42 protein-coding genes and 1 tRNA gene (2 of these 43 only partly in view) are annotated in these 57,671 nt (G+C 43.9%); 10 read left to right on the forward strand and 33 right to left on the reverse strand.

Annotated features, from left to right (window positions below; translation table 11 throughout):
• The 5 genes from AHMF7616_RS21590 to AHMF7616_RS21610 all read right to left on the reverse strand — a co-directional run.
• Positions 1-1,028 carry the 5' portion of a S41 family peptidase gene (locus AHMF7616_RS21590; protein ID WP_115374772.1) on the reverse strand. 493 nt of this gene lie to the left of the window's left edge, so the window shows 1,028 of its 1,521 coding nt (coding positions 1-1,028); it begins with the start codon at positions 1,026-1,028; the stop codon falls past the left edge of the window.
• Positions 1,029-1,123: 95 nt separating this feature from the next.
• Complete coding sequence (locus AHMF7616_RS21595; protein ID WP_115374773.1) at positions 1,124-2,362, reverse strand: helix-turn-helix domain-containing protein; 1,239 nt, start codon at positions 2,360-2,362, stop codon at positions 1,124-1,126.
• A 227-nt stretch (positions 2,363-2,589) separates the two neighbouring features.
• Complete coding sequence (locus AHMF7616_RS21600; protein ID WP_115374774.1) at positions 2,590-3,702, reverse strand: Gfo/Idh/MocA family protein; 1,113 nt, start codon at positions 3,700-3,702, stop codon at positions 2,590-2,592.
• 674 nt (positions 3,703-4,376) lie between these two features.
• The gene (locus tag AHMF7616_RS21605) at positions 4,377-5,288 is read right to left on the reverse strand and encodes a sugar phosphate isomerase/epimerase family protein (RefSeq protein WP_115374775.1); all 912 of its coding nucleotides are present in this window, start codon (positions 5,286-5,288) and stop codon (positions 4,377-4,379) included.
• Positions 5,289-5,368: 80 nt separating this feature from the next.
• Positions 5,369-8,866, reverse strand: coding sequence for a PVC-type heme-binding CxxCH protein (locus AHMF7616_RS21610; protein ID WP_115374776.1), 3,498 nt, complete (start codon positions 8,864-8,866; stop codon positions 5,369-5,371).
• A gap of 553 nt (positions 8,867-9,419) precedes the next feature.
• On the opposite strand from AHMF7616_RS21610, the gene AHMF7616_RS21615 reads away from it, so the two are divergent.
• Positions 9,420-9,644: a PLDc N-terminal domain-containing protein gene (locus tag AHMF7616_RS21615; RefSeq protein WP_115374777.1), complete on the forward strand. Its 225-nt coding sequence runs from the start codon at positions 9,420-9,422 to the stop codon at positions 9,642-9,644.
• 101 nt (positions 9,645-9,745) lie between these two features.
• Here AHMF7616_RS21615 and AHMF7616_RS21620 read toward each other — a convergent pair whose 3' ends face one another.
• Positions 9,746-10,555, reverse strand: coding sequence for a phytanoyl-CoA dioxygenase family protein (locus AHMF7616_RS21620; RefSeq protein ID WP_115374778.1), 810 nt, complete (start codon positions 10,553-10,555; stop codon positions 9,746-9,748).
• Positions 10,556-10,702: 147 nt separating this feature from the next.
• On the opposite strand from AHMF7616_RS21620, the gene AHMF7616_RS21625 reads away from it, so the two are divergent.
• On the forward strand, positions 10,703-11,557 hold the full coding sequence (locus AHMF7616_RS21625) for an AraC family transcriptional regulator (RefSeq protein ID WP_147275752.1): 855 nt from the start codon (positions 10,703-10,705) through the stop codon (positions 11,555-11,557).
• A gap of 399 nt (positions 11,558-11,956) precedes the next feature.
• Entirely contained in the window at positions 11,957-12,853 is an 897-nt protein-coding gene (locus tag AHMF7616_RS21635) for an AraC family transcriptional regulator (protein WP_115374781.1), read from the forward strand.
• A gap of 19 nt (positions 12,854-12,872) precedes the next feature.
• Here the strand turns inward: AHMF7616_RS21635 and AHMF7616_RS21640 are convergent, their stop codons facing one another.
• Entirely contained in the window at positions 12,873-13,844 is a 972-nt protein-coding gene (locus AHMF7616_RS21640) for a hypothetical protein (RefSeq protein ID WP_115374782.1), read from the reverse strand.
• Between the two features lie 382 nt (positions 13,845-14,226).
• Here AHMF7616_RS21640 and AHMF7616_RS21645 point away from each other — a divergent pair, with 382 nt between their 5' ends.
• A complete protein-coding gene (locus AHMF7616_RS21645) occupies positions 14,227-14,652 on the forward strand; it encodes a hypothetical protein (protein WP_115374783.1) in 426 nt (141 codons plus the stop codon).
• An 82-nt stretch (positions 14,653-14,734) separates the two neighbouring features.
• On the opposite strand, the gene AHMF7616_RS21650 is transcribed toward AHMF7616_RS21645, so the two are convergent.
• From AHMF7616_RS21650 to AHMF7616_RS21690, 8 genes are all read right to left on the reverse strand, one after another.
• The gene (locus AHMF7616_RS21650) at positions 14,735-15,217 is read right to left on the reverse strand and encodes a hypothetical protein (RefSeq protein ID WP_115374784.1); all 483 of its coding nucleotides are present in this window, start codon (positions 15,215-15,217) and stop codon (positions 14,735-14,737) included.
• A gap of 208 nt (positions 15,218-15,425) precedes the next feature.
• The gene (locus tag AHMF7616_RS21660; protein ID WP_115374786.1) at positions 15,426-16,196 is read right to left on the reverse strand and encodes a proline and serine-rich protein 1 family protein; all 771 of its coding nucleotides are present in this window, start codon (positions 16,194-16,196) and stop codon (positions 15,426-15,428) included.
• 219 nt (positions 16,197-16,415) lie between these two features.
• Positions 16,416-17,579: an AIR synthase related protein gene (locus AHMF7616_RS21665; RefSeq protein WP_115374787.1), complete on the reverse strand. Its 1,164-nt coding sequence runs from the start codon at positions 17,577-17,579 to the stop codon at positions 16,416-16,418.
• A 200-nt stretch (positions 17,580-17,779) separates the two neighbouring features.
• On the reverse strand, positions 17,780-18,247 hold the full coding sequence (locus tag AHMF7616_RS21670; protein ID WP_115374788.1) for a hypothetical protein: 468 nt from the start codon (positions 18,245-18,247) through the stop codon (positions 17,780-17,782).
• Positions 18,248-18,277: 30 nt separating this feature from the next.
• Positions 18,278-20,191 carry a CHU_0125 family OmpA-like outer membrane integrity protein gene (locus AHMF7616_RS21675; RefSeq protein WP_115374789.1) on the reverse strand — a complete coding sequence of 638 codons (1,914 nt, stop codon included), beginning with the start codon at positions 20,189-20,191 and terminating at the stop codon, positions 18,278-18,280.
• 180 nt (positions 20,192-20,371) lie between these two features.
• Entirely contained in the window at positions 20,372-20,857 is a 486-nt protein-coding gene (locus AHMF7616_RS21680) for a hypothetical protein (protein WP_115374790.1), read from the reverse strand.
• Between the two features lie 276 nt (positions 20,858-21,133).
• Positions 21,134-21,907, reverse strand: coding sequence for a (Fe-S)-binding protein (locus tag AHMF7616_RS21685; RefSeq protein ID WP_115375724.1), 774 nt, complete (start codon positions 21,905-21,907; stop codon positions 21,134-21,136).
• A gap of 228 nt (positions 21,908-22,135) precedes the next feature.
• Entirely contained in the window at positions 22,136-23,497 is a 1,362-nt protein-coding gene (locus AHMF7616_RS21690) for a 4Fe-4S dicluster domain-containing protein (RefSeq protein WP_115374791.1), read from the reverse strand.
• 135 nt (positions 23,498-23,632) lie between these two features.
• On the opposite strand from AHMF7616_RS21690, the gene AHMF7616_RS21695 reads away from it, so the two are divergent.
• Positions 23,633-23,708 (forward strand) — tRNA-Phe (locus AHMF7616_RS21695).
• 192 nt (positions 23,709-23,900) lie between these two features.
• On the opposite strand, the gene AHMF7616_RS26835 is transcribed toward AHMF7616_RS21695, so the two are convergent.
• From AHMF7616_RS26835 to AHMF7616_RS21745, 10 genes are all read right to left on the reverse strand, one after another.
• Complete coding sequence (locus AHMF7616_RS26835; RefSeq protein WP_199474304.1) at positions 23,901-24,755, reverse strand: hypothetical protein; 855 nt, start codon at positions 24,753-24,755, stop codon at positions 23,901-23,903.
• A gap of 227 nt (positions 24,756-24,982) precedes the next feature.
• A complete protein-coding gene (locus AHMF7616_RS21705) occupies positions 24,983-26,545 on the reverse strand; it encodes a TolB family protein (RefSeq protein WP_115374792.1) in 1,563 nt (520 codons plus the stop codon).
• 45 nt (positions 26,546-26,590) lie between these two features.
• Positions 26,591-27,427 carry a TIM barrel protein gene (locus tag AHMF7616_RS21710; protein WP_115374793.1) on the reverse strand — a complete coding sequence of 279 codons (837 nt, stop codon included), beginning with the start codon at positions 27,425-27,427 and terminating at the stop codon, positions 26,591-26,593.
• 171 nt (positions 27,428-27,598) lie between these two features.
• Complete coding sequence (locus tag AHMF7616_RS21715; RefSeq protein ID WP_115374794.1) at positions 27,599-28,519, reverse strand: 3-keto-disaccharide hydrolase; 921 nt, start codon at positions 28,517-28,519, stop codon at positions 27,599-27,601.
• Positions 28,520-28,751: 232 nt separating this feature from the next.
• Positions 28,752-32,837, reverse strand: a complete 4,086-nt coding sequence (locus tag AHMF7616_RS21720; RefSeq protein ID WP_158546223.1) for a hybrid sensor histidine kinase/response regulator transcription factor — start codon at positions 32,835-32,837, stop codon at positions 28,752-28,754.
• Positions 32,838-33,600: 763 nt separating this feature from the next.
• On the reverse strand, positions 33,601-34,494 hold the full coding sequence (locus AHMF7616_RS21725) for a phytanoyl-CoA dioxygenase family protein (RefSeq protein ID WP_115374796.1): 894 nt from the start codon (positions 34,492-34,494) through the stop codon (positions 33,601-33,603).
• A 13-nt stretch (positions 34,495-34,507) separates the two neighbouring features.
• The gene (locus AHMF7616_RS21730) at positions 34,508-35,671 is read right to left on the reverse strand and encodes a Gfo/Idh/MocA family protein (protein ID WP_115374797.1); all 1,164 of its coding nucleotides are present in this window, start codon (positions 35,669-35,671) and stop codon (positions 34,508-34,510) included.
• Positions 35,672-35,675: 4 nt separating this feature from the next.
• The gene (locus tag AHMF7616_RS21735) at positions 35,676-36,536 is read right to left on the reverse strand and encodes a sugar phosphate isomerase/epimerase family protein (RefSeq protein WP_158546224.1); all 861 of its coding nucleotides are present in this window, start codon (positions 36,534-36,536) and stop codon (positions 35,676-35,678) included.
• A 114-nt stretch (positions 36,537-36,650) separates the two neighbouring features.
• On the reverse strand, positions 36,651-38,264 hold the full coding sequence (locus AHMF7616_RS21740; RefSeq protein WP_115374799.1) for a ThuA domain-containing protein: 1,614 nt from the start codon (positions 38,262-38,264) through the stop codon (positions 36,651-36,653).
• Between the two features lie 292 nt (positions 38,265-38,556).
• Positions 38,557-39,498, reverse strand: coding sequence for a sugar phosphate isomerase/epimerase family protein (locus tag AHMF7616_RS21745; RefSeq protein ID WP_199474305.1), 942 nt, complete (start codon positions 39,496-39,498; stop codon positions 38,557-38,559).
• 670 nt (positions 39,499-40,168) lie between these two features.
• On the opposite strand from AHMF7616_RS21745, the gene AHMF7616_RS27810 reads away from it, so the two are divergent.
• The 3 genes from AHMF7616_RS27810 (at position 40,169) to AHMF7616_RS21755 (ending at position 43,341) form a co-directional block, all read left to right on the forward strand.
• Positions 40,169-41,401 (forward strand): cytochrome c biogenesis protein CcdA, encoded by a 1,233-nt coding sequence (locus AHMF7616_RS27810; RefSeq protein ID WP_317047624.1) that lies wholly within the window; start codon positions 40,169-40,171, stop codon positions 41,399-41,401.
• 14 nt (positions 41,402-41,415) lie between these two features.
• Complete coding sequence (locus AHMF7616_RS27815) at positions 41,416-42,390, forward strand: protein-disulfide reductase DsbD family protein (protein WP_317047625.1); 975 nt, start codon at positions 41,416-41,418, stop codon at positions 42,388-42,390.
• Between the two features lie 114 nt (positions 42,391-42,504).
• A complete protein-coding gene (locus tag AHMF7616_RS21755; protein ID WP_115374800.1) occupies positions 42,505-43,341 on the forward strand; it encodes a sugar phosphate isomerase/epimerase family protein in 837 nt (278 codons plus the stop codon).
• A gap of 170 nt (positions 43,342-43,511) precedes the next feature.
• On the opposite strand, the gene AHMF7616_RS21760 is transcribed toward AHMF7616_RS21755, so the two are convergent.
• From AHMF7616_RS21760 to AHMF7616_RS21785, 6 genes are all read right to left on the reverse strand, one after another.
• Complete coding sequence (locus AHMF7616_RS21760) at positions 43,512-44,432, reverse strand: ThuA domain-containing protein (RefSeq protein ID WP_115375727.1); 921 nt, start codon at positions 44,430-44,432, stop codon at positions 43,512-43,514.
• Between the two features lie 54 nt (positions 44,433-44,486).
• Entirely contained in the window at positions 44,487-45,410 is a 924-nt protein-coding gene (locus AHMF7616_RS21765) for a sugar phosphate isomerase/epimerase family protein (RefSeq protein WP_115374801.1), read from the reverse strand.
• 38 nt (positions 45,411-45,448) lie between these two features.
• Positions 45,449-46,996 carry a TolB family protein gene (locus AHMF7616_RS21770; protein ID WP_115374802.1) on the reverse strand — a complete coding sequence of 516 codons (1,548 nt, stop codon included), beginning with the start codon at positions 46,994-46,996 and terminating at the stop codon, positions 45,449-45,451.
• 105 nt (positions 46,997-47,101) lie between these two features.
• Positions 47,102-48,232: a redoxin family protein gene (locus tag AHMF7616_RS21775; protein WP_199474306.1), complete on the reverse strand. Its 1,131-nt coding sequence runs from the start codon at positions 48,230-48,232 to the stop codon at positions 47,102-47,104.
• Between the two features lie 215 nt (positions 48,233-48,447).
• Positions 48,448-50,145 (reverse strand): RagB/SusD family nutrient uptake outer membrane protein, encoded by a 1,698-nt coding sequence (locus tag AHMF7616_RS21780; RefSeq protein WP_115375728.1) that lies wholly within the window; start codon positions 50,143-50,145, stop codon positions 48,448-48,450.
• Positions 50,146-50,173: 28 nt separating this feature from the next.
• Positions 50,174-53,314, reverse strand: a complete 3,141-nt coding sequence (locus AHMF7616_RS21785) for a SusC/RagA family TonB-linked outer membrane protein (RefSeq protein WP_115374804.1) — start codon at positions 53,312-53,314, stop codon at positions 50,174-50,176.
• 922 nt (positions 53,315-54,236) lie between these two features.
• Here AHMF7616_RS21785 and AHMF7616_RS21795 point away from each other — a divergent pair.
• Entirely contained in the window at positions 54,237-55,571 is a 1,335-nt protein-coding gene (locus AHMF7616_RS21795) for a vanadium-dependent haloperoxidase (RefSeq protein WP_115374806.1), read from the forward strand.
• Positions 55,572-55,823: 252 nt separating this feature from the next.
• Here the strand turns inward: AHMF7616_RS21795 and AHMF7616_RS26525 are convergent, their stop codons facing one another.
• Positions 55,824-55,997 (reverse strand): hypothetical protein, encoded by a 174-nt coding sequence (locus tag AHMF7616_RS26525; RefSeq protein WP_158546225.1) that lies wholly within the window; start codon positions 55,995-55,997, stop codon positions 55,824-55,826.
• Positions 55,998-56,074: 77 nt separating this feature from the next.
• Between AHMF7616_RS26525 and AHMF7616_RS21800 the strand changes: the two genes are divergently transcribed.
• Positions 56,075-57,523, forward strand: coding sequence for a tail fiber domain-containing protein (locus AHMF7616_RS21800; protein WP_115374807.1), 1,449 nt, complete (start codon positions 56,075-56,077; stop codon positions 57,521-57,523).
• A gap of 84 nt (positions 57,524-57,607) precedes the next feature.
• On the opposite strand, the gene AHMF7616_RS21805 is transcribed toward AHMF7616_RS21800, so the two are convergent.
• Positions 57,608-57,671: the 3' end of a catalase gene (locus AHMF7616_RS21805; protein WP_115374808.1), read on the reverse strand. 1,571 nt of this gene lie beyond the right edge of the window; the window shows 64 of its 1,635 coding nt (coding positions 1,572-1,635); its start codon lies beyond the right edge, outside the window — the gene reads right to left on this strand; the stop codon is at positions 57,608-57,610.

Below are 57,671 nucleotides of genomic sequence, written 5' to 3' on the forward strand. Positions count from 1 at the left end.
TCGGCAAAGCTGAATTTCTTCTTCTGCGCTACCCGCAATTTATCGTAATACCGGAAAGGCTTATCGCTCAGGTACGAGTACAATAAGGAGCCCCAACGATCAATGCCGCCTTCGTTGCCGCGCACGTCAATAATTAAGTTCTGAATGTTCTTTGCATTTATTTGCCAGAAAGTATCGCGGTAAAACTTTTTCACGTCCATCTGGTCTTTGTAAACATTAAAATTATCGATGCGGAGAACAGCCGTGCTGTGGTCTTTGTATGCCAGGCGCATGGGCAATTGCTTGGGCTTCTGGCTTTCTTTTTCCTTTTCGAGTTGCTGAATGGTAGCTAACGTAATGGCGGCCACTTCCGCGGTTTTTACTTCGCCGGAGTTATTTCTTTCCCGGTAGGAGATGGTATAACTCGGCGACCCACCCATGTAGGTGCCGTAGTAAAAAGGAAAGAAATTACTGATAGACTGGTACTTAATCGCCTGGCTATTACCATCGGCAAAATAGACGGTAGGAATTAACTTTTTTATAATGTCCGGGATAGATTGACCATTAATGGCCGTTATCTCGGAACCCAGTGGTATATTATTAGAACCCGCATTATTACGGACCAGGTGCGCTTGTGTCTCCGTAAAATGTAAATCCAAGGGAAAGAGCTGATCCAGGTTGTAGTAGTACTGCCAATGAGGGCGCTCGTGCGGCATGTATTTAATGTGGCCTTCTTTAATGGCCACAATAATGGGGGTAGCCGCAACGTAAAACTCTTGCTGGGTCATGGGCCGGTTCAGGGTATTACCGATGCTGTCGAATAACACATCAAAGCGCTCTTTGGACGTATAGCGGTAAAAGCCCGGGTGCGACTCATCCAAAATGGTCCGCATTAATTTTAAATCGGCTTGCAACTGAGCCGGAGTAAATTGCTTGGCTGGATCAGTGGCCTTAGTTGGCGCAGGAGTATTCTGGCTCATAACCTGGTACGAGCCGAGTACAAATAGAGAGGAAAATAAACAGCGTTTCAAGTAGGTGATTGTTTTCATAGTTTGGATTGATTGAACGCTGCAAAACTAATTACTCCAGGAAGGCGAGTCGTCTTACCCGCTAAGTTCAGACGCTTTTTCGGGTGTTTAGTGGCCTAATCCGCTAAGTTCAGACGGGTCTGCGCCTGATTTTTTACGTACTCCGAGGGCGTCTGTCCGGTTTGTTTTTTAAAAACAGCATTAAAAGTAGCTTTAGAATTGAACCCGGCTTCTTCGGCCACGGCCAGGTTGGTGAGGTGCCGGTACTTCGGGTTTACCAACAATAGCTGCGCTTCGGCTACGCGATATTGGTTAATAAAGTCGTAAAAATTTTTCCCCAGCCGTTCATTAATTACCCGAGATAAATGGTGCTTCGGAATCTGCATGGTATCGGCCAGTTCCTGAATGGTAAGATTGCTTTGCCGGTAAGGCTTTTCCTGCTCCATAAATTCCAGTAATTGGTCGAGGTACAACTGACTATCTTCCGGCTTCAGTACTGATTTTTGATATTTGGAATTTATAGCCGTAGCCGGCGGTAAAGCTATGGCCGGTTCTTCCGTAGCAGTTTGCGTTATTAAAACGGGTACCGATTCTGGGTTTAAATTGGGCGGTTTTGGTGCGGGTTTATCCAGAAAAATGCGAGGCTGGGAGAGCGTTTTATAACCTACCCAATAAATCAGGAAAACAACTCCGAAGTAATGCAGGTGGTATTTATAGATTATGGTTAAACCCGGCAGACCCCATTTTTGGGCATAAAAAGCTACCGCCGACATAAACAAGATGCCTAACACCGCATATATAAACTGCCGCAGCCATTGTAACCGGATTTGCTCCACCTCCGAAAAGGTATTTTCAATTTTGCGCCGGTATTTTTTCAATTCTCGTAGCGAAAAAATTAAATAGAGAAGAATCAGTAATAAAGTTATCTGCCCTAGAAAGCCAAAATCGTCTTTGCGCGCCAATTCAAAATCGGTGAGGTAAGCTATTTTTTCGGCCTTAGATTTTAAAAAATAGGGCAACAAGTAAACGAGCGTAACTAAAAACGGTATAAAATGGATGCCATCCAATGGTTTAAACCGGGGACGTTTAGCGGTAAGCTTCTGAATAAACAGGTAAATAAACGGCGCAAACAAGGTCGGGAGAAGCCAACCAATTTTGCTCAAATGCGGAAATGCCAGAAAAAATGCGCGGGTATCAAAGGCCACCAGCACCGATTGCGCTGATATGAGCAATATAAGCGCCGCTAATAACTTATTAGCTAACGGATTGGCTTTGCGGGTAGCCAGCAGAAAAGCCAGGCACAAACCCTGCAACGCACCTCCCACCAAAATATATTGAACTGCCTGAACAGACATAAACCAAACACTTAAGCGCTAAGCAAAAATAAGTATTTCCGGCAGGTTCCGATTGGGTTACTTTAGAAATATCAATTTAATCAAAAGCTGATTTTTTAAAAATTTTATATTTTGCCAGCCTTTATTTCGGTTTATCTTAGAAGAGTATGGCCTTCATCACTTGAAATGAAAATCCCACTAGCCATTTATTTAATAGCTAGTGGGATGATAAAAGATTAAGCTGGAACTTAAGCCAGCGTAAAATCTGGTAACGGAATTATCTCGCCGCCTTTCACCGCTGATTCGTGGGCCAGAATACCCACGCAGGTAATATTAGCCGATTGCTGGGCATTTGGATACGGTTCGCGGCCTTCTACTAAAGCGGTTAAGAACTCGTGTACCAGGTGCGGGTGCGACCCACCGTGACCAGAGCCCTGAATAAAAGATAAGTGCTGGTTTTCACCGGAGTCGTATACGCCTTGCTGGGTAAACGATTGAATCTCCTGCGGCAATAAATGCGCGTAATCCGGGGTTTTTACTTTCTCGGGAGTTTCGCCGGTATGGATTACGTTATCTTCGTGCTCCACCAACGTCCATTCGAACGATTTTTTGGAACCGTACACATCAAAGCTTTCGCGGTATTGGCGTGCCGTGTTAAATAAGGAGCGGGTTACCTCAGCCGACAAATCCGAATCTTTTAGTTTAATGTGGCAGGATTCAATGGCAAATGGAGAACCGTATTTCGAAATTAAGTTTTCATCGATGCGGCCGGAACCAAAACACGACACGTATTCGGCTTGCGCTTTTGGCAAAGCTAAAACTGGTCCTACACAATGAGTAGCGTAATGCATGGGCGGCAAGCCTTCCCAGTAACCTGGCCAACCGGCCATTTCCTGCTGGTGCGAAGCCCGGATAAATTGCAGCTTGCCCAGTTCACCTTTCTCGTACATTTCTTTCACGAACAAGAATTCGCGGCTGTAAATCACCGTTTCCATCATCATGTAGGTTTTGCCGGTTTCTTTTACGGCTTCTACAATCTGGCGGCATTCTTCTACGGTAGTAGCCATAGGAACCGTACAAGCCACGTGCTTACCCGCCCGCAAAGCGGCCAGCGATTGCTCGGCGTGGCTTTGAATGGGGGTGTTAATGTGAATGGCATCTACTTCCGGGTCATTTAACAACTCGGCGTAATCGGTGTAGCGTTTTTCAATTCCAAAAGCATCGCCTATTTCGTTCAGCTTTTCTTCGTTCCGCTGACAGATAGCGTACATGCTAGCGTTCGGGTGTTTCTGGTAAATAGGAATAAATTCGGCACCAAAACCGAGACCGACAATGGCTACTTTGATTTTTTGTTGCGTCATAGTTTTTATGATTTTTGAAATTAGTACGTTTTTTTAAAGTTTTTTAGGCTGTTCTTTGGAGCCGGTTCCCGTCTCCAGGTATTGGTGCTGTCTAACTTGCTGGCTTCAAGTTTGCCTCGTGGCCGACGGGCCTCGTTTGGCTCTTCCGGGCTGGTCTAAGCTTCCTTTCCTCGTACCTCGGAATGCTGCGCACCGGAACCTTAGAAGGCCCTACACAGCCAAACTGGTGTCGTTTATGCTTAGCTTCGGCTTGTCTCACTCATTTAGAATAGAAGAATGGTTAATTTAGTTAAGACTTTATTATAGCTGTCATTCAGGAGGAACCTATTTAGCTACGTAGCCAACTAGGTTCCTCCTGAATGACTGAAAAATTTTAAATTTTTTTAAAATTTTGCTCATAAGCTATGCAATAAACAGCCTGAGCCAGGTGCAAGTGTTGACGCTAAACTGTTTTGTTGGTCAGCGAGTTTTTAGCGTCTTGATTTTTGTTGGTTCTTTTTGTATCAAGACAAAAAGAACAAAGACCTGAGCAATGAAACAACTTCACTAAGTTATCAAGCAACTGCACTAACTATGCGAACGAAAAATTTTAAATTTATTTACTTGATCTGATTCGCAAGGCACGGAAGTAAATCCGCGCCATAGTGCGCGCTATGCGAACAAGAACTGGAAATCTACTTTGCTATTAAAGCACTCGCAATACCATCTTCCTGCTTAACCTTTTCTTCCCCTTTAGCCCATTTTTTTAAAAATTGAATGCCTTCCGAAGCAAAACCATCCTGGCTTTCGGCGAGTGGGCGCCAGATGCAGACGGCTCCGGCCAGTTCTTTTACGTTGGGGGTGAAACTTTCAATGGCAACGGCGCCCTGGTAGTTAATGGCGGTTAAGCCGCGGTAAAAGGCATCCCAGCGGGTTTGGCCGGTGCCCGGCGTACCGCGGTAATTTTCGGATACTTGCACGTGCCGCAGTTTATCGCCCGTTAAAAGAATGGCTTTCTCGATATCTGGTTCTTCAATGTTCATGTGGAAACCATCCAGCGAAACCTGGGCAGCCGGATGATTGATGTCGCGGATTAACTGCATCACGTCTTCGGCATTGTTTATTAAATCGGTTTCGAAACGATTGATGGGTTCCAAGGCAATGGCTTGGCCGTATTGGTCGGCGATAGCGCACACTTTTTGCAGGTTGGTAACTGCCCGGTCCCATTCAACTTTCTTTTGTTCCGGCGAAACTAACCTGGCTTTACCCACCGCTGAATACATCGGACCCGATACAAAAGAACAACCAATGGCTTCGGAAATCTGAAAACATTGGGTAATGTATTCGATGCTGTTACGTTGGTAGAGTTCGTCTTCGTGGGTTAAATCGCGGGTAGTACCAAAGGCACCGCAAATTAGACCTTCCAAACCATTTGCCTCCAGTGCTTCTTTCAACTTGGGAGCGTCTATTAAACTGGTATCCTCCACGGGAATCTCTACTACGTCGTAACCCATCGATTTAATTTTGGGAAATAATGCCAGCGTAGTGGAATCGAAAGGGGACGTCCAGAGCCAGGTGCTTACGCCAAATTTTACGTTTAATGCCATAAAAATTTAAAAATCTGTGAGAAATAAATCCGGCAGAAATCAGAAGCCTGCCGGATTTTTAAATTTTATATCCGTTAGCCTTAGTTCGTTACTTTCATAACCCCGTTCATGATGCGCCAGTGACCCGGGAAGGTACACACGTAAGGGTAATCGCCGGTTTTTTGCGGAACTTTAAACCGGATTACCGTACGGCCTTCGGGATTCACTAAGTCAGTAGCGGCAATTACTTCGTTCATTTTGGGCACGTAATTTTTCTCAGCGCCTTTCGGGTCGGCGGCTAGTTTATCCGCGGCAGCACCAACTTTATCGGTCATGCCGGTCATTACCAGTACCCAGTTGTGCTGCATAAAATCCGGATTTTCCAGTACCAATTCTACCACCTGACCGGCTTTTACGGTAAAGGTTTTTTTATCGAATTGCATCTGTTCTTTCACCACTTTCAGGTTAATGGTAACATCGGCTTTTTCGGTGGCAGGCACCGCGGTAACCACAATAGAACCTACTTCCAGGAAGGTATTTGATAAATTACCATCAAAATTAAAATCGTCTTTATAGGGGCCAAATTTTTTGTCGTCTTTTCCACCTACACCAATAGCTAAATCAGAGGTAAGCGGTTGTTTAAACAAACCTGGCGCTTTGCCTTCAGCTACCGTTTTACCATCGAGTTGCAGGGCCAACTTGCCATTTTGCGCTAATTGCGCAACCACTTCAAAGCGGTTTTCCTGCGGCACAGGAGCAGAAATAGAATAAGGTTTGCCGTTTTGTTTTACCAGCAAGTTTACCTTATCGTCATCAATGTACAAGCCGTAGCCTTGGTTAGTATCGCCGTGCGTCATAATTACGCCGCTAGGTTTGCCGGTTCTTGGTTTTATTACCGCCGATTTAATGGTTACTTCTTTGCCTGCAACATTCGGAGCTTCGGTGGCCGGCATCCGTGACCATCTTTCCAGTAACCGTACATCTTTATCTAAGCTTTGAGTAATACGAGGTACTAAACCAGCCGAAGCTGATTCAGCGGCTTTACCGTCTTTTTGCATGGCTTCTTTAAAGCCTGCCTGGTGCTTGGCCGTGGCTACAAATAAAGCCTGCGCTAAGGCTGGGTCTTTGTCATTGTCAGGGGATAAACTAGCGGTATAAATTGCTTGCCCAATATCCGAAGCCGTTGGCATTTCGGCCAGGGCCAGTATAGCGCTTAAACGGGTGGGTTGCGCCGGGTCGTTAATCAGGTTAGATTTTAACAAAGCTTGTTTTACTTCCGGCGTATGGGGTAGTACCTGAATAGCGGTTTTACGAACGCCCGCTGCCGGGTGCGATAAAGCTCTGATAGCTACCTGTAAAGCTTCTGGGTTAGAGCCCGATAATGCACCTAAGCCGTGCATGGTCCAGAGCGCGTGCACTGCCGGGGCGTTTACCCCAATTTCGTCTACGCTTTGGTTAGCGGCTATTTTGTACAATTCTGGTAATACAGATTGGTGTTTGCCTTCCACGATTAACCGCTGGGCCGTAGTACGCCAAAACATATTATCGTTGTTTAAAGCAGCTACTAAGGTTTCGGGTTTGGTTTTGTCTAATTTAACCGGATCATACGGTTTGGCGTTTTTGTAAACTACCCGGTAAATCCGGCCTTTATCATGGTCGCGCAAAGGGTTAATGTAGGCATTGCCTTTGCCATTTTCGGCCTGGTAACCGCCACGCTCTGGCGTAGGAGTAGGGTTGTGCTGAATTATAAAGTCGTACCAGTCGGCGACCCAAACGGCGCCATCCGGACCAACTTCGGCGTGTACCGGGCCCATCCATTCGTCGGATGAAGCCAGGAAGTTCCAGCCGTCTTTTTCGACGTAACCGGCACCGCTCGGCTCCATAATGGCGTTATGCACTACGCGGCCGGTGGGTTCGCACACAAAAGCAATGCGGTTCCAGTATTCTTTCGGGAAGTTACGGGCCGTGTATAAGTTATGACCCGCCGCCGCGGTAAAGCCGCCTTGTACGTCCACCTGGCGCAGGTTGGGCGTCATGGTGTGCATGTCGTAATGGCCGTCTATTTTCTTAATTCCTTGCGCGCCGCTGCCGCCAACCAGCACTCTTTTTAAATTTTTATCGGGCATGTAGTAATACGCGCTGTGCGTATTATTGGCCGTGGATAAAAACACGTCAAAATTTTCGTTGAAGCCTAAGCCCCAGGTATTGTTGCTGGTTTTGGCTAGATATTCCAGGTTTTTACCATCGGGATTAAAGCGGTACAAACCCTGGCTAAAGGCAAGATTCTGGTTTTCGCCGGTGCCTTTAAAAGCCGAGTAACCCACGGTGCCCCAGATTTTGTTATCCAGACCGTATTTTAAATTAGAAGGGCCGGCGTGCGTATCAGATTTTCCCCAGCCTTCCAGAATTACTTCGCGTACATCGGCTTTGTCGTCGCCGTTGGTGTCTTTTAAGAATAAGAATACCGGGGCTTGCGAAATAACAATACCGCCGTTGGCAAACACAATGCTGGTCGGGATATTCAGTTTATCGGCGAAAATGGTAAACTTATCGGCTTTGCCGTCGTTGTTGGTGTCTTCGCAAATTTTAATGCGGTCGTCGCCAACGCCATCTTCTTCGCGTACTTCGTTGGGATAATCTACGGTTTCAATTACCCACAAACGGCCGCGTTCGTCCCAGGCCATGGAGATGGGATTGATAATATCCGGCTCGGCGGCAAATAATTGCAAATCAAAATCAACGGGTACCTGAATGAGTTTCTGCGACTCGGCGGGACTTAACGGATTTTGAAATTTCGGCGCCGGATTGCGCTTTTCGTAATTCGGTACGGCGGCATCTACGTACGTTAAAGTAGGTAAGGCTAATTTCTCTACTTGTTTACTGAGCTTATCACCTACCGCCCATAAAACACCGTTGCCAATTAATTTCTGAAAGCCGGGGTTATTCCAGGTGCGCTCGTCGTGGCCGTAAGCGGTATAAAATACGCGGCCTTTGCCTTGCTCCCGCACCCAGGTCCAGGGTTCCGGGCGGCCGCCTTCGTCGCGGGTCATGAGTACTTTATTATCCGGATTTAATTTATCATGCACGTAGGTTTCGTCCCAGGTAGAAAACTCGGTAATGCCTTGCATGGTGGGGTGTTTGGCATCCGTAATTTTCGCCGTAAAATCGCCGGTTTTGTGGCTTTTAAACTGGCCACCCACCATTTTAATGTAGTTCTCGGAATTCTGAAAACAAAATGACGCGCAATGAATAGGAATAAAGCCTTTGCCGCTCTCCACAAACTCCGTTAACGCCTGGTCCTGCTCTGGTGCGATTTTTTCGTGGTTGGCGTAAATGATCAAACCATCGTATTTTTTTAAATTTTCGGAATTTAAATCCGTGGGAGTGGTGGTATAGGTGATATTGATGCCGCGGCTAAACAAAGCCGTGGCCAGGGTGGGGGCGTATTTATCGGAGTTGTGGTGCTCGCTTTTATGACCTAAAAACAAGACTTCGATTCGCCGGGGAGCTTGGTTATTGCTTTGGCTGGAGTTGGGGTTTTTCATACAACTACCCACCAGCAGCGCAATCAAGAGAACTAAATAAATACTACGTTTCATGTGCATATTTTACTTTCCTACCTACAAGAATTTATAATATTACTAAATAAACCTGCTAAAACTAAGACGCTTTTACAAGTTTACTAATTTATTACCGGGTATACTGCCTGTTTTTTAACCGAAACTGACTGTATATTGACTAATTCCGGATACTTTCGGGAACATCCGGTATAATATACAGGAAACGTTATTGCGTTTTAAGGCTAAAGTTGCGCGAAAACCCGCAGGAGGGTATTATCTAGAATAGGGTTGAGTAGCCTATCTTTAGAATGTTGGCAAGTCTGGCGAGCGAAATAATGGTCTATCGTTTAATGTACCGAACATAGCCGGTACAAACACAAGCCGGTGCGTTAAATTTCTGGAAGAACTTAACGTACCGGCTTCATTTTTTAAAATATTTCTTTTTAAGCTAAATACTACTGGGTAACTCTATCCTTGGTAAAGTACCGGGACCGGGGTAATTACGATTATTATCCATTTAAACTCTGCGGGAATGTTATCGTAGTAGAGCAAATTAGGAAACCTTAAATTTTTCACTCAAAGCGCTTTACCTATGATGTTGTATATTGGTGGTTTAGGAACATTGGAAATACTGGTGATTTCCGTGCTGGTCTTGGTTCCTTTAATCTTCATGCTCTGGGCCTTGGTGGAGGTATTACGAAGTGATTTTAAAGATAGTACTACCAAACTATTGTGGGTATTGGTTATTCTTTTTATCACTCCCCTCGGCTGGATATTATACTTTTTAATCGGTAGAAAACAAAGACTAACAACGTAACGCTTCTTCGCATTAAGGGTGAAATAAATCAGGACAATAGGGCCGGGAGCAAAATAGCCGCTTATTTAGGGTTAAAATAATCAAAACTATTGTAGTTAGATTTACAACACCACCGGATTTAACGGACTAGCGGCTAATTCGCCAGGCTTTACGCCGGGTAGCCAGCGTTCCAGGTCGGCTTCGCGGTTCTTGTTATCGGGTTCGATAGCGCGGGCACCATCGGAAAAGTAAATAATGGTCATTACTTCGCGCATGGTATGGGAATTATTGCCGGGAGCGCCGTGTAAGGTCCAGCCGGAGTGGAAGGTAGCGTCGCCGGCTTGCATGTAAGAGGTGGTACTAACCGGAAATTCGTGCTTTCGGATATAATGTTCCAGGTAACTCTGCGAAGCGTCCGAGATACCGAGTTTATCAATGTATCCATCGGTATGCGAGCCCGAAGCAAATTTCATAATGCCCATTTCTTCGGTAATATCCACCAGCGGCATCCAAAGGGTAATGGTTTTGTTGGTATCGAGGGGCCAATAATACTGGTCCTGGTGCCAGGGGGTGAAACCCCCACCGGGTTCTTTAAAAAGCGCTTGGTCGTGGTAAATACGTACGTTTTCGCAACCCATTAAAGCCGCGGCAATTTGGGCAAAGCGTTTCGCCAACACAAACCGCCGAACGGTTTCGTCTTGTTCCCAAAGGTTCATTATTTGCAGAAAAGCTTTGCCGTAAGTATCGCGTTCCGATAAAGCCCGGGTTTCGGTGTTGTATTTGGCAACGGCCGCGTTAATGGCTATCCGGTAGCCTTTTACTTCTTCGGTGCTGGCTACTTCGCGCAGCAGAATATGGCCATTCCGTTGGTACGCTTCTATGCTATTGGCACTAAGCGGATAAATGGCGGGAGTAGTGAGCGTTTCGTTCATATAAGGTATTGTTTAGGTAGTTCCGGTAAAATCTGCGGTACAAAAGAATAAAAATTTACTACTGGTTGCCACCTCTCTATTCACAACTTCTGATACGCCATTAAATAAATTTTTAAAAATTTGATTAAATACTTTAAATTAGTACAGATGCGGGCTTTATTAGAGAAAATAACGGCTACAGAGCAAGGCTCTTTTTCGATTCGGGAATTTAAATTGCCTTTCTTTGATGCTCCTCTGCATTTTCACCCGGAGATAGAACTTACTTTAATTGTGACGGGCCGGGGTAAACGCATTGTGGGTGACTCTATTGCGGATTTTGGCGATGGGGATCTGGCCTTGTTGGGTTCTGATTTACCCCACTATTGGCACAGCGATAAACAATACCAAGGCCACGGGTTACGGGCGCACGCTATTGTTATTCAATTTAGTCCGCAATTTTTAGGGCCGTATTTTTTCGCGGCACCGGAAATGACAAACATCCGGAAGTTATTGGATAAAGCGCAGCAAGGCCTGACTTTTCATAATAGTACCCGCACCGAAACTGCGGGTCGTATGCAGAACTTGTTGCAACTAAACGGCGCCAAACGGCTATTTGAACTTTTGGCTTTGTTAGATTTTCTGGCTGGTTCCCCGGAGCAGCAGCAACTAGCAAGTGCAGGTTTTAGCCAATACACCAACACTCACGACAGCGAACGGATTAACAACGTATGCCAGTACGTATTTAACTCTTTTACCGAAGAAGTTACCATAACGCACGCAGCAGCACTGGCCCACCTGAGCGTGCCGGCTTTTTGTTATTATTTTAAAAAACGGACCCGGCGCAGCTTTTCGCAGTTTGTCAACGAAATCCGGATTGGCCACGCTTGTAAATTGCTCATCGAAACTAACCGTACTATTTCCGATATCTGCTTCGCCAGTGGTTACCGCAACCTTTCCAATTTTAACCGCCGGTTTAAAGAAATAAAACACGCCTCACCGCTAGAATACCGCCGCCAGTTTTAAGTTTTTTTAAATTTAAAAAATCGGAAAATCACTTCTCTTTTCAGCCTTAAAGTAATTTTCATGCTTTATTCTTTCTTTTAAATATTTCAAATGAGAAAAGCGGTAGCTATAAGTAAACGACATCCGTTTGGCTCAGGAGCACCTGCTAGGGTTCCGGTACTGCGCAGCGGTATTCCGCAGCGGAGCGAGGAAAGGAAGACTAGCCCGTGCGGAAGAGCCAAACGGGCCCGCCGGCCAGGAGGCAAAGCTTGAAGCTAGAAAGTTAGATAGCACCAGTTTCTGGAGACTTGAAAAGGCTCTAAGTAAATATACTTGGTAAGCTGATCCGTTCAATCATGCAAAATTTTAAAAAATTAGAAATTTCCTTAATTTTAGAATCAATCAACTTTAACTTTTTAGATGAAACCTGTTATTCGGAAGTCAGCCAATCAAACAACCGGCTCTTTTACGGTTAAACGGTTGCACGATCCGCATTTTGATCCGAACTGGCATTTTCACCCGGAGTACCAGTTGTTTTTAGTGCTGGAGGGTACGGGTACGCGGTTTATCGGCGATTCTATTAAGCATTTCGAAGCCGGTGATTTGGTTTTTACCGGACCTAATTTGCCGCATTTGTGGCGCAGCGATACCGTCTATTTTAAAGGAAATCCGGAGTGCCAGGTACAAGGCATTGTGGTTTATTTTAACGCTAACTTTCTCGGGCCTGATTTTTTTAATAAACCCGAAATGTTCGGGTTGAAACACTTGCTGCAACAATCGGAAAGAGGTTTAGAAATACTTGGCTATACCCGCGACATTTTAACGCACCAGATAAAAGCCCTAGAACAGCTAAATGGCTTCGACCGGATACTGGTATTGCTGGAGATTCTGCATACATTAGCCCGATCTACGGAATACAATTTGTTATCCAGCATTGGTTTTACCAACACCTTTAAGCCTTCGGATACGCCCCGTATGCAGCAGGTACACGACTACGTATTAACAAATTTTAAAAATTCCATTTCGCTGGAAACCGTAGCCGAAGTGGCCAATATGAGCCCCTCGGCTTTTTGCCGGTATTTTAAAGCCCGGGCTAATAAAACGTTTTACGATTTTGTGAGCGAAATCCGGATTGGGCACGCCTGTAAATTACTCATCGAAGAAAAATGGGCGGTTACCCAGATTTGCTACGAGTGCGGTTATAAAACCTTATCTAATTTTAACAGCCAGTTTAAAGTTATTACGGGGCTTAGTCCTTTGCAATTCCAGAAGCAGTACTTAAGACGCAACCTTCCCGAAAATAAAAAAGCCGGATAAAAATCCGGCTTTTCGGTTATTAACGACGGTTATCATCGTTGTGGTCTCGGTTGCGCCACTGGTCGTTTTGCCGGCGGCGGGAATCATGTTCGTCGGCCCAGCGTGGTCCGGATTCGTTGTCCTGGTTAAAACTACGCGAATCCACGTGCCAATCTTGATTGTATTGGTTGTTATGTCTGTGCTGGTTGTGGTTATTCCGGTCATCATCCGGATGCGTGAAAGTACGCCAGTCTTCGCGTACCTGGTCGGCTATCCGGCCAAAAAAGCCCCGGTTATCTTGTTGGTCGTCGTGTAAACGGCGGTTATTGCGGTTGTTATCTCCTTGGCGATCATCTTCGTCTTGGCCTGGCCAGTGGCGGTTACCACTGCCATAACGGTAATCTTCGGCTTCAAACTGCTTGCGATCATCAAACATCCGCGGTTCTTCACCGGCGTAAAACTGGTTATCACTTTCTACGTACCGGTTTACATCGTACCGTTCGCCATTGTGGTTCCGGTTATCCGGGTAACGGGCGTCCTGATTCCGGTTGCCCTGGTTATAGTTAGTAGCGTTACCCCGGCCTTGGTTAAAATTATTCGGGTGGCGGTTATTCTGATTAAATTGATTATCATTTATCCGCTCTTCGTGGCGGTAATTATTTTGTCCCCGGTCAGCGGGCCAGTTTTGCTGATTTTGGTTATTCTGATGCTGATTACTCTGATTATTCCGGTAACTGTTCTCCCCCCACTTATAATTTTCGCGATGATCGTTATTATTGCGATTATCGCCGTAATTAATGTTAGAGTTCCGGTAAGAACTGTTGGGGTCAGCGCCGTAATGCTGCTGGCCTCTTTGGTTGTTGTTGGCATTGTTGTGGAAATCGCGACCACTCCGGTATTGTTCATTCCAGTTCTGGTTGCGGTTCTCTTCGGCTATCCGTTTTCCTGCGCGTTGGTTGTCTTCCAAACGATCGTCCCGATCATTCCGGTTCCTATTTTGATTATCTTGCATGGTTTTTCAGTTAAGTAAATAATGGTACTCCCGGTTATTACCGAGAGCAAGCATCATTTTCTACGAAGACAAAATGGTAGGGTTAAGATTTCTGCTTCTAACTCTTAATAAAATATAGAATTTTACTATTTAATTTTTTAGTTGCCTAGCAAAAGCCAATGGTTTCAGCAGTTTTTTGTGGTACATTTTTATTTAAAAAATATTTCACGAATGGGTTTAGTTTAGATAATTTTTAAAAACGATGTTTCAAAACCATGTTTGTATAGGGAAATAGAAAGAATTGCATGGAGTAATTAGAAGAAACTGAAAAAATTGTAATTCATTTTTTTGATTTTTATCAGATACCTGTAACTTACCAGAATAATCCGTTTTATTTCACGTCATGACCATTCAAGAGAGCAAGCAATTCTTTGAAGACAAAGGATACTTAGTAGGAGACGCCGTACAAATGTACCGTACAGAAGATGACAAACTTTTATTTGCCCGAATGCGGTTTTTGCATTTATTTTTTGAAAGTGGCATTAAAAAGAACTACGACGAGCAGTATCTCGAAAAACTGTGCCTGTACCTGGATAGTATGTGCCGTTTGGTATTTAACTACAACTTATTATATACTACAGAGCAACAAACTTATAATGCAATCAATCAGTTAGTGTTTTTTGCTTTGCCCAAAGACTTGCACGAAATTTTGTTGAACCTGCGTTTTCAGGAACTAATATTTTCGGAGCTAGAAGAATACGAAATTTGTGCGAATATCTCGTTCGCGCAAAAATGCGTGGTACATGAAATTGCCCGGAAAGCAGAATGAAAATTTAAATTTTTTAAAAAACAAGAAAGGCAGCTTATCCCATAAGCTGCCTTTCTTGTTTAAACTTATTTAGTTTATTCGTTTATCTTTTCCGGGGTTGCTGGCCGCCTTCGCCTTCTTCTTTTAATCCGGCCTGGTTATCCAAACTTCCGGTACTTAATTCATCTTTCCGGTTCTTGCCCGGTGTATTTTGCCCCGGACTTTGGGTATCCTCTCCTTGATGATTTCCTTTTTGACCGCTGTGACCAGGACCCATTCCCCCGCGGTGGGTGCCATGACCAGTATCTTTATCGCTAATGGTGTGTTGCTGGTGTCCTTTTTCGGCAGATGGAGTTGTCCCCATTCCGCTTTTTTCACCAGGTCCACCGCCCTGACGGCCTAATACATCGCCACCACCGTTAAAATCATCGTGCGCCTGACCTTTGTCAATTTGGCCACCCACATCATTTACATCGTCTAAACTGCGGTTATTTTCATCAACATTCGTTACCGCATCAATATTATCAATCTGAGGCGCATTTGGTGTCGTTTGTCCCTGACTATTGCCACTATCTTTTGTTGCCATCCTATTATACGTTTACAGTTAAAAACTCGTGCCATGCGTTTGCATGTGCTACAAGCTTACGCGGTAACGGCCCTACAAGTTGAGTAAAGTCAAAAGCAAAAAAGGCTTTCAGCACTTTTGTACCGAAAGCCTTCTGAAAATTTAAAAAATTTGCCTGATAGCAGGTTAGGAGCAAAGGAATAATAATTGGCAAAAATCTAAATATAATCTATCGTTGGTTAATGTATTGTTCCAGTTCCCGGATACTGGTTTCATAGGAAAAAGCATCGTTTACTACGTAAAAGTTGCGCCGGTCGCAGGTAGCATTATAAGCAAACTTAGCGAAGTTCAGGCGGGTATCTTCGTATTGGAATTGTTCCAGAATGGCTTTTAAATCTTCGGCCAGAATACTGTTCTGGCTAAGGGCCTGCCGGGCAATAGATTCTTTGCTGCTTTCGCTCCTTTTTGTGGCCATACTTTGCAGCAACCGGTCTATTTGTTGGTTATCCAGCACGTCCCGGCATTGGTCGGTGCCGTAGTTGTTATCTGTTTCTTCTGGGAGTTGATAAGAATCATTATCCCGTGGGTAATCTGTGTCGTCGTAAGTACCGGGTTGCGGGTACCGGGGTAAAGAGGGCCGACGATCCGGATAAGCGCGGTACAAAGGTTTCTCCGCTACTTTTTGCACAAAAGCTTGGTGACCATAACCCATTACCTGCAACATAAATTCGCTTTGCCGGCCGGCTTCCAGAAACACCTTGGTTCGGTGCACAAGTACGCCCCGGCGGGAAGGTATCCGAAACTCGGCAATATGAAAACCCGCCGGAATATCGTGCAGGCGAATAACGTTGGTGGCGCCTCTGTTCACAAAACGCCCATCGAAAATAAACTGAAAAGATTCGCCTCTTTTACTAAAGAAAGTTGCCGTAGCCGCCGGAAAAGCAACTACGCTTTGACCCCAGAAAAAAAGTCCACAAAATAAGGCTGCCAAACGTATCATATTAGTAATTCTATTATTAGGTAAAACGCACAGCTGTTTCCCTGATTTTCAAATTTTTAAATTTTTGAACCATAACGTTGTTAAAACTTATTGCAAAATTTAAAAATTTGTCCGGAATAAAGGCTTCTGATTTCTAAGTAAAAGCCAATTATTATGCCAATAAAAAAGCTGCTGCGTATTCCGCATCAGCCTTTTGCTTAGATGAATAGTTATGAAAAACTAATAATTAAATTCGCCAAAGGTACTCTTGATGGTAAGCTGGTTTTGTGCGCTGGCTTCTACTCGCCCGATTATTTTGGCTTCGATGTTAAACGATTGCGCGATCGTTAGTAAATCGGCAGCGTAAGCCTCGTTTAAGTAGATTTCCAAGCGGTGTCCCATGTTAAATACTTTGTACATTTCGGCCCAGTTGGTCTGGCTTTCCTGTTGAATAATCTGAAATAAAGGCGGGATATCGAATAAATTATCTTTAATGATATGCACCTGATCGGTAAAATGTAACACTTTGGTCTGGCCACCGCCGCTGCAATGCACCATGCCGTGAATATTGGCGCGGTGCTGGTTGAAAATTTCCTTCACTAATGGCGCGTAAGTGCGGGTAGGAGAAAGTACTAATTTACCCACATCCAAACCGGTGCCGACTACCTCATCGGTAAGTTTGTATTTGCCGGAATATACTAAGTCAGCAGGAACACCTGGGTCGTAGCTCTCGGGGTATTTTTCGGCTAAGTATTTATGAAAAACATCGTGCCGGGCCGAAGTTAAGCCGTTACTACCCATGCCGCCGTTATACTCAGTTTCGTAAGTAGCTTGCCCAAAGGAAGCAAAACCCACGATAACATCACCCGGTTGAATGGTATGGTTCGAGATTACTTCGTCGCGGCGCATGCGGGCGGTAACGGTGCTATCCACAATAATGGTTCTTACTAAATCGCCGACATCGGCGGTTTCGCCACCGGTGCTGTAAATGCCGATGCCGTTGTCGCGGAGCATTTGCAGAATTTCTTCGGTGCCGTTAATTATAGCGGCAATTACTTCGCCGGGTATCCGATTTTTGTTACGGCCAATGGTGGAGGACAGTAAAATAGTATCGGTAGCCCCCACGCACAGCAAATCGTCGGTGTTCATGATAATAGCATCCTGGGCAATGCCTTTCCAAACGGATAAGTCGCTGGTTTCGCGCCAGTACAAATACGCTAATGCGGATTTGGTACCCGCGCCATCGGCGTGCATGATGTTGCAGTAATCCGGGTCGTTGCCCAACATGTCCGGAATAATTTTGCAGAAAGCCTTCGGGAAAAGTCCTTTGTCTATATTTTTGATAGCCGCGTGTACGTCTTCTTTAGAAGCTGAAACACCCCGCCGCAAGTACCTGTTTTCCATTTTTAGTTGTTCGTTATTCGTTGTTCGTTGTTTGATTTAATATCTTGAAAAAATCTAGAACGATAACAACGGTACAAAAATAAGAAAGCCGCTTTAATAAGCGGCTTTCTGTTGTATTCTCTTTAAAAATTTAAAATTTTAACTAGCTAACTACGAGCAACGTCCTAAGCTTGACATTTTGGTGTTATTAGAGGGCGTTATTATTTACTGAAGTCGATTTTTACTTTTATTTCTGTTGTAAAATTATTAATTATATTTTTTAGCCAAGTGTCGAATCTTATCTCTTTGTCATGTTTATAAACGTCAAAGGCTTCAGGTTGCTTTTCTTGGAAAAGTTTGAGAAAGTCCGAGTAACTTATTGGTCCATCAATTGATTTTACAATCTTTTCAATCTTAGACTCTATTTGATTTATTAGATTTCCCTTTTTCTTTTTAGGTAATCTGACATCTTCTCCAAAAGCTTGAAGTCGAAGGAACGCTTCATTTTTAACAGAATAAACTAAGTCATTCATCATTAGCTGCCAAAGAATATCAATCGATTGTCTGCTTTTCCATTTTCCTAATTCTTCAACAGCTAATAGCCTACTTGTCGCATCAAGTTTGTTTGAAGCCATTTTTTTTAGATCTTCAATATTTGGCGCTGGTTCTTCTCTGAAGATATATTTCATTTTTAATTTTTATAATGCTTTTTAACGAAGCTACTGCGCAATGCGGGTTACTTTAAACTCGGTACGGCGGTTGCGCTGGTGTTCTTCTTCGGTTTTGGCGTTCTTTACAATTAAACGAGTTTCGCCGTAACCTTTGGCGGTAATCCGGTTTGAGGCAATACCTTTGGAAATAATATAATCTACCGCCGATTGCGCCCGGCGTTGCGACAGATCCAGGTTATAAGCATCTTTTCCGCGTACGTCGGTGTGGGAACTCAACTCAATGGTGATTTTCGGGTTGTCGTTTAAAGTCTGCACAATTTTATCTAACTCGATGGCGGCATCCGGCCGGATATCGGCTTTATCCAAGTCGTAGTAAATATTTTCGACCACAATCGGCTTATCTTTCACGATTTTACTTAAAACTAAATCGGCTGTTAAGCGAATATCGGTTTCGGGTTTGGTAAGCTGGGCTTGCGGCGGGGTTTTACCAATGGTAGTAATGGCGCGGCGAGCAGCAAAATAGCCCGGGTTTTCCGCCAGTACCGAGTAAGCCGTAGCGGTGTCTAGTTTAAAGCTTAGTTTCCCATCGGGAGAAGTAAAAGCCTGATCCACGGCGGTACCTTTGGCATCTTGCAACTCTACCCGGATGCGGCTCATGGGTTTATAGTTAGTTGTGTTGGGCAATAACTCCCGAACGGTAACATCTACGTAAAAATTAACCAGCTTGGGCTTCGCTTTCTTAAAAAAGTAAATATCATCACTGCCTTTACCCCCTTCTCTATTAGACGAGAAATAACCCGATTCGTTGTTGAGCATGTAGGGAGCAAAATCATCAGCGTTGGAATTTACGGGTACGCCCAGGTTTACGGGTTTGCCATTATCTATCCGGAAGATATCTAAATTGCCTAAGCCCGGATGCCCATCGGAAGAAATATATAAAGTGTTATCTTCGGTAACAAACGGGAAATTTTCGTTGCCCGGCGTATTAATTTCAGGACCTAAGTTTTCGGGAGTAGAGAACCGACCTTGCGCATCTAGGGTAGAACGGTAAATATCATTACCGCCCTGTCCGCCTTTGCGGTCGGAGGCAAAATACAAGGTTTTACCATCCGGCGATAATACCGGCGATGAATCCCAGGCATCTTTGCTGTTTACACTCAATAGGCGGGGCTCTGACCAAGTGCCTTTAAAGCGCGAAACGTATAAATCTACGTTTAAGGTGCCTTTGCGCTTGCCGGTGTTACTGCGGGCAAAAATCATGGTGGTGCCGTCTTTGCTAAACGTTACGGCGGCTTCGTGGGCTTCGGGAGTGTTAATCGGATCACTTATTTTGCGTACCGTTCCGCCGGTAAGCTGCACCGAATCTGCGAAGCGAACCGCGAAAAGGTCGTTAAATCCTTCGCCGTTGCCGGCGTATTTTTTACCATCGCGGGTAGAGGCAAAATATAATTCGCCGTTAAGCATGGTGGGCGCAAACTCGGCCGCCGCCGTATTTAACTCATCCAGCGGTTTAATTTCGTTGTAAGTTTTGGTGTTGATAATGCCCGGAATCGCGCCCATATTACCGGCTTCGCGTTGGGCCCGCGCTACTAACAGTTTATTGCTACCCGCTTCGGCATAACGCGAAAATTGCGCACCGGCTTCGTTGTATTTGGCATTGGCTTTTAAAGCTAAGCCATAGTAAAAAATAGCTTCTTCTTTTTTGAAACCGGTATTAAGGGCGGCCTGGTAAAAAGGTTCGGCTTGCGCAATCCGGTTCGATAAACGGTAGGATTCGGCTAATTTAAAATTGACAGGACCGGGTTCTTTGGTGTTCTTCAGGGCTTGCTCATATAAGCGGATGGCATCTTCGTATTCGCCCTGGACAAATTTTTTATCGGCTTTCCCTACACTGCTTAAGGTTTTGCAAGAAGTAAAACCCGCCAGAACGGCGAGCAAGGCAATCAGGTAAAATCTATTCATGTTGCGGTAGCGTGGCAAGTAGCTGGTAATTTTTAAAAAATTGTACGTTTTATTACTAACCTGGTATACTGGATTCTAACAAATGGTACGGCTAACTAGCATTAAATAAAATGGGTTATTCCCGTAAATGCTAAAGAAACCACTATTATTTACAAGTAAGGTAATATATAAACGTAAAACTTAAACAAAATATTTGGCTAGCCAGGTTTCTTTTGCCGGTTTTGGCCAGACGGCCTGTAATTGACCGCTGGTGTGGAGCAAGGTGTCGAAATAAAGCGAATCGGCTTGAATAAGCCCTTCCTTAATTTTATTTTTTATCTCGGGTAAGGGTACGGTCTGGATCGTGTCGTTGTGCAGGAAAGCCAGCTGGGTACGGTCGAAGAAAGATACGTTAAATATGGATTCTAACTGCTTTACAAAATGCACCGACGCATCGATGGAGCAGCCACTCGGCGAATTTATAGCCTCGTTATTAGCTATCACTAGGAAACGATTATACAACAACTCCGCGGAGGCCTGCAGCTTGTCGCCGTGACTGGTCCATTGCGTTATAAAATCTACTAACAGCGGTTTTACTTGCTCTACTTCCACGTCGGTTAAAGGCCGGCTGGCCTGGTAAATCCACAGACGGGAGCGGGGTGGTAATTGTTCGAAAGGAATGTACATGTTATTTGGTCGTTAATCCATGTTCCGCCATTTTTGATTTATGAATGGGCGCTTCCGGAGGTTTGTTATTTATTATAACCGAAACAGGTAAAAAAGTTTACTACCTAAAACCTTAAAACAGCAAAAAGTTAAAAAAAATTGTTTTTAACTTTAAAGAAAAATTGCCAAACAAGAAATGCGCGATGTCCATTTAAAGCGGCAGGCTAGATTATTATTTAATATTACCACAAGGCAAAGGTGCGTTTGTAGCTCGTTAGCTATCGACTATGAACCATGTTAAGCATTCAGATTTTCGGCGGAGGCAATGAGTTCGGCAATGTCAAATACTTTTACCTGTTCTTCCTGGTTTTTGTTTTTTACGCCGTCGCTAAGCATGGTCATGCAAAACGGACAGCCCACCGCAATTACCGAAGCCCCGGTGGCTAAGGCTTCTTCGGTTCGTTCAATGTTAATGTCTTTTTTGCCGGGTTCGGGTTCTTTCCACATTTGGGCACCGCCCGCGCCGCAGCACAATCCATTTGCCCGACTTCGTTTCATTTCTACCAGATCCGCATCCAAAGCCGCTAGTACTTCGCGGGGCGCTTCGTAAATGCCGTTGGCCCGACCCAAGTAACACGAATCGTGGAAAGTAATGCGTTTGCCTTTAAAAGCTTCGCCACCGGCTACGCGCACTTTGCCATCGTTAATCAACTGCTGCAAAAACGTGGAATGATGAATAACCTCGTAATTGCCGCCCAAACCCGGATATTCGTTTTTGAGGGTGTTAAAGCAATGCGGACATGCGGTTACTATTTTTTTTATATTATACCCGTTCAGCACTTCAATATTGGTCATGGCTTGCATTTGAAACAGGAATTCGTTACCGGCCCGTTTCGCCGGGTCGCCGGTGCAGCTTTCTTCTAAACCTAATACCGCGTATTTTACACCTACATGCTCCAGTATCCGCACAAAAGCCCGTGTTACATTTTTATACCGGTCGTCGAAAGCGCCGGCGCAACCCACCCAAAATAATATTTCCGGTTCTTCCCCTCGAGCCATCAGGTCGGCCATAACCGGTACCGTTATTTGTTTCTTATCACTCATGCTTTTTAGATGCTAGACATTAGATGTTAGACTTTTTAAAAATTACTATATCTTCTGCCTTGATTTATTACTTATTTCATTGAAGTTCGCCGAGTTCATTCCATCAATTTTTTTAAATTTTATTGCCTATTTGAATTCAGAATAAATTTAAAAAATTGCCCAACTTTTCAACCTTTTAACTTTCCAATCTGCAACCTACTTCGTATTCACGAATAAGTTATCGGCCCAGTTCAGGCGATCGGAGGGGGAAAAAGCCCAGGGAGCGCCGTTGTTTTCGAGGTTGGTGAACATGGCATTTAAAGCCGCTGGAGCTGCCGATTCTTCGAGTACCAGGTAGCGCCGCATTTCCATAATGGAGGACAACTGATCGATGTTGACGGGGCAGGATTCTACGCAAGCATTGCAGGTGGTGCAGGCCCAAAGTTCTTCGGGGGTTACATAACCACGTAATAAAGTTTTTTCTTCGGTTACTTTTACGCGTGGTTCGCCTTGTTCTTTATAATAATTCGGTTTAAAAATAGCCGGATGTTCGCCTTTTTCTTCCATGCGGTCGCGGGTATCCATCACAATTTTACGCGGCGACAGCAGCTTGCCGGTTATGTTGGCGGGGCACACATCCGTACACCTTCCACATTCGGTACAGGTATAGGCATCCATGAGTTGCTTCCAATTAAGATCTTCTACGTCTTTCGCACCGAATTTTTGCGGTTCAACTCCTTCGGGCAACGGCGGCACCTGGTAGCTGGGGTCCAGCATGGCTTTAATTTCGTGCGTAATGCTTTCGTTGATGGTAAACTTCCCTTTAGGTTCTAGATTGGAGTAATACACGTTTGGGAAGGCCATAATAATATGGAAGTGCTTGGAGCTGGGCAGATAATTTAAAAAAGCAAAAATTCCCAAAATATGAAACCACCAACCAACGCTCCGGACAGCTTCTAAGCCAGCCAAGTGCGTGGTATGTATACTTTTTGCCAGCAAATTACTAATCGGGAAGCTGCCCGCTAATTCTTCGCCCGAAATAGCGGCTAATTTTAAATCGGCGGTGTTAAAAGCAAACAAGGCCAGCATTAACACGATTTCGGTAATTAAAATAACATTTGCGTCTAGTTGATTCCAAGCCCGCATTTCCGGCCCACGGGTCAGGCGAGGAACCTTGGTTACGTTTCGGCGAATCAAAAACAACACGCAGGCAATAATTACCAGAAAAGCTAATACTTCATTAACCGCCATTAAGGCGCTGTACACGGGGCCGAGAAAGCTTAAAGCGCGGTGCGTGCCAAAAATACCATCCATTACAATTTCCAGCACTTCAATATTTATAACTACAAACCCTATGTAAACAATACCGTGCAGAATAGCCGGCCAGGGCCGTTTGAACATTTTCTGCTGCCCAAAAGCTACCAGTATTAATTTGTTCAGGCGTTTCGCTGTACTTCCTTTTATTTCTTTATCCCGGCCTAGATTGATATTCCGGCGAATTTTTCGAATTTGCCAAATGAATAATCCGACCGCTAAAACTGTAATTATGAGAAATAAGATGTTGCTTATCATCGGCAATAAAATTTGTTATGCATAACGAGTACGTAAGATACCAAACAATTATTACATAATCCAGGCAAAATTATTTCCTAAATGTATTTGCAACATAAGTGTAAAGTATTACTTTTGCATCACTTTTTAACAAAAGGAGCTGGTGATGTAGCTCAGTCGGTAGAGCAAAGGACTGAAAATCCTTGTGTCGTTGGTTCGATTCCAATCATCACCACCAGCTTAAAAACCCGTAATATGCCTGAAAGCTTATTACGGGTTTTTTATTTTAGAAATACCGCTATGTTTATTTAAATCTAATCAACGAGCCTCCTTTTTACCATACAGCAGGCTAGCTTCTATGGAATGGTATACTTGCGTTTGCTCCATGAGGCGTTTATCAAAAAAAATATAAAATAATTAGGCTAAGCGCTTATTTTACTTTACCAGCAGCATTCTCCAGAACTACATTAGAAAGCACGGCAGTATCTACTTTGTCGGGTATGTGGGAGCAAAAGCCAATACCCACATAAAATGGTCCGTCAATGTTTAACTCAATAGGTTCGCCTAGTTGGTGCATGGGCTCGCCCGCCATACTGACATAAATAGCAAAGGCGTTACCCCGCTTTTCAATACCAATGCGTTTGGCCGGTCCAATTTCTTTTTCATTATGTGTTTGAGATGCCGGTAAGCCACCTCGTTTGTCTACCTTCATTTCCTTTAGACTTTGGTTCTTCTCTGGTCGCCAGGCTAGGTGCAGCAAACCGCCGCCGTGTAGGGCCACCATGGCTTCTTTGGCATCATCCTCCAGGCTCTGGCGAATAATAACCACGGCTTTGCGGTCGAAATAACCTTCTTTATCCGGAAAATCAATGTCAGCCGCCAGGGATATATCACCCGACATTTTTTTCCAGAGAAAACGAAACTCATCCCGGGTATACCAGATATTATAACCAGCCGAGCTAATAGTATATTGCTTGGTAGCCGGGTTGTAACTGGAGGAGCCCGGCACCACCGCTGCTCCTACATCGCTCTGCCCTTCAAATAACCCTAGCCGCTTGTTTTCGGTACGGACGGGCCTGTGAAAATCTAATGGCGGTGGCACTTGTTTATGCGTGGCAGAGCCGGGCAGCGCCCACTCGGGTACTTCTACTTTGGTGGTGGCTGTTTGAGCAAAAGCCGGGTGCGATGCCGTACCCAGTACCACAGCCGGCACGATAATAATGCAAGCCTTTTTTATATTCTGGATGTACCGGTAGGTATTTTTTAATTTTGAAATTTTTTTCATTGTAACTGGATTTATTTTGTGAGATAAAAAACTGTGTTGGAATACCGTTACAGAAATAACGAAACGGCAAATACCTTTTTTTACTAATTACTTTATTATTTATCCTTGTTGTTTTACCTTAAGCAGTAGCCTGGAAAATTAAACGAATCCAACCAAACTTGTTAGTGCATTACCGAAGGTAAATTTTAAAAATCTAAAGAGAAATAAGGGTAAATACTAAAATAAAACTACTTTTCGGCTATCTCCGAATTACTGACAAAGGAAATAGACTTGCTGTCCGGCGACCACGAGTTAACGTTAATAGTGCCCTGCCCGCCGTATAAGTAAGCAATTACTTTAGAGGTGCCGCCACTTGTGGGCATTAAGCGTAACGTTACCCGCTGGTAAGAAGGATGGGCATTCGGATCAATATCCGTCGGGAAAGAAATATAAGCAATCCATTTACCATCCGGCGAAATGTGCGGAAACCAGTTATGGTTTTCATCAAACGTTATTTGCTCTTTACCGGAACCATCGGGTTTCATCCGCCAGACTTGCATGGTGCCGGTAGGGTTGGCATTGTAGTAAATATACTTGCCGTCCGGCGAATATTCCGGCCCATCCACGTGGCCCGAAGTGTTTTGAGTGAGCGGTACTTCTTTACCCGTGTTTATATCAGCCCGATACAAATTATAAATTTTGCTGCCATTACGCTGCCCCACTATGGTAACTTCCTTACTATTAGGCGCCCAACCGTGCCAGTAAGAAGGAGTTTGTTCGGTAACCAGTTTGGGCGTGCCGCCGGATAAGGGCAATACATATACGGCCGACCCGCCCCCGGTTGATCCTTCCCGGGAACTGCTAATGGCGAGCAGTTTTTTATTAAACGAAATACCGTGGTCGTTGTTATTGCGGGATACCGTGCCGGTATTTAGTTTTTCCGGGGTGCCGCCGGTTACCGGAATGGTATGTAAAGAGCCGCCTTCGTTAAATAAGAGCTTTTTCCCATCGGGCATCCAATTGGGCGCTTCAAAACGGCCTGTAGATTCCCGGATAACTTTTCTTTTACCATCTAAAACAGTCATGGTTTCTAAACGACAGCCCATTATTCCTTGGTTAGTCGCCAGGGTTTTCTGAATCTGCGGATTAGGATGATAATTGCTGGGCACGGGTTTATCTATACGTACATTCCAAACCCGGGCTTCTTCCGTTACTTCTGGGTCGTGCGACGAGATGAACAAACCGGCCAATACGGCATCCGGCAGATCGGGCATGTCGTGGGAACCAACTTCCTGCAACGGCTCTCCCCAATTGGCCACCCGCATAATTACCTTTTTGCCGTTACGTTCTAATTGCACTACCTGGAATACGGTTTTTTTGGCGTAAAATATTTCATCTTGCGGGTCGCGCATATAAGCTCCGCGCAGCGGCCGCCATTGCATAACCGTCAGGCCATCGCCGTGAACCACGGCATTAATGCTGGCTGCGGCCTCATCCGCCGATTCCCGGATCATCCAACCAATTTTCCGGTGACCATTGCCTTTTGCGCCAACAAACTCAAAATTAGCCGTTAGTATAAAGTCGCCTTTAATTTTATTATACAAGTAATGAAATTCGTCGCGGTTAAACCAGATATTATCGCCGCCACCTTTTATAGAATAAGTCTGGGTAGTGGCATCATAGCTGGAAGCGCCTGCTTTTTTGGGCTTTCCGATATCGCCATGATTTTGAAAAATTCCTACCGCTTCTGATTGGGCAAAAGCTACCTGGCAAAAGCAGCTAAGTAAAATAATAGCTAAAAATTTAGTCATGTTCCGTTGAGTTTCTGTTAGTGAGTTACCACTTTAGTTTAAGGATTAAAAAGTAAGTTTTTTTAAATAATCGATATTATGTTTTACGCTAGCCATGGGCTCCCCGGCGTATTCTTCCTGTTCCACGAAGAAATATTTCATCCCCGATTTCTTGGCATTTTCAAACATCTGGGTAATGTTAATGCGGCCGGTACCAAACTCGGTGCTTTCTTCTTTGTCTTTTTTCATGTCTTTTAAATGCCAGAGCGGAAAACGGTTCGGGTATTTCTGAAAGTAATGCAAAGGATCGTGGCCGGTTACAATCACCCAACCCAGGTCCAGTTCCATTTTCACCAGGTCTGGATCGGTTTCTTCCAGCAGCACATCGTATAAAGTTTTGCCGTTTTCTTTCGCAAACTCATATTCGTGGTTATGGTAACCAAAAATTAAGTTAGCCTTTTTACAAGCTTCGGCCGATTTGTTAAATGTTTCTGCCACTTGCTGGTAATTACTAACTGTTTGGCCGGTAGTGGGTAAAGAAGAACAAATTAGATACTGCTGGCCCGATTCGGCTGCTTCATCCACGGTTTTTTGCCAGTCTTTATCGATGTGCACGTGGCCGCTGCGGATGTTCAGGCCCAGGTCTTTGGTTACTTGTTTTATTTCTTTGGCGCTTAAGCCGTAATAATGGCCTTTGGCGCTGCGGGCAGATTCCAGTTCTTTATAGCCCAGTTTGGCCAACTGGGCGAGAGTTTTTTTGGCATCCTTCAGCATTTCGTTACGCACCGTGTATAACTGAATACCCACATTTTGTACTTTGGCCGCGGTAGCTACATAGGGCAAAGCAAAGGCTCCGATTGTTAAAGCACCGGTAGATTTTAAAAAATTTCTTCTGGAAAGCATTTTGTTAAAAGCGTTAATTTGATTATTGAATTTTTAAATTTTATACCGAAGCAACATCCGGAATTAACAAACTATTATTACAATAAATGGCAATAGCAGATTGAAATATAGCTAAACCGAAAGTAAATGGTTCCTTCTTCTAGCGTTTAGCAAGAACGGGTAGCATTCTTCTTATAACTTCTTTATTTTAATATTGCGCCATCTCGAAACCCCGCCCGGTTTCCACCGGTCTTTTCCTAAACCTTTATCGTTATCGTGTACTTCCAGGGAAATATGGCCTTCGCGGCCTAACAAGTTAGCAATGGCTTCTTTGTTATAGTTAGGATGTGCAATTTTAGCGGTGTCTAACTCACAGATTTTAACGTTGTTTATCCAGGAGGTGAGGTAAGGATATTTTCCTTCGCACCGGATTTTAAAAGTATTCCAATCAGCCCACTTCCAGGTTGCTAAAAATTCTTCTACTGGGGCCGCGTAAGCTAATAATTTAATTTTAGCATCGGTAATTTGCTCGATGGTGGTAGCGGGCTTTTCGGCAACTAAACCTACCGGGTTACCAGCGGCATCATACTTGGCGTCAAAGTTATAGGGCAGGGCATGAAAACCGGCTAAACCGTTCCCGTAAAACCCCCCAATTCCGCCGGATTTCCGATGATCCACGAGTACCTGGTACCCAGGACTTCCTTCAGAACGAGCCCTTAAAAGTATTCCGGTATCTACCGGCCAATCCGGCTTAGCATCAATCAGTAATTCAAAATCGCCGTATTTTTCATCGGTAACCAGGTAGCTGCCCAATCCTTCCTGATCCTGTCCGCCGATAATAACGCCGTTCTCTACGGTCCATTTTCCTTGGCTGGTTAGCGCCCGCTTATATCCTTCTTTGTTTTTATCGGGTTCCGGACCACCCGGGTAAGGCGAGGTTGGGATCCGGGAAGAGGTATGCCAGCCCTGGAGGGTATTTCCCTTAATCAAATCTGTATAGCCATCTGCCGCAAGATTTTTATCTAAAATAGAATTGCTCGGAAGAAAACTGTAGCCAGGTATAAAACAAGATGCCGCCAGGGCACTCTGCTGAATAAATCTTCGCCTTCTCATAAATGATTGGTTAAATATATTTTACAAAATTTAAGGGTTAAAAGCACCAGCCATTCTATTGCCCCTAAGCAGAAGAAGGCTGGTGCTTTTAACTTAAAATTTTGCTATACCAAATAAAGGCCGGTTGTGCGAAAGAAGGCAAAGGTATATTTCAACAAATGCAATGGTATTTTTGCACCGGAAAGTTAATTTTCTGAAAACCAGGATAGAAAAGGTTCTTGTTTTGGAGCATTTAATTATCGGAGGCAGCCTCCATTTTTACGTCGGCGTGTAACTTAGCGTACTCCGATGGGCTTAAACCAAACTGCTTTTTAAAACAAGTTCTGAAGTACTGCAAGTCGTTAAACCCAACGTCGTAGGTTACTTCGGATACATGGAGCTGCTGCTGTTTTAATAATTGGGCGGCTCTTTTTAACCGGATCGTCCGGATGAATTCTACGGCGGTCTGGCCGGTTAAGGCTTTTATTTTCCGGTATAAAGGCATGCGGCTCATGGCGACATCTTCGCCTAAATCTTCTACCCGGTACTCGGTATTCGCCATGTTTTTCTCGATGCTTTCGAGCACCTTTTTCATAAAAATCTCATCCAGCGGCGTAATTGTAATTTCTTTAGGTTCCAGAATTAATTTATTGTTTTGCGCAAACCGGTCCCGCAGCACTTCTCTGGATTTTATCAGGTTTTTTACGCGCACTTCTAACTCATTCGAATCAAAAGGTTTGGAAACATAATCATCGGCACCGGTTTCTAATCCCTCAATTTTATTTTCGGAATCGGCCTGGGCGGTTAGTAAAATAAGCGGGATGTGCGAAGTTTGCACGTTGTTTTTTAAAGCCCGGCACAGTTCTACGCCGTTCATTTTGGGCATGAGTACATCCGAAATTATTAAATCCGGCATTTTATCCAGACCCATTTTCAAGCCATCTGCTCCGTTGGCGGCTTCCAGTACGTGGTAATTTTGTTCTAATCTTTCTTTTAAATAAGTCCGCAGATCGGTGTTATCTTCCACCAACAAAATTACCGGCAGTTCCACTTCCTTAGATTTAGAATCATTTGTTGTTGTTACGGTGGCGGCAGAAGCTAATGGTTCTATACTGGTTGATGCTGGGTTTTTAAAGGTTGGCTGCCAATCCGGTACTTCTAGCTCCGGTTCTTTTAAATGCGCTTTGCCTAAGGGTAACAGTACTTTAAAAGTAGTACCAATCCCTAATTTACTTTCTACTTCTATTTTGCCCTGGTGCAGCTCTACTAATTCTTTGGCCAACGATAAACCAATGCCGGTACCTTCTATGTCGCCGGGATGTACCCGCTGCGCTACCTGGTAAAAATGGTCGAAAACATAATTCACACAATCTGCCGGAATGCCCACGCCACTATCGGTTACACAAATTGCAACGTAGGCTATCGGGCACTGATTGTTCGACGCTTTTTCCCCGGAGCGGGTTACTAATTCTACTGCCAGCTTAATTTCGCCGGTACTGGTAAACTTAAAGGCGTTGGAAAGCAAGTTAAGAAATACTTTTTCCAACTTATCCGGATCAAAATAAACCAGAATTGGTTCGACGGGATGTTCGAAAGAAAATTTTAAATTTTTCTTTTGGGCGTAAGACTCAAACGACGAGAAAATGGTTTTTAGGAAATCTATCAGGTTTACCCGGGCGGCTTCTAGTTGCATATGACCGGAATCCAGCTTTGATAAATCGAGTAATTGATTAATGAGGCGCAGTAATCTTTCGGCATTCCGAATCATTACCTGGTATTGCTGTTTGAAATCGCCGTTAAATTTTCCGCTGTACATGTCTTTTAACGGACTCAAAATTAAGGTAAGCGGGGTACGGAATTCATGAGAAATATTGGCAAAGAAATTAGACTTTAAACGTTCCATTTCCTGCATTTTGGTTAATTCCAAGTGCTCCAGTTGCAAATCGGCTTTTAACCGAAGCTGTTTAATCAAATTTTGCCGGTACCAGATTAATAATCCGGCAAACGCTAAACTGTAAAGCGAATAAGCCCACCAGGTTTTCCACCAAGGGGGCGTAATGGTAATTTTTACGGTTGCTTCTTCTTTGTTCCAGAGATCATTGGTAATCGTGCTTCTTACCCGGAAGGTATAGGTGCCGGGTGGCACTTTGGCGTAATTGGCGCTTCTTTGATTGCCGGCCTTTTGCCAGTCTTTATCGTAACCCACCAGCTTGTAAGCATACCGGATTTTAGAAGCGAGCGCGTAATTTAAAGCAACAAAACCAAAGCTAAAATCACTTTGATCATAAGACAGGGTAATTTCTTTGGTTTCGCTGATGTGCTGGCGCAATGGCGAGTTTTTCTGGTTAGGTTTAATTAAAGTATGCCGGATATTAAATTGAGTTAAATACAAAGGGGCAGTAAATAACCGGTCGTGGATGTTGGCCGGAAAAAAAGAATTAAACCCGTTTACGCCGCCAAAAAATAGCTCGCCTGCTTTACTTTTCAGGTAAGACCCCCGGATAAATTCCGGCGATTGTAAACCGTCGGCGGTAGTGTAATTTTTAAATTTTTTACCAGCCGCATCAAAACGGCTGATTCCTTGGTTGGTACTCAGCCATAAAAATCCTTTATTATCTTCCAGAATACCGTTTATGACATTATCCGGTAAGCCATCTTCTTTGCGATAAACCTCAAAAGTTTGTTGTTGGTAATTAAATTTATTTAAGCCTTTCCAGGTGCCTATCCATAAGTTATGGTTCTTGTCTTCGGTAATGGCATTAATAACGTTGCTGCTTAAGCTGCCCGGGCTGTTTGAATCGTAATTATAACGGGTAAAAGTTACCTGGTCTTTACCGGCCCAATGCATTAAATTTAACCCGCCGCCATCCGTGCCAATCCATAAATTCTTTTTACTGTCTTCAAATATTTTAATAATTTTATTATTACTGAGGCTGGTAGCGTCATTATGATTGTAATTGTAATGCGAGAAGGAATCTGTATGCGGGTCGTACAAATTAAGGCCCCCCAAAAAAACGCCCACCCATAATTTACCGGAACTATCTTCGCACAAACTAAAAATATTATTCCCGTTAATACTGGCCGGGTCCGCCGCATTAGGCAGATACCGTTTAAAAGTTTGTGTTTTTTTATCAAACCGGTTTAAACCGCCGCCCCAGGTACCCACCCATAAATGGTGCTGGCGGTCCATTAACAGCGAAAGCACCGAATTGCTGCCTAAACTATTATCTTTTAAAGGGTCGTGGGTGTAATGAACATATTTATTTGTTTTTCTATCTAAGTAACTTAAACCACCGCCATCCGTGCCCAGCCACAAGTTTCCGGAATCATCTTCTAAAAAGCAGGTAACATCCCGGTTACTTAAAGTGTAGTTTCCGGAGGGGTATATATTGTAATGATTAAATTTTTGCTGGTGCGGGTCCCACTTATCCAGTCCCCGGTTCCGGGCGCCAATCCACATGGTGCCTACCTTATCCCGGTAGATAGACCACAGCGAATTACTACTAATGCTATACGGGTCCAGCGGATTAGGCGAATAATTGGTAAAGGTGTTCTGTTCCTGGTCATAAATAGAAAGCCCGCCAATCTGGGTGCCAATCCAGAGCCGGCCAGCTAAATCTTCCGAAATACTTATAATGGAATTATTGCTTAAACAATTAGGGTTACTTTTTTGGTGCTGGTACCGTTTAAATACTACCCCGGCCGGAGTTTCCATAAAAAGATTCAAGCCATTTTGGGTACCCAGCCAAATATTACCTTTCGAATCTTTATAACAAGTTCTGACTACATTATTGCTCAGGCTGCTGCTATTAGTGGCGTCGTATTTATGGTGTTTAAACGATTTATTAACCCGGTCAAATAATTCTAAGCCGCCGCCTTTGGTACCCACCCACAAGTTATTCTTGCTGTCTTCGAAAATAACCCCGATGTTATTATCCGCAAGACTGCGGGAATCAGTAATATCGTTCCGGTAATGAGTAAAGCTTTTTTTATCCTGCCGAAATACATTCAAGCCATTTTCCGTACCCACCCATAAAGCATGATTTTTGTCTTCGTAAATACAGTTAACAGAATTAAAACTTAAGCTATTGGGGTTGCTTTTATTATGAGTAAAGTGCGAAAAAGTATCGTTGTCGCGGTTATAAAGATTTAAGCCTCCTTCCAGAGTGCCTACCCACAAGTTGCCTTTACTATCTTCGAATAAACAGCTTACGTAGCTATGGCTTAAACTAGAACTATCTTCATTTACGTTTTCGTAAGTAGTAAACTCTACGCCATCGTACCGGTTAAGTCCGTTTCGGGTACCAAACCACATAAATCCTTTGCGGTCCTGCCACATACAAGTAACCGTACTCTGCGAAAGCCCGGCAGATAAATGCTCGAATTTGAGATTACTACCACCCTGCTTCGTTTGAGACCAGCCGTTAAAGGTTGGCCAAACTAAAAGAACTAAGGTTACGATTAAAACAGATTCCCCCTTCAACAACCGCATCATTTTATTTTCCAAAAAGTACTGCCCCCTAATTTATCCGCTTTTATGAAACTACCAGTTACGATGAGGTAAGTAGTTTTATTACTCCTGTAGGTAACTCATTAGTTAAACTAGTAGAATTAATAAATAAGATTTAGTTGTTAAAAGCAGATAAAGCAGTTATAGCCGTGAGAAGCTAATTGTAAATTATATAGTAAGATTACCTTAAAAATGCAGCTTCGTTAACAACTAAAGTTTATTCTTAAAAAATATTAATTTTAAGAGAAATAACTGTTTAAAATACAGATTTAGCGAGATATTAACAAGATCCCTTTATCTTATTTTACAACTTTAAAAGTTAACAGAATTAAATTGCGGCTGGGCGTATGATGGCCACTATTTATAACTTATAGATAAAGCAGCCGGAAGGAAAATCAAAAAACTACTAGGAAATACTCTGGAAGGAGAAAAGTACAGGCCAGCAAACAATGACTACTGAATAAGTGGCGTAACTACTAAAATTAAAAAAATACCTGTAATCTCCCCGGCAAAAGCTAATAGTGGCACCGGTAAAAGTTTAGGCCACCATCAGCTTCTTCTAAGAAATTTAAAAATAGTACCAGGCAACAGGCTATTGGTAAGAAGGCGAAGGAAAATTGTATTCTTTCTTCCAGGTATCGCTCATACGGGGGTATTCTTGGCGGCAGGCCAGGTACTCCTCCATCATTTGGCGCATGGTGGGGCTTAAGGTATGCAGGTAATTTTCGGTTAATAAATCGTCGTTGAGCAGATAAAAATGCCAGGTGGGTGGATGCTGGGCGCTATGATAACCCATGTGCAGCGTGCGCCGGGGATTTTTCATGACTTCGGTATAGCCCCGGTGAATTAAGTTGTTGTTGTATAAAACGGCCTGTCCCGCTTTTAAAGTTACCGGAACGCCGCCGGGCATTTCGGCGCCAATGGGCGCATAATGTTTAGAACCGGCAAAAGCTGCATTTTCGGCTGCAGTATTCGGGCGGTTATGGCTGCCCGGAACCACCCACAGCGAATTTTCATCTACCAAGGGCAAATTAATCTGCACGCTGTTATGAAACCGTTCCGGCGAAAAAAGCCAATCTTCAATTTCGTCTTGCGGAATTTGAATAATATCGCGGTGCCAACCCAAAGAATAAGACGTGCCTTCGTTAGCGGCCAGAATAGACGCATTGTTCACGATCAGGTTGGGGCCAATAATTTCTTCCACGGCTTTTAACATAACCGGGTGGTGAAAAGCATGATGAATGGGTTCGGTGCCGGGCTTGGTTAAGAGGTGAAAATAATATTGCCGCGCTTCCTTACCAAAATCCGAAATTTCGTCGCCTAAATGCTGGAAAGACGAACTGTGCTTTTTTGTATCGGCTGCTTTTACCTGCGGGCTCAGTAAAGCATCCATTACTTTTCTAAAATCCTGTATTTCAGGCTCGGTGAGTACCTCTATAATCACGTAGCCTTCTTCGAGAAACTTTTCTTTATTCGACTTTTCCATAACCTGTTATTTTTTAATTATTTTTTAAAATTATTTTCTGACCAGTGGCCGCCGATTGCAGACCGGCCTCCAGCACCTTTATTATTTTTAAACCATCGTGGAAGTTTGGTTCTACGGTTTTATTTTCGGCAATGGCCTTTATAAAATCTACCACGGCGTGCACAAACGTATGCTCGTAGCCAATAATATGGCCGGCCGGCCACCAGTTTTGCACGTAAGGATGCAGGGCATCGGTGGTCAGAATTTTCCGGAATCCTTGTAAACCGGCGGGGTCACTGTTAGAATAAAACAAAAGCTCATTCATGTTTTCCAGGTCGAAAGTTAGGCTGCCTTTGCTGCCGTAAATTTCAAAAGTATTGTGGTTTTTCCGGCCGGTGGCAAAGCGGGTGGCCTCAAACGAACCAATCGCGCCGTTTTCGAATTCCACAAGCATTAGGGCCGCATCTTCCACGGTAACTTCGCCGGTTTCGCCGGTTTTGGCTTCGGCGCTTAAATTGCCGCTGGTCGTTTCATCGGCCAATGGTCTTTCTTTAATAAAGTTAGTGGTTAAACACGATACCGATTTGATATCGCCTACCAGGTACTGCGCTAAATCTAAACTATGGGAATTTAAATCCCACTGCGGACCGGCCTGAGCAGTTTCTTTGCGGAGTTGCCAGGTAAGCGGGAACTCGGGGTCTACAATCCAATCTTGCTGATAAGCGCCCCGCCAATGAAATATGCGACCTAACTGGCCTTCTTTAATTAATTTTTTGGCGAAAGCAATGGCGGGTACCCGCCGGTAATTATGATTTAAATAATGAGTTACCTTATTATCCTCACAAACCCGGAGCATTTCTTCGGCTTGCTGGGAGTTCATGGCCAGGGGTTTTTCACAAAAGATATGCTTGCCTGCTTTGGCAGCAGCTATGGCAATTTCGTAGTGCAAATGTTGCGGCAGCGCAATATCAATAATATCAATATCCGGCCGCGTTACCAGTTTTTTCCAATCGGTTTCCGTTTCTTCCCAGCCCCATTTTTGGGCAAATTCTTTTAAGGAAGCTTCGTGCCGGCCGCACGCTACTTTTAAAACCGGAGTACGCGGAAGATCGAAAAAATGGGGAGCTTGAAGCCAGGCATTGCTGTGCGCCCGACCCATAAATTTATAACCTATTAGTCCTACGTTTAAAGTTTTCATTGTTTTAGCTTAACCGGTGGCTAATTTCCTTCAGCGCGCGTACACTTTGTTGTACTACCTCTACTTCCCGATTGGTATAATCTGGATGCAGAAAATCAATTTCAACGGCCAGAAATCCCTGGTAGTTATGTTTTTTTAAAATTTCAGCTAACTTCTCGTTCTGAATTAATCCTTCGCCGGTGGGCACGCAGGAGAAAAAATACCACTCGTTTACCGGCACTCCCTTTACTGGTTTTAAATCTTTAATATGCGTAGCAAAAACATGCGGCGCCAGTTTCTCCATGGCCTGAATAGGGTCATCCAAGACCCGCAAAAAGTTACCGGAATCGAAATTTACGCCAAAGTTGGGCAGATTTACATTGGTTACCAATTGCAGAATCTCGTCGGAATTATAATCGATGTGGTTTTCTACGGCCAGCTTAATATCGTAGCGGGCGGCCATTTGGGTGGCTTCGGTAAACATGCGGCTTAGTTTTTCCAGTTGCGGATCGTGCGGCTCGAACCGGAACAGCAAACTGCTGCCTACTACCCGCATTACCTTAGCTCCTATTTGGTTGGCGTATTCAATGTGCCGGACCATATCGGCAAACGCTTGTTCATTTTTACCGCCTTCCAAGCCATCCGGGTGGCCCCAGGCATACACCCGGTCTAACCCGGAAGAATCGAGGTGTTCTTTTATGAATTTTAGATAAGATTGGTCGAAACTGGGCAAAAAGCAGGATTCTAAGGAAACGCCGTCAATATCCAGGCTGTTTAGTTGGGTTAAAAAATCTTCAAAACTCAACTCTTTATTCGGTTTTTCCTGGCCGGGATACACTTCCCCGAAAAGCCGATGGTAACAGTAACTGTCGATTCCTACCTTCATATAAGTTGTATTTTTATGTTCGATTAAGTTTTCTGATTCCCTGACCATCCAGAATCCATTCAAATTATAGCTGAACTAGGGCAAGTAATGGTGATTTTAGCGGTAACTACCTGTTTATTTTAAAATACTTTTGCTTTTATCTTCTCCGGCTACCCAAACAGCGGCATTCCGCAACATTTTTTTCATTTCCGGCGCTTGGAAGGAACTGGCGTTATGCCCCAACAGGGTTTGGAATATTTTACCTTTACCGTAGTTATACACCCAGGCTAACGGTTCTTCCTTGCCCGTCTTTTTGGAGGTTGCTGTAAGTAAAGGTTTAATGGGTTCGTCTCCTTTTTGATTGAAATACAATTCGTCGGTTGTTTCAAAATCTTTTATTCCGGCGGTGATGGCGCTGGGCGCTTGGGTTACTTTAACCGTAAACTTGCCAAAATTATCGTGGGCGCTATTGGATTGATGGTCCCAGACCCGGCGTACTATTTTCCGGTATTCCGGCCAATCGGTATTGCCGGCTTCCGGTAAGGAATAATGAAAAGCGCCATCCGCGAAATGAATAACCATCAGTCCGCCGCCATTATTTAAATAATTGGTAAAGGCTGTTTTGGATTTTTGTTTTAATTGCGTGGAGTCTTTCCAGTTACAATAATTTAAAATAAGTACCTCGTAATCTTTTAAATCGTACTGCGATAAGTCTTCTATGTTAGTAGATACATCCACCCAAAAAGGACTGTCTTGTTCTACCGCGGCTTTTAGTAAAGGGGTGGTTTCCTGCCACGGATGCGCCGGATGGTTATTACCGGTAAACAGGAGAGCTTTGCGGGATTTTTGGTATAAGTGCTGCGTTACTTCCTGATCAGAATAAAACTGGGCCTCGACGCCATTTTTAGGCACCGTGGCTTTGGCCGCCCAAACAATGCCATTCAACATGAGTTTCCGAAAAGCAGGATTTTCCCAGTTCGCGTAATAGTGGCCCATGGTGGTACTAAAGCCTCGTCCTCCGTCGGTGCGTTCTACTGCCCAGGCGGTGGCTTTTCCTTTATCGGCGCGGCCATTTAGTTCCGGAACTTCGGCGACAACTTTTAAACGGGAATCTTGCTCCCGGAAGCGAATATTGTAATAAAATTCGTCCTTCAGTTTAAAAGGTTTAACGCCGTTTACTACCGGATGGCTAGAGGCGGGCAAATTAATCGTACCATCCAGCGTTTTAATAGCCGAATACCAGTTGCGTTTACCCGTATCGTCCTGCCAGTCGTAATAACCACCACCCCATTCCAAAATCTTTTTACCAATAGAATCAGGGGCAAACGTCGAGAAATGAATAAGCGCCAAGCCGCAACCTCTTTTTATTTGCTTTTCCATTACCGGCATGCGTTCCGGAGTCATAAAAGGAACTTCCGAATACAAGTCCCCATCCCGGCCGTCGGAAGTAAAAAGAATTAAATCCGCATCGTCCAGCGTAGCCGGATTTTGTGGCCAGCCGTGCAAATAAATTTCGGTTTTTATGCCTTTTACATTGGATTGGTCCAGCATGGTTTTTAACAGGCGCACGGTTTTAATATACTCGTGAAAGCCGGCATCGTGGCTTTTCTCCCCGGCAATTAAAACAATCTTTCTGGTTTTAGCAGCGCTGCTATTAGTTCGGGTTACGGGTGCTGCCGATACTCCCAGGTAAAAAGCCATTATTAAACTCACCAACAGAACTAGCCGAAACACCAGGTTATTCTTCATTATTTTAGACTAAAGTAAATTAGTTATCTTTTTATAAGTAGATAGCTAGGGCACTAAGGTTAATAAAATATAGTGCGTATGTAGAAAGAAATAAATAATATTATTTAATAAACCCTTTTTCCAGCATTCTGCAAGAATCTAATCAGTAGAAAGTAATAGCCGACCAACCAGTGAAAGTAAATGATCCGTAAAGAGGAACCGAACGGCTTTCTTATTTCTCCGTTTAGCGCTTGGTTCTGGTTAGTTCCTTTCCGGATGACCGGGAAATAAGCAAGGTTATTATTTTAATTAACTAATTTAGATAAGTTTTTAAGGCAACAGTATCACCGAGCGATTTTAAAATTTTCTTTAAGCCGGTCAAGTTCATTTGCAAGCCTACTTCGGCATCCGGGTCGGTGTATTCATTAATTATGCCTACGGGGCCGCGGTATTTACTTGCTTTTACTACCCGCATCATTTCTAATTCGGCATTTCCCTGCCCAACAGGCACAATCTTTACCGGATTACCCGTTTGAATACCCGAAAGGTTAAGTGCCAGCAGGTGGGGCACTATCTTGGGAAAAAATTCGGCAAAGCGGGCTACGTGCGCTTCGGCATGATTAAAGTTATAAACCATGCCCACGTTGGGCATTTTTAAATATTCTATAATGGCCAACTGATTTTCGGGTTCGCCAAACCAGCCCGAGTGATTATACAGGCCCACGGTACACCCTATTTCGGCGGCTTGTTTAGCAATAATACCAATAATTCTAGCCATGTAATGTACTTTTTCTTCCTGGCTCATTTCGGGGAAATTTTTTCCATCGCCTAAAGAGCACCATAACTGGGTTTTTACCTGGTGGCGCTTTAAAAGAGCAAATACGGCCTGCACATTTTTGTCATTTGCCGGGTCCGAACCAGTGGGCAGCCAAAAAGCTTGGAGCTTGATATTGTTCTTTTTTAACGTTTTCAGTTCTTCGTCAAAAGTGGCGACGTGTTCCTGGCGCCAATCATAAGCGAGCCGGGTAATTCCCATTTTTTGCAGCATGGCGGCTCGTTGCGTTGGGTTGCGTTTTTTTACATCAAACGGCACAATCGACCACGCAAACAAATTCTGTCGGGCATAAATAGCCGTATCCTTTTTTCTGTTCTGGCCATGCACCGGCAGCAAAATAATTAATACGAGCAACGTAGCCATTAAAAAAATAACGGTTTTCCGGAGCTTGGCAGTAAGAAGAAAAGTAGCATTATTCATTTATAACTGCTTTTATTTAAGAAGATATTTTCCACTTTATTTTAAATGTCAGGCTTGTTCGGAACACCATCGGCATCAAGCTGAAGTAGTAAATACATGATTTATAATTACATATGTTGCTTGCGCTGTTTTTAGTTATTAGAAAACATGCGGATTTTAAATCCAAAGACTCTATAAAACGGGATTATAAATCTTGCCTAGCATTTTCTGTTAGTTAGTTTGGTAATGTACAGGCACATCCGAATAAGCCCAGACAATCTTCCAAATGTATTTTGTAAACAAAAGAAGAAGCGTAAAATTTTGCACAAAAGGCAATGGTATTTAAAACAGAGGCATGGTTTAGATTGATTTTTTAAATTTTTATCAGGATTAACGCCTATAGAGGCGACTTATAACTGCCATATTGTTCGCCCGGGAAAGATGTGAATATCACTTGGCCAAGACTTTTTAAAAACCAAAAAAACCAGTTTAAACAGAATAATCAGCAGCAAAAAAAATACCCTTGGTGTTACTGAATTATCTCATTGCCTTCCGCCAATAAATCTTCTCTTCTTTGTAAATATAATTTTGCGGCTGTGGCATACTTTTTTTCAGAGGTTGAGCAATACGAGAAGTAAAACGCAAGAAAAACTAGGCTAATGGAAGTACTTACCTTTATCTAAACGCTATCATGACCAAAATTTTAAAAAAATGCCGGTATTTTCTCTTTTTCTTTTTTCTACTCTTAAGCGGTACCGCTTGGGCCCAGATTTTAAAACCGGCTACCTGGGCTTATGCTACTTCCAAGAAAGAGGCAAAAGTAAATGAGCAGCTAGAACTAGTGTTCGATGTAAAAATTGATAAAGATTGGTATTTGTATTCCACGGACTTTGACCCGGATTTAGGGCCCATGGTAACGACTTTTACTTTCCAGCCTAATAGCTCGTATGAGTTGGTTGGCAAACTAAAGCCTATCCATCCGAAAAAGAAACACAGTGCGTTATGGGGCGGCGAATACACGTACTTTGTGCATACCGCGCAATTTCGGCAGGTAGTAAAAGTCTTAAACAAAGATTTTAAAGTAACAGGCCACGTAGAATACCAGGTTTGCACCGAAGTAGATGGTAAATGTATTCCCTTCGACCAGGACTTTGCTTTTTCGGATTTAGCAATTCTTAATTCTACTGCTGGCCATGAAACAAACGCCACCATTAAAAAAACAGCAGCAAGTAAAGCTACTGCTCCGGCTGTTACAAGTAAAATAGCGGAGACAGCCGAAGAAAAAGCACCCGCTCCAAGTCAAGCAAAAGCAGCTCCGGTAGTAAAAGATCTTTCTTCCCCAGATAAAAACTTAGCGGAAGAAAAGTCGGTTTTGCCCAAAACGGGAAAAGAAATTTCTAAAATTTCACCAAGTAAAGTTTCTTTAGTAGCTCCGGGTACCGCATCTGGTTCGCTCTTATCGTTTATGTTGCTGGCCTTTTTAGCCGGCGTGGCCGCCTTAATTACGCCGTGTGTATTCCCGATGATTCCCATGACAGTTACTTTTTTTACTACGAATAGTAACGACCGCCAACACGCTATTGTAAAAGCCTTAATCTACGGTTTTTCTATTATTGCCATTTATACTTTAGTAGGTACTATTGTATCCCGGTTAAACGGTCCCGAATTCGCCAATTGGTTGAGCACTCATTGGCTGCCTAACCTCTTGTTTTTTGCTATATTCATCTTTTTCGGCTTATCCTTTCTGGGCCTTTTCGAGATTGTATTGCCGTCTTCGTTGGTAAATAAAATGGATAAGCAAGCCGATAAAGGCGGTTATTATGGCGTTGTATTCATGGCTTTTACCATTGTTTTAGTTTCTTTTTCCTGTACCGGTCCTATTGTGGGCAGTATTCTGGTAGAATCGGCGGGGGAGCTATTGTAAAACCCATTGCCGGAATGTTTTCTTTTTCGATGGCCTTTGCCATTCCGTTTACTTTGTTCGCCATTTTTCCGGATTGGATGAAAAACCTGCCCAAATCGGGCGGATGGTTAAACTCGGTAAAAGTGGTACTGGGATTTTTAGAATTAGCCTTGGCTTTAAAATTTCTAAGTACCGCCGACCAGGTGTACCATTGGAAAATCCTGGACCGGGAAGTGTTTCTAGCGCTTTGGATTGCTATTTTTTCCGGCATGGCCTTGTACTTATTAGGCAAAATAAGATTGCCGCACGACAGCGAAATAAAAGCCATTGGCGTACCCCGGTTAGTTATCACCTTATTAACTTTTTCTTTTATTATTTACCTGATTCCCGGGCTTTTTGGAGCACCTTTAAAACTACTGGCCGGCTTTTTACCCCCTATGTCTACCCAGGATTTTAACTTACGAGGCTCGGTAGGAGAAAATTCTACGAGTGCCAACGCCACCCTTTGCGAAGCGCCCAATAATCCGGCTTCTTTGAGTTTTCCGCACGAAATACAAGGGTACTTTGAGCTAAAGCAAGCTTTGGCGTGCGCGCGAAAACAAAATAAACCGGTGTTTATTGATTTTACTGGCCATGGTTGCGTTAACTGCCGCAAAATGGAAGAAAGAATCTGGGCCGAGCCTGCGGTATTAAGCCGTTTAAAAAATGATTTTGTAATGGTGGCTCTGTACATCGATGAAAAAACTGAACTGCCTGCCTCCGAGTGGTATACCTCTGCCTACGATGGAAAAGTAAAAAAGACCATCGGCAATCAAAATGCCGACTTACAAATTACCCGCTATCAAAATAACGCGCAGCCTTTTTATATAATCCTGGACCCCACCAAAGAAGAAGTTCTGGTTAGCCCCATCGCCTACGAAACCGACGTGAATAAATTTATTTATTTCCTGGACCAGGGCATTAATACCTACAAAGCAAAATCGGCCAGTTTAGGCTTGGCAGCTAAATAGCAAATTATCCGGCAAGGAAGAATCTTATGTAAGGTTTCCATCCATATAATTCAGAAGGAGAGTGGAATACTCAAGTATTTCCCCCATCCACTTTTAATTTAAAACTACGACTTTATGAAAACAAGACGCGAATTTTTAAAAACTTCCGGCGGCATGGTACTGGGTGGCCTTTTTCTGCCTTACTTAACAGAAGCCGCTAAAGTAAAAAATGTGGGTATCAACCTGTATTCGGTGCGGGAGCCCATGCTCGCCGATGCAAAAGGAACTTTAGAAAAACTGGCAAAAATTGGTTACAAAGAAATAGAGTCGGCTAAAAGTGTAAAAGGAAATTACTACGGCTTGCAGCCCAAGGAAATAAAACAAATAACGAAAGACTTAGGGCTTACTTTGCGCAGTGGCCACGTGCCCGTAAACGCCACCTGGCAAAAAAGCGTGGACGAGGCCGCCGAGGCGGGTCAGGATTACCTGATTGCGGCGGGCCTGCCTTCTAGAGGGCAAACAATAGATAATTATAAAAAAGTAGCGGATATTTTTAATAAATCGGCGGAGGACTGCCAAAAAGCGAACCTGATATTTGGCTACCACAATGGCGGTTCTGATTTTGCGCAGGAAAACGGACAAACTTTGTACGATGTATTACTGGATAATACGAATCCTGATTTAGTAAAAATGGAATTGGACTTGGGCTGGGCGATTGTGGGTGGTGGCGACCCCGTGCAATATTTTGAGAAGTATCCCGGACGTTTCCCTTTGTGGCACATTAAGGACATTAAGAAAGACAAAGCCGAAAGCACCGAATTCGGCAAAGGCCGAATTGATATTGCTGGTTTACTGCAAAACAAGAAGAAATCCGATATGAAATATTTCTTTGTAGAACAGGAAGAATGGGATCATTCCCCGCTGGAAAGCTTGCAGTATAATTATGGTTATTTGATGAAGCTAAGCATGTGATTTTTTAAAAATCGGCTATTCGTGTAAATAAAATTAAACGGCTTCTTAAAAATGTAAACAACGGATAGGTTCATTTACTTTTTAAGAAGCCGTTTTTAATTACAGCTAAACGGCACCCGAGATTATAGGAAATACCAAACGGGAGTAATCCGGCAATTTTTTAAAATAGTTTATTTTCCCGGTGCTACCGGGTTCATGGCGGCTATATCGGGCCGGTAAGAAACCGAGGTAGCCGTAGGAAAATTATCCGGAATTTTTTGGGTAACCTTGCCCGTAGCTGCCCATTCTGTGCCCCGTTGCAGCAAAACCACGTAATCTACCGAAGCCATGGCTACCGCGTCGTGGCCGGGGGCGTAATGAAAAATGCGGCCTTTGCCGTAATCCAGCGCCATTAATTGGGGTTCATCGTTACCGGTTCCTTTGTTGTTTTTATCGGAATAAGCCGTTACCAGCACCTGCATATTCTCCCCTGGCCCGCGTAATTGCGCGTACAGTTCATCGTTCTGATGCATCCAGGTAGCGGGCAGGCCTTTGGTTATTGGGTGATTTGGATTAACCACTTTCATCTGAAACGGAATCCGGCTACCGTGGCTACCCGCATTACCCGGCGTTTTATCTGAAACTAACTTACCGTCTTTGTAATACCAATAAGGCCCGCTATTTTCGTTCCGGTTACGCCAGCCGCCCATGCCTATCATTTTATTAAAAGCAACCCACTCCGGGAAAGAGTTATTAGCCCCGTGGATGGTTACTAAACCCCCGCCCTTAGCTATGTATTGTTCAAAAGATTGTTTCAAAGCTTCGGGCCAGCGCTCGGTGGGAGCATCGTAATTAAGCAGCACCACCTGATAATCCGAAAATTTGGGCATAAAAGTACTAAAGTCGCCGCCTTCGGGAGGCGCGGAAACAACATCTACCGCAAATTTTTTCGGTTCTTCCAGTATCTTTTTCAGAATAGGAGTAGCCACATCCCAGCGGTGGTATTTGTTTGTTTCTCCGTCCAAAATCATTACCCGAATTGGAGTTTGGGCTCTTGCTGAAAGTACAACCAGCAAAACTAAAGCGTAAAGCGCTAAAATAGATTTTTTCATATTTTTATTTTTATGCATATCGCGTGGTACTCTCGGTATTAAACCTTCGAGCTATTATACATTTAAACCAGCCAGGTTCGTGTAATTCATCTTCATGCTTTCGATGGAGGGACGCGTGAAACTTTCCTGCTCCACAATAAAATGCTTCATTCCGTACTTTTTAGCTTCTTTTAAGATGCTGGCATAATCAATAGAACCCGTACCGATTTCGGTATTTTTCTTTTTATCCTGCTTATCCATGTCTTTTACATGGCCCAACGGGAAGCGGTTCGGATACTTTTTAAAATAAGTAACTGGGTCGTAATTACCCGCTACTAACCAAAAAATATCCATTTCCCATTGCACCAGTTTAGGGTCGGTATTTTCCAGCATATAATCATAGATCAGCGAATCGCCTACTTTTTCAAATTCAAAAGCGTGGTTGTGGTAAGCAAACTGCAAGCCTGCTTTTTTACAGGTTTCGCCCACGGAGTTAAACAAGTCGGCGGTGCGCTTTAAATCATCGGGCGAGGTGCGCAAGCTTTTGTCCATCCAGGAACAGGTCAGGTATTTTTGCCCGGTTTCCGCGGCTTTGCCAGCTAGTTCATCTAAACGGGTGAGCATGGTAGCCTGGTGCCACGATTCGGCTTTTCCGTCGCGGGTGCCCGAACCAAAATGGCTGCTTATCAGTTTTAAGCCCAGGCCATTCAGCATCGCGGCAAATTCTTTGGGTTCCAGGCCGTAATAATGGCCTTTACTGCCTGGGTAAGACTCTACTTCTTTATAGCCCATTTTGGCCAGTTGCTGTAAAGTGCCTTTTAGGTCTTGCTCCAGCACATCTTTCACCGAATACAACTGCAAGCCAATAGAACCTAACTTTTTTTCGCCGAAAGCATTTTTAGAAGATAGTAAATTGCTGCCTTTAGAAATGGCCGGTAAAACCAAGGTGCCTAAGGCTAAAGCGCCTGCATTTTTAAAAAAACTGCGTCTGTTAATCATTTTAAATTTTTGATAAAGGAAAGTTTTTGTTTTAAGGATTATCTATTACTCGCTTCGGCAGTACCCGTGTTACGCACATCCGCCGAATTACTAATAAAGGCTACTCGTTTGCTATCCGGCGACCAAGAAGGCGTGTTAATGGTACCTTGTCCCCCGTAGATGTAAGCAATAACTTTTGGTGTGCCACCGCTGATAGGCAAGGTACGGAGGTAAACATGTTTATAAAAAGGATGGTCGCCGGGGCTTACTTCTTCTTTTAAGAAAGAGATAAATACCAGGGATTTCCCATCGGGCGAAACGTGCGGGAACCAATCGTGAAAGTCGCCGGTAGTAACGGCTTCCTGCTCGCTGCCATCGGCTTTCATGCGCCAGATTTGCATGGTGCCGGTACGGTTCGAGTTAAAATAAATGTACTTGCCGTCTGGGGTATATTCGGAGCCATCGTCCAGGCCTTGCGCCGTCGTTAAACGCACTTCGGGGCCACCCGCCGAGGGTACGCGGTAAATATCAAATTCTTTGTTGCGCTCCCCGGTAAAAAGTAAATTTTTCCCGTCCGGCGACCAGCCGTGCAGGTAAGACGGTCCTTTTGGCGTAATTTGCTTCGGCGTGCCGCCCGTTAAAGGAACCGTCCAGACAATGGAACCACCTAGTTCTTTTACGCCGCTGCTCAGGCCTAACATTTTGCCATCGAAAGAAAGTACGTGGTCGTTATTGTTATTTTTGACCTCCCCGGTATTAATAACTTTCGGCGTCTGCTTGGCTAAATCAAAATGATACATCAGCCCTTCACTATTATAATCCAGGCTTTTACCATCTACGGTCCAGTTGGGGGCCTGCAGCGATTTAGGAGAGTTGTAAATAATCTGCCGCTTACCGGTAGCTACCTCCAGCAACTCGATGCTGCTGCCCAGGTATTCTTTGTATTGCACCAAGCCTTCGCGGGCCGGCACCGATATGCGCACATCGCTGTAAACGCCTTTTTCGATGACGTCTTTGTTATGCGACCCTAGAAATAAGCCCACGTACACGTCGTCGCCGATATTTAAGTCTGCTACCTGCTCAGTAACAAAAGGCTCCCCAAATTTGGCTACCCGCATGGTGTAGGTATTGCCTTTTCTTTCCAGCTGAATAACATCGGCGTGGGTAAGTTTAGCCTTAATTTCTTCGGTAACAGCGCCGGGCGTTTTTCTGAATTGCAACGAAGTAAGTCCATCGCCGTGCACCACGGCGTTAATGTGCGACGAATTGCCTTCCAGGTTGGTGCGGACCATCCAACCTACTTTCCGGTGCGGGTCTACACCTTTCCCTATAAATCGAGCCCGGGTGTACAGAATAAAATCGCCTTTCATTTTTTTCCACAAAAAATGAAATTCATCGTGGTCGGCCCAGATATTATAACCCGAACCGCTCATGGCGTATTCCTGGGTTTGGGCGTTGTATACCGCCGAACCTGGTTTTACTCCTTTCCCGATATCGCCGTGCCCGTCAAAAATGCCAATTGATTTTTTTTGTGCAAAAACCGAATGGCTGGTTAAAGCAATCAGACCTAAGAAAAATAAGAGTACGCTTAACTTTAAACTTTTCATGTGTGATTTTTTACCTAAAACTAAATAATTAATAGAGAAGATGAATTAAAATCAGGCTTGCCAGAGCAATTTTTAAAAAACTTTAAAAAGCCTGATTTAAGCTGGTTAGTAATACCGGCCTACTTTCTCCACAATCATTTTCTTCATTTTTTGCGGTTCAATAGAGCCTTGCGTGCGGTAGGCTACTTTTCCGCCGGGTTCAATTAAGAGGGTATAAGGCAACGCGCCCTGCCATTGCGGATCGATGGCTTCAATCAGCTTATATTTATCTTCGGAAGAATAAATATAATTTTTAGCCGAAGCTTGCATCTTTTTGAGCATTTCGTGGGCTTTGTCTTTTTTATCCGGCTTGTCGGCGCTTAAGGTAATAAATTCAAAATCGCGGCGGCGGTACATGCGGTTAATCTCCACGAATTCGGGCAGTTCGGTTACGCAAGGCCCACACCAGGTGGCCCATACATTAATCAGGCGCACTTTATCGGTATCATTCTTTAATAATGCTTTTATCCCGGCATCATCAATTACTTCTAAATTAACGGGTTCCTTAGCCCATACCGAAGGCGCTTTTACGGCCCAATCGCTTTTTTCAGACCATTTTACCGAGCAACCAAACGTTTTAGTTTTAGGCACTGCCACCGGTTTTCCGGCTAATAAAGCATCTATGGCGTTGCGGGTATCTTCGGCATTAGCGGAGCCTGGTTTCTCGGAGGCATCGAGGCGGCCCACGTATTGCAGCTTACGCTCCTTATCGAAAATAAAAACGTGCGGCGTGGCTATGGGGCCATAAGCCCGCGACATTTTCTCGGTTTCGCCATCGTACAAATAAGGGAAATTATAATTTTTTTCTTTATACCGGATTTTCATTTCCGCGAAGCTATCGCCCATATCGGAATAACCCAGCTCGTCCAGGGCTACGGCTTTAGGATCGTTGGGTGACACCACCGCTACCGCTACTCCTTTGGCTTTGTAATCTTTGGTTATGGCAATCATGCGGTCTTCGTAGGCTTGGGCGGTGGGGCAATGATTACAACTAAAAATAACCACTAATACCTTAGCGCTAGCAAAACTTTTAAGGGTATAAGTTTTACCATCGGTGCCGGGCAAGCTAAAATCAGGGGCAGTGGCGCCAATTTCCAGCGTTTTTACATCGGCTGCCAAGCTTTGGTTAGCCAGCATCAAAGCAAAAAAGAAGAAAAAAAATCTTTGTAAATAATTGAAAAACTTAGAAGGGTTCATAAGCATTATAAGTTAAAAGATGATAGAGAGATATTTTGATGAATCAGTAAGCACTAAACAGTTCTTTGGGAATCTATAAATACCTGATTGTACCAAGCTAATTTAATATTAAAAAAAGTTTTATGATACTAAAAACCTGGTTTTTACATCGGCAGGCATGTAAGTGAATGCCTGCCGATGTAATTGTTTGGTGGCTTAAGTAACTTGCCGAATGGTTATTGCCATTCCGGATTTTGCTTTAGTACGTTATTGCTTAAATCGATGGCGCTTAAAGGAATGGGCAATACTACGTGCTTGGGCATGGCCGGGCTAACCAAATTTTCTAAGCCTTTAATGGTACGGGCTTCATTTTTAAAAAAAGTATTAATGGTAGTTACGTAGTAGTCGGCACCGTACCGGGATAAGTCGAACCAGCGATGACCTTCTGTAGCTAACTCTAGTCTACGTTCCATACGCACGGCTTTTCGGGCAAAATCTACATCCGGGAAATTAGGGTAAAGCTCAATCTGATAGTTAGTAGGATTAATACCCGGTAAAGTAGCCACGTAAGTCGAATTCTTGGCTCGGCTTCTCACTTGGTTCACGTAGTTCAGGGCCGTTGGTAAACTGCCATTAGATTCTACCAGGGCTTCGGCGGCCATTAACAATACATCGGCATACCGGATAATCTGATAATGAATGCCGGGTCTTTCAAACTGGCCAAATTTACCGCGCTGGGCGGCAATGTCTTTAGCCGTGTACTGAAATTTTTTGGTTGCATAGGGGCCCCCATTGGCTTGTACCCGGTTCCAGGCGGCGCCAACAAACCGGCCAAAGCCGTTCCAATCAATATCTCGCCGGCCCACGGTAAAGTCTAACCGCGGATCTAACGGTCCGGCATGAACGGTAAAAGGAGTAGGCGTTACGCCATCGGCCTGAAAAGAAGGTAAGCCTTGGTCATTTTTTACATCTGTTTGATTATAGGTATCCAGCAAAGGCAAACCGGCTCCATCAGTTTGGTAGGCATTCACTAAATCCTGGGTAGGCTGGTAAAAACCGCAGCAAGTACCCAAGGGGCCACCGGCCAAGGGTTTTAAGAAACTCCGGTTACCGTTAAACGATTGGCCGCCATCATTTTGAAACTGAATTGCAAACACGGACTCTGATTTCGCTTCGCCGGCTTCCCCAAAATTATCGGTAAATTCTTTCAGTAGCGCGTAGGGACCATTATTAATAACATCCTGCAGTAGAGTGGCCGCCTCCGCGTATTTGCGTTCGTACAAATAAACTTTACCCAGATAAGCTTTAGCCGACCATTGGTTAGCTCGCCCGGATTGACTTTGAGTAGGTGGCAGGTTCGCGATGGCAAATTGAAAATCTTCTTCTATCTGGGGCCAAAGTGGGCCTTCGTTGGGTTTGTTCGGGTCGTTTAAATCTTCGGGAGCGATATAAGGCACATTGCGCCACGAGCGGGTTAGATTAAAATTAAAATGCGCCCGTAAAAACCGAGCTTCGGCAATTTGGGGTGTCAGATCTACGCCTTCCACTAAAGCGGCCTGGGCAATTACCCCATTAGCCCGATTTACGCCGGCGTACAAGCCCTTCCATTCGTCGAATATAAAAGGGTTATTGGTTTCGTAGTTATGATTGGCTAATTGAAAAAGGGGGGCCAAGTCGCCGTTATCGCCGCCTTTATGGGCATCATCCGACATGATATCGTACCAGAATTTATCGCCGGTAGAATAATAGTCATTGGTGATGTTGGTTCTTTGCTGGTCCAGCATAGAATAAGCTCCGATCAGCAATAAATCTACCCCTTCTTTAGTAGCCAAAGACGGTGCATCTATCACGCCTTTAGGAGAAACTTCGGTAAATTCCTTATCGCAGGAAGTTGCCAGAAAAATCAAGGAAAATCCGATTACTATTTTTTTCATGTACATTATCTTTTTAAAAAAATAAGATTTAAAAACTAAAATTAACACCCAGGGTGTAAGCCCGCGCAATAGGGAAAACGCCTGCATCTACACCAAAGGTAAGATCGCTGCCGCCGGTGGCGCCGGTTTCCGGGTCGATGCCGGTATATTTGGTAATGGTAAACAAGTTGGTTCCTTGTAGGTAAACCCGGGCATTTTTTACACCTAATGGGGGTACTTCAAAATTATAGCCTACCTGCAGGTTTTTTAAGCGTAGATAAGAGCCATCTTCTACGTAATAAGAATTAGGGGCCGACTCACTGTTTTTTACCCCAGTACCTACTTTCGGCAGGGTCGCATCGCGGTTAGTCTCGGTCCAGGCATCTAATACCCGTACGCTGCGGTTGCCGTTAAAAAAGGTACCAAAATCGGTGTATACTTTCAGGAAATTATAAATTTCGTTGCCCTGAGAGCCTTGGAAGAACATGGTTAGATTAAATCTTTTATAAGCGAAATTAGCATTTAACCCGTAGGTAAAATCAGGATGCGGATTGCCCAGATTAGTCCGGTCAGCATCGTTAATAATCCCATTACCATCTACATCCCGGTACCGGAACCGGCCAACACCCGCCGCGGGCGAGGCAAAACCTTGAGTAGGAGCGGCGGCTACTTCTTCGGCACTTTGGAAAATACCAATTACATCGCGGCCATAATAGTAAGAGATTGGTTGCCCGCTGGAGTTGCGGGTAATAATACCATTATAAAAGTTAGCGCCGGAAAGAAATGCTTTGGGGTTGGCGTCGTTCAGGCTTACTAACTTGTTTCTGTAAGCTGATAAATTTAAGCTTAAATCCCATTTTAGCGCCGAGGCTGTTTTAGAAAAATTTCCGTAACCCAAACTCATATCGAATCCTTTATTGGTTACCTTACCGGCATTTATATAAGGCGCAATGGCATCGGTGGCCGTAGACGGCAGCGGGCTACTAATAATCATGTCCTTGGTGGCCTTATTATAAACATCGATGGAGAAAGTAGCGTCGTTATTTAAAAAGCCCAGGTCTAAACCAATATTTTTCTGAATGGATGTTTCCCAGCGCAGATTCGGGTTACCCAGCGTGGACAGCATGGTGCCGGTACTAATAGTGCCGTTTTGGATAGAATAAAAAGAATACTGCTGATTGGCCTGGTAAATATTAATGTAAGGATTAGGAATAGGAATAGATTGATTACCTAGCCGGCCGTAAGATGCGCGTAATTTTAACAAGGATATGGCCGGTAAGCCCTTCATAAAATTTTCCTCACTTACAATCCAGCCTATGCTACCCGAAGGAAATACGCCGGTATTGTTACCGTTCGCAAACCGGGAGGTCTTGTCGCGTCTGATAGAAGCCGAAGCCAGGTATTTACCTTTAAAAGCATAATCGGCGTTGAAGAAATAAGAATATAATGTATTTTGTTCCCAGCGGCTTTCTGCAATATTGGGCGCATTGCTACCCGTACCTAAAATAAGGTAATCGGCATCTTCTAATAGAAAATTTTCTATGCGCACGTTGGAAAGGCGTAAAGATTCGTTTACTGCTTCGGCTCCGGCTAATAAATTAATATTATGGTCGCCTAACTGCTTATTATAGCGCAGTGTATTGGTCCAAACCCAGGAAGAAGTATTGCTCTGGATTTCATTTAGAGCCGTGGTGGTAACCGGTTCCGACGCTTCCGGACTTTTGCGCACTACGGCATGCGCGAAATTATTATTAAAATTAACTCCAATGGACGACTTGGCTACGAAATTTTTAAAAAAGTCTACTTCCACGTAAGCATCACCAATAAAGCGGAAATTCCGGTTAAAATTATCTTTGCCTCTTTCCAGATTGGCCAGCGGCGTAACCAGGTTGTTAAGTCCGGCCGCGCCCGAAGGACCAGCCCCGGCAAAATTACCGCCTTCGTCGTAGTTCGGAATTAAAGGACTATTACCTACGGCGCCTTGTACTTGGTTCTGCGCTAACTGATCGCTGTAAGCAAAGCTAAGGTGCTCGCCAAACCGGATATGGTCGGTAGCATCAATTTCCGAGTTCAAGCGGGTAGCGAAACGCTCGAAGCCGGTATTTAGCTGCACGCCTTCTCGGTTCTGGTAGCCCAACGATAATAAATACCGGGAGCTTTGGCCGCCGCCTTGTACCGATAAATCATAGTTTTGCAACACGCCTTTTTGAAATATTTCATCGAGCCAATCATTTCCGGTTCGCGCGCGGGTTAGCCGGTTCGTAAGCGCGTTGTAAGGCAACGTCGGATTACCCCGGATGTATTCCGGTACTACCGGGTTAGGGCCAGAACCATATTGCGGATGGCTCGGCGTAACGCCATCGTTCCGGTAACTTTGCCAGAAAACTTCGCCTAATTGCTGCGAATTCAGCAACTCGGGTATGTTGCTAGCTTCCTGAAAACCATAGTAGGTATTTAACGAAACCACTGGTTTTGCATTTAATTTACCGGTTTTAGTACTAATAATAATAACCCCATTAGAAGCCCGGGCCCCGTAAATAGCCGCCGAAGCATCTTTCAGCACGTTCATACTGGCAATATCATTCGGGTTAATTTGCGCCAGCACCGAACCATCGGTGGTTTGCATGCCGTCGATAATATACAAGGGGCCGTTATTATTGGTAGAGCCAAATCCTCTTACCCGAATGACTGGCGTACTGCCCGGTTGTCCGCCCGCTACTACTGTTACTCCAGCGGCTCTACCTTGTAAGGCTTCACCAGCATTAGAAATAGGTACGGCCAAAGCTTCTTCGGTTTTAACCTGCGACATAGACCCCGTAGCCAGTTTTTTAGATTGCGTGGTATACCCGACTACCAGCATTTCCTGCAGAACCTGGGTATCTGGGGCTAGTGTAATAGCAAAAGTGCTTCTGGCGCCCACGGGTACTTCTTGCGAAGCGTAACCAATGTAAGAAAACACCAGCACATCCGTAGGGGAGGCCTGTAACGTAAAATTTCCGTTGGCATCGGTAACGGAACCGGAAGTGGTACCTTTAACCACAATACTCACACCAATTAATGGTTCCTTTGTTTCGCCGATAACCGTACCAGATATACTCTGCTGCGCAAAGGTCAGGGTACTTATTAGCAGGAAGCAAAATAAAAGGGCAACCGTGTGCCATTTAAAAAGATAAGTAGGAGATTTTAACATAGATGGAACGTTTAGTTAGGTAGTACATTAATTGCAAAATACTCATGTGTTCAGCTAATTATAGAGCCCCGAGAAAAGGTTAATTTCTTTGAGTTTCTCTTAAAAACTTTTCTGAACACCTATCAAAGTTGCGTATAAAACCACGGCAAGTACCATGGCAGATGTAACAATTAGCGGGGGCATTTTAAAAAAATAAGGTTAAGAAGGAAAATGAGTCTCTACTTAGGGCAAAAAGATTAGAAAGTTTCTACTAAAATGTACCCGTGCGGCTATCACCAACAAAGAAATTTAAAAATTTCCTACCTAGAACTTGATTTATTTTATTCAAGGTAGAAAGCAAAAGAGATAGTTAGAGGATTAGAAACAGGAAGCTCTACCAGATTTTAAGCCGCAATAAAAATCAGTTGCAAAATGGATTGGCCGAAAATGCATCCAAGTCGAATGCAGTCTGTTAATTTAAAGTTCCAGGCGGTTATGCTTAGCCCGGAAAAAGTTTTTATCTCTTACAACATAAGTTTGGTTCCCCAGAAAACTATAGGAGTTAGTTATAACATTGCTTTATCTTACATTAAAACGATAGCTTATTTCAACCCGTTATGCTTAACTCCGTTAAGATGCGCTAACCTATTGCTAATTACTCTCATTGTTAATTGGTTATGATTATTTTTAATACTACTTTCAAAGTAGCTTTGCTGTTTTAATAGCTAAAGAGGAGATTTACTGCTAAAAGTATCTGACCCTTGGTACTACTTCGCTAGGACTAGGTTATAACATTAGCACTAGTAAGTAATCATGCCTGCTTTCTGCAGCATTTTTAGAGATTTCCCCGGCTCGGTTCGAAGATGTGTAGCGCTTGGAGTGGCTCTTGTGTTTGTTTGATTGTTATTTATGCTTGCAGTAATGCGTTAAAGCTTTAAACCTCATGAAAGATTTATTCTTTTCCCTTCTGTTCTCTTTCGTTTTTGTACCAGCAGCTTTTTCCCAAATAGAGCCGAATGCCGGCAAATGGAAAACCTGGGTAATATCTTCGGGTAGCGAAATAGCTTTGCCTTCTCCGCCAAACGGAAAAGTTACGAAAGACGAAATAAAAACCTTGTTGGCCTTACAAGCCCAAAGAGACGAGGCCGTCATTAATAAAATTAATTACTGGAATGCCGGAGCGCCAAGCTACCGCTGGGATGAAATGGTAAAAGAATTAGCCGGTCCCGGTATGCCTCCTTTTAGAGCCATGGCCTTATTAAATGTTGCTATTTTCGATGCTACAGTGGCCGCCTGGCACCATAAATACACTAATAACCGCATGAGGCCTTCTAAAGAATCTGCGAATCTGCATCCTTACTTGCCTAATCCGGAAAGCCCTTCTTACCCCTGCGAGCACTCGGTTACAGCGGGAGCGGCTGCAGCAGTACTGGCTTATCTTTTTCCGGCTAAAGCTGACTCTATATATCAGTTAGCGCAGGAAGCGGGCAAATCGCGATTATCAGCGGGCGTGCAGTATCCCAGCGATGTTCAGGCCGGTTATGACTTAGGTCGCCAGATTGGGCAAAAAGTAGTAGCCTGGGCGAAGCAAGACGGAGCCGATGTAGCCTGGAAAGGCACTTTGCCCAATAAACCCAATCAATGGCGCGGTAAGAATCCGGTGGGTGCTACCCTGGGTACCTGGAAAACCTGGGTTTTAAGTTCGGGTAATCAATTCCGGCCGGGTCCGCCACCTGATTTTGCCAAGGACATGGAAGAACTTAAAAATTTTAAATTAACACAGCCAGCAAAGGCCCGGGCTTTCTTTTATGCTACTCAGGATGTTTGGTCCGATATAACCAACAAGAAAATATTTGAATATAATTTAATCCGGGATGCGCCGCGGGCGGCTCGGGTGTATGCTTTAAAAAGTATTGCGGCTTACGACGCGGCGGTGGCTTGCTGGGATGCGAAATATACTTATTGGGGAATTCGGCCATACGAGTACGATACTACTTACCAGCAGTTATTAGGGCAGCCCTCTTTTCCGGGGTACCCTTCGGGGCACGCTACCACTAGCAACTCGGTGGCTCTGGTGCTGGCTTATTTATTCCCGCACGATGCCGTATTTTTTAAAAATAAAGCTGTGGAATGCGCGGAATCGCGCTTTGAAGGAGGCATTCATTTCCGGACGGATAATACCGTAGGGCTGGATTTAGGCAGCAAAGTTGCCACTTTAGTTATAAACCGGGCCAAACAAGATGGCGCTGATCCGGTAATACAAACTGCCGGGAAGTAAATAGTCCGTCTGTTAATTACAGCACGGAATACATCCAGGTAATCTGCTTTGTACTTAAATTTAAAAAATGACTACCAGGTGCTTTTTTAATGGGCATCAGAATACTTTTCTTACATTCTGGACGGTACTGATTAAAAAATACTGAAAAATCAGTATTGATTCCGGTAGATACTACCCTTAATTTAGCCTTGAAATGTTTTTGTTTACAGAAATAATAACCAGAAAAAATAATTGTTTTCTGGTTATTATGGTCTAAAATTCAACGCTTCTTTCGTTTAGCCAATTTTTATAAAGTCCGGCATTTTTTATTAACGCTTTTTTACCTACCAATAAGCTCAGTAGTATTCTTTCAGGTTCGTAGTTTTTAAAAGAGAATAGTACTTTTTTTAAATTTTCTGCTCCTTCCTCAATCTGTTTCAGATTCACGGGTCATACGGCTGTTTAGTTTAGTTTTTACTAAACAATTACGGGTACATCTTTTCCATCTTTTTATAAAGTTGATTATGAAAAAACAATTTTACCTTTTGTTTATTGGCATGCTGCTATTAAACAGTTTTAGAGTAAATGCGCAGTTTAATTGGCTGGTTGGCGGCAATGCTACTGGCGGCGACCGTTTATTTGGCTCTACTACTCCCTTTGCCGTGCAATTTATAACCAATAATGTGGAGCGTGGGCGAGTTACTAATACTGGATTGTGGGGTTTCGGTACAATTTCCCCTACCGCTAAATTACACATAAACGGGACTTTAGGCGAAGATCCCTTCCGGGTGCAATCAAATGGAACCACTAAATTAATGGTACATAGTAACGGCGGCATTTCGATTGGCAGCCTCACCGCTCCGTCGGCTAATAACCTGTTCGTGAATAATAATGTGGGAATAGGTATTAGCAATCCGGGTGTAAAACTGCATGTAGCCGGTGGTGCAGATGCTAGCCTGAGTAGCGGGGGCTTTATTGTTTCTGGCGCCCTAACCGGCGAAAATATCAGCATAGATAATAATGAAATTATGGCCCGGAATAATGGCTTAGCTTCCAACCTTTTTCTAAACCATAATGGCGGCGATCTGATTATACATGCTGGTCCTAGTTCAGCTGGTGGTAAAGTAGGTATTCATACCACAGCACCGGCCGTGGAAGCACATTTGGTCCATGGCGTGGGTAATGGTACAACACACGGGTTTAGAATGGCTAATTCTGGTAGTAATAACGAAAACTGGACTTTCTATGTGCAAAATGGCACCGGAGCGTTAGAGTTATATGCCAATAATGTTTTCCGCGGTTCTTTTAATGATGTTTCCGGCGCGTATACTTCGGTATCGGATATCAGATTGAAAAAAAACATTGAGCTGGCCGAAGCAGTACTACCTAAAGTTCTAAAATTAGGCGTTAAGAAATATCATTTTTTAAAAAATGCGCCCGAGGATATTAAATACTATGGGTTAGTAGCGCAGGAAGTAGAAAAAATCTTTCCGGAAGTAGTTTATAAGCAAAAAGGAGATGACGGCACCGAAGTGTATACCATGGATTATAATGCTTTTGGGGTGCTGGCTATTAAAGCCATTCAAGAGCAACAACAAAAAGTAAGTAATCTGGAAAATCAGTTGGCGCAACAAAACGAACGATTGGCCAAGTTGGAATTAGCTTTAACCAGTAACCATGCTAACCAGAACTTAGATTTTACGGATTTAGATTTAAAAGGTATTTCACTGGAGCAGAACCACCCAAACCCCGTCGATCAAACTACTACGTTTCGGTATACGATACCGGCTGGCGCAAATGCCCAAATTAAAATTTATGATGCCGCCACCGGCATGTTGGTGAAAAGCCTAATTGCGCCTACGAACGGACAAGCTCAAATGAACAGTTCGGATTTAAAAACCGGTAATTATATTTATACTTTAATTGTAAACGGTAAAGCGGCCGCTTCCAAGCAAATGATTATATCTAAATAAAACCCTTTTGATTAAAACCTCCGAACCTGAAATAAAAAAGCCATCTTCCGTGAAAGAAGATGGCTTTTTTAATTAAAATGGATATTAGTAAGGTTTGGCTTCGTGCGAAACTTCTTGGGCTTCTTTTACGCCAGCCGCCGGAGAAGTA

The organism is Adhaeribacter pallidiroseus, from assembly GCF_003340495.1.
Lineage (GTDB): Bacteria > Bacteroidota > Bacteroidia > Cytophagales > Hymenobacteraceae > Adhaeribacter > Adhaeribacter pallidiroseus.

Coding starts and splice junctions, on each gene's coding strand:
- AHMF7616_RS21595 (WP_115374773.1), bottom strand. CDS start 2,362: ATGTCTGTTCAGGCAGTTCAATATATTTTGGTGGGAGGTGCGTTGCAG.
- AHMF7616_RS21600 (WP_115374774.1), bottom strand. CDS start 3,702: ATGACGCAACAAAAAATCAAAGTAGCCATTGTCGGTCTCGGTTTTGGT.
- AHMF7616_RS21605 (WP_115374775.1), bottom strand. CDS start 5,288: ATGGCATTAAACGTAAAATTTGGCGTAAGCACCTGGCTCTGGACGTCC.
- AHMF7616_RS21610 (WP_115374776.1), bottom strand. CDS start 8,866: ATGAAACGTAGTATTTATTTAGTTCTCTTGATTGCGCTGCTGGTGGGT.
- AHMF7616_RS21615 (WP_115374777.1), top strand. CDS start 9,420: ATGATGTTGTATATTGGTGGTTTAGGAACATTGGAAATACTGGTGATT.
- AHMF7616_RS21620 (WP_115374778.1), bottom strand. CDS start 10,555: ATGAACGAAACGCTCACTACTCCCGCCATTTATCCGCTTAGTGCCAAT.
- AHMF7616_RS21625 (WP_147275752.1), top strand. CDS start 10,703: ATGCGGGCTTTATTAGAGAAAATAACGGCTACAGAGCAAGGCTCTTTT.
- AHMF7616_RS21635 (WP_115374781.1), top strand. CDS start 11,957: ATGAAACCTGTTATTCGGAAGTCAGCCAATCAAACAACCGGCTCTTTT.
- AHMF7616_RS21640 (WP_115374782.1), bottom strand. CDS start 13,844: ATGCAAGATAATCAAAATAGGAACCGGAATGATCGGGACGATCGTTTG.
- AHMF7616_RS21645 (WP_115374783.1), top strand. CDS start 14,227: ATGACCATTCAAGAGAGCAAGCAATTCTTTGAAGACAAAGGATACTTA.
- AHMF7616_RS21650 (WP_115374784.1), bottom strand. CDS start 15,217: ATGGCAACAAAAGATAGTGGCAATAGTCAGGGACAAACGACACCAAAT.
- AHMF7616_RS21660 (WP_115374786.1), bottom strand. CDS start 16,196: ATGATACGTTTGGCAGCCTTATTTTGTGGACTTTTTTTCTGGGGTCAA.
- AHMF7616_RS21665 (WP_115374787.1), bottom strand. CDS start 17,579: ATGGAAAACAGGTACTTGCGGCGGGGTGTTTCAGCTTCTAAAGAAGAC.
- AHMF7616_RS21670 (WP_115374788.1), bottom strand. CDS start 18,247: ATGAAATATATCTTCAGAGAAGAACCAGCGCCAAATATTGAAGATCTA.
- AHMF7616_RS21675 (WP_115374789.1), bottom strand. CDS start 20,191: ATGAATAGATTTTACCTGATTGCCTTGCTCGCCGTTCTGGCGGGTTTT.
- AHMF7616_RS21680 (WP_115374790.1), bottom strand. CDS start 20,857: ATGTACATTCCTTTCGAACAATTACCACCCCGCTCCCGTCTGTGGATT.
- AHMF7616_RS21685 (WP_115375724.1), bottom strand. CDS start 21,907: ATGGCCGACCTGATGGCTCGAGGGGAAGAACCGGAAATATTATTTTGG.
- AHMF7616_RS26835 (WP_199474304.1), bottom strand. CDS start 24,755: ATGAAAAAAATTTCAAAATTAAAAAATACCTACCGGTACATCCAGAAT.
- AHMF7616_RS21705 (WP_115374792.1), bottom strand. CDS start 26,545: ATGACTAAATTTTTAGCTATTATTTTACTTAGCTGCTTTTGCCAGGTA.
- AHMF7616_RS21710 (WP_115374793.1), bottom strand. CDS start 27,427: ATGCTTTCCAGAAGAAATTTTTTAAAATCTACCGGTGCTTTAACAATC.
- AHMF7616_RS21715 (WP_115374794.1), bottom strand. CDS start 28,519: ATGAGAAGGCGAAGATTTATTCAGCAGAGTGCCCTGGCGGCATCTTGT.
- AHMF7616_RS21720 (WP_158546223.1), bottom strand. CDS start 32,837: ATGTGGCAGGACCGCAAAGGATTTATGTGGTTTGGTACCCGAAACGGA.
- AHMF7616_RS21725 (WP_115374796.1), bottom strand. CDS start 34,494: ATGGAAAAGTCGAATAAAGAAAAGTTTCTCGAAGAAGGCTACGTGATT.
- AHMF7616_RS21730 (WP_115374797.1), bottom strand. CDS start 35,671: ATGAAAACTTTAAACGTAGGACTAATAGGTTATAAATTTATGGGTCGG.
- AHMF7616_RS21735 (WP_158546224.1), bottom strand. CDS start 36,536: ATGAAGGTAGGAATCGACAGTTACTGTTACCATCGGCTTTTCGGGGAA.
- AHMF7616_RS21740 (WP_115374799.1), bottom strand. CDS start 38,264: ATGAAGAATAACCTGGTGTTTCGGCTAGTTCTGTTGGTGAGTTTAATA.
- AHMF7616_RS21745 (WP_199474305.1), bottom strand. CDS start 39,498: ATGAATAATGCTACTTTTCTTCTTACTGCCAAGCTCCGGAAAACCGTT.
- AHMF7616_RS27810 (WP_317047624.1), top strand. CDS start 40,169: ATGACCAAAATTTTAAAAAAATGCCGGTATTTTCTCTTTTTCTTTTTT.
- AHMF7616_RS27815 (WP_317047625.1), top strand. CDS start 41,416: ATGTTTTCTTTTTCGATGGCCTTTGCCATTCCGTTTACTTTGTTCGCC.
- AHMF7616_RS21755 (WP_115374800.1), top strand. CDS start 42,505: ATGAAAACAAGACGCGAATTTTTAAAAACTTCCGGCGGCATGGTACTG.
- AHMF7616_RS21760 (WP_115375727.1), bottom strand. CDS start 44,432: ATGAAAAAATCTATTTTAGCGCTTTACGCTTTAGTTTTGCTGGTTGTA.
- AHMF7616_RS21765 (WP_115374801.1), bottom strand. CDS start 45,410: ATGATTAACAGACGCAGTTTTTTTAAAAATGCAGGCGCTTTAGCCTTA.
- AHMF7616_RS21770 (WP_115374802.1), bottom strand. CDS start 46,996: ATGAAAAGTTTAAAGTTAAGCGTACTCTTATTTTTCTTAGGTCTGATT.
- AHMF7616_RS21775 (WP_199474306.1), bottom strand. CDS start 48,232: ATGAACCCTTCTAAGTTTTTCAATTATTTACAAAGATTTTTTTTCTTC.
- AHMF7616_RS21780 (WP_115375728.1), bottom strand. CDS start 50,145: ATGAAAAAAATAGTAATCGGATTTTCCTTGATTTTTCTGGCAACTTCC.
- AHMF7616_RS21785 (WP_115374804.1), bottom strand. CDS start 53,314: ATGTTAAAATCTCCTACTTATCTTTTTAAATGGCACACGGTTGCCCTT.
- AHMF7616_RS21795 (WP_115374806.1), top strand. CDS start 54,237: ATGAAAGATTTATTCTTTTCCCTTCTGTTCTCTTTCGTTTTTGTACCA.
- AHMF7616_RS21800 (WP_115374807.1), top strand. CDS start 56,075: ATGAAAAAACAATTTTACCTTTTGTTTATTGGCATGCTGCTATTAAAC.